At 35.6% G+C, this 57,671-nt stretch carries 56 protein-coding genes, 1 riboswitch and 2 other annotated features (2 of these 59 cut by a window edge); of the genes, 44 read left to right on the forward strand and 12 right to left on the reverse strand.

The window, feature by feature from the left end; all coding sequences use genetic code 11:
- The 10 genes from AC6HVZ_RS03110 to AC6HVZ_RS03155 form a co-directional block, all read left to right on the forward strand.
- Positions 1 to 1,419, forward strand: the 3' portion of a protein-coding gene (locus tag AC6HVZ_RS03110; RefSeq protein ID WP_497556673.1) for a GspE/PulE family protein. The gene continues 207 nt to the left of window position 1, outside the view; the window shows 1,419 of its 1,626 coding nt (coding positions 208–1,626); its start codon lies beyond the left edge, outside the window; the stop codon is at positions 1,417 to 1,419.
- Between the two features lie 11 nt (positions 1,420 to 1,430).
- Positions 1,431 to 2,471 (forward strand): type IV pilus twitching motility protein PilT, encoded by a 1,041-nt coding sequence (locus AC6HVZ_RS03115; RefSeq protein ID WP_497556674.1) that lies wholly within the window; start codon positions 1,431 to 1,433, stop codon positions 2,469 to 2,471.
- A gap of 3 nt (positions 2,472 to 2,474) precedes the next feature.
- Positions 2,475 to 3,671 carry a type II secretion system F family protein gene (locus AC6HVZ_RS03120; protein ID WP_497556675.1) on the forward strand — a complete coding sequence of 399 codons (1,197 nt, stop codon included), beginning with the start codon at positions 2,475 to 2,477 and terminating at the stop codon, positions 3,669 to 3,671.
- A 46-nt stretch (positions 3,672 to 3,717) separates the two neighbouring features.
- A riboswitch (cyclic di-GMP riboswitch) is annotated at positions 3,718 to 3,802 on the forward strand.
- Between the two features lie 37 nt (positions 3,803 to 3,839).
- Positions 3,840 to 4,181 carry a competence type IV pilus major pilin ComGC gene (locus AC6HVZ_RS03125; RefSeq protein ID WP_497556676.1) on the forward strand — a complete coding sequence of 114 codons (342 nt, stop codon included), beginning with the start codon at positions 3,840 to 3,842 and terminating at the stop codon, positions 4,179 to 4,181.
- A gap of 113 nt (positions 4,182 to 4,294) precedes the next feature.
- Positions 4,295 to 5,050 (forward strand): prepilin peptidase, encoded by a 756-nt coding sequence (locus AC6HVZ_RS03130; protein WP_497556677.1) that lies wholly within the window; start codon positions 4,295 to 4,297, stop codon positions 5,048 to 5,050.
- A gap of 12 nt (positions 5,051 to 5,062) precedes the next feature.
- Positions 5,063 to 5,971, forward strand: coding sequence for a type IV pilus biogenesis protein PilM (gene pilM / locus AC6HVZ_RS03135; protein ID WP_497556678.1), 909 nt, complete (start codon positions 5,063 to 5,065; stop codon positions 5,969 to 5,971).
- A gap of 12 nt (positions 5,972 to 5,983) precedes the next feature.
- Positions 5,984 to 6,538 carry a hypothetical protein gene (locus tag AC6HVZ_RS03140; protein WP_497556679.1) on the forward strand — a complete coding sequence of 185 codons (555 nt, stop codon included), beginning with the start codon at positions 5,984 to 5,986 and terminating at the stop codon, positions 6,536 to 6,538.
- 34 nt (positions 6,539 to 6,572) lie between these two features.
- Complete coding sequence (locus tag AC6HVZ_RS03145) at positions 6,573 to 7,061, forward strand: hypothetical protein (protein WP_497556680.1); 489 nt, start codon at positions 6,573 to 6,575, stop codon at positions 7,059 to 7,061.
- Between the two features lie 90 nt (positions 7,062 to 7,151).
- Positions 7,152 to 7,379, forward strand: coding sequence for a hypothetical protein (locus AC6HVZ_RS03150; protein WP_497556681.1), 228 nt, complete (start codon positions 7,152 to 7,154; stop codon positions 7,377 to 7,379).
- Between the two features lie 72 nt (positions 7,380 to 7,451).
- Entirely contained in the window at positions 7,452 to 8,759 is a 1,308-nt protein-coding gene (locus AC6HVZ_RS03155; protein WP_497556682.1) for a DRTGG domain-containing protein, read from the forward strand.
- A gap of 186 nt (positions 8,760 to 8,945) precedes the next feature.
- Here AC6HVZ_RS03155 and AC6HVZ_RS03160 read toward each other — a convergent pair whose 3' ends face one another.
- Complete coding sequence (locus AC6HVZ_RS03160) at positions 8,946 to 9,239, reverse strand: YtpI family protein (protein ID WP_497556683.1); 294 nt, start codon at positions 9,237 to 9,239, stop codon at positions 8,946 to 8,948.
- Positions 9,240 to 9,527: 288 nt separating this feature from the next.
- Between AC6HVZ_RS03160 and AC6HVZ_RS03165 the strand changes: the two genes are divergently transcribed.
- Entirely contained in the window at positions 9,528 to 10,475 is a 948-nt protein-coding gene (locus AC6HVZ_RS03165) for a DHH family phosphoesterase (protein ID WP_497556684.1), read from the forward strand.
- Positions 10,476 to 10,522: 47 nt separating this feature from the next.
- Here AC6HVZ_RS03165 and AC6HVZ_RS03170 read toward each other — a convergent pair whose 3' ends face one another.
- The 3 genes from AC6HVZ_RS03170 to ytrH form a co-directional block, all read right to left on the reverse strand.
- The gene (locus AC6HVZ_RS03170; RefSeq protein WP_497556685.1) at positions 10,523 to 10,720 is read right to left on the reverse strand and encodes a YtzJ family protein; all 198 of its coding nucleotides are present in this window, start codon (positions 10,718 to 10,720) and stop codon (positions 10,523 to 10,525) included.
- Positions 10,721 to 10,849: 129 nt separating this feature from the next.
- Positions 10,850 to 11,353 carry a sporulation membrane protein YtrI gene (gene ytrI / locus AC6HVZ_RS03175; RefSeq protein ID WP_497556820.1) on the reverse strand — a complete coding sequence of 168 codons (504 nt, stop codon included), beginning with the start codon at positions 11,351 to 11,353 and terminating at the stop codon, positions 10,850 to 10,852.
- A complete protein-coding gene (gene ytrH, locus AC6HVZ_RS03180) occupies positions 11,353 to 11,685 on the reverse strand; it encodes a sporulation membrane protein YtrH (protein WP_497556686.1) in 333 nt (110 codons plus the stop codon). The genes ytrI and ytrH overlap by 1 nt, the downstream gene beginning before the upstream one ends.
- A gap of 139 nt (positions 11,686 to 11,824) precedes the next feature.
- Between ytrH and dnaE the strand changes: the two genes are divergently transcribed.
- From dnaE to AC6HVZ_RS03215, 7 genes are all read left to right on the forward strand, one after another.
- Entirely contained in the window at positions 11,825 to 15,178 is a 3,354-nt protein-coding gene (gene dnaE / locus AC6HVZ_RS03185; RefSeq protein WP_497556687.1) for a DNA polymerase III subunit alpha, read from the forward strand.
- A gap of 547 nt (positions 15,179 to 15,725) precedes the next feature.
- Positions 15,726 to 16,961, forward strand: coding sequence for an NADP-dependent malic enzyme (gene ystJ, locus AC6HVZ_RS03190; RefSeq protein ID WP_497556688.1), 1,236 nt, complete (start codon positions 15,726 to 15,728; stop codon positions 16,959 to 16,961).
- Between the two features lie 464 nt (positions 16,962 to 17,425).
- On the forward strand, positions 17,426 to 18,286 hold the full coding sequence (gene accD, locus AC6HVZ_RS03195) for an acetyl-CoA carboxylase, carboxyltransferase subunit beta (RefSeq protein ID WP_497556689.1): 861 nt from the start codon (positions 17,426 to 17,428) through the stop codon (positions 18,284 to 18,286).
- Complete coding sequence (gene accA, locus AC6HVZ_RS03200; RefSeq protein WP_497556690.1) at positions 18,283 to 19,239, forward strand: acetyl-CoA carboxylase carboxyl transferase subunit alpha; 957 nt, start codon at positions 18,283 to 18,285, stop codon at positions 19,237 to 19,239. Before accD ends, accA begins: the two co-directional genes overlap by 4 nt.
- A 269-nt stretch (positions 19,240 to 19,508) precedes the next feature.
- Positions 19,509 to 20,468 carry a 6-phosphofructokinase gene (gene pfkA, locus AC6HVZ_RS03205; RefSeq protein WP_497556691.1) on the forward strand — a complete coding sequence of 320 codons (960 nt, stop codon included), beginning with the start codon at positions 19,509 to 19,511 and terminating at the stop codon, positions 20,466 to 20,468.
- Positions 20,469 to 20,504: 36 nt separating this feature from the next.
- Complete coding sequence (gene pyk, locus AC6HVZ_RS03210) at positions 20,505 to 22,265, forward strand: pyruvate kinase (RefSeq protein WP_497556692.1); 1,761 nt, start codon at positions 20,505 to 20,507, stop codon at positions 22,263 to 22,265.
- 110 nt (positions 22,266 to 22,375) lie between these two features.
- Positions 22,376 to 22,765, forward strand: a complete 390-nt coding sequence (locus tag AC6HVZ_RS03215; RefSeq protein WP_497556693.1) for an FxsA family protein — start codon at positions 22,376 to 22,378, stop codon at positions 22,763 to 22,765.
- A 1-nt stretch (position 22,766) separates the two neighbouring features.
- On the opposite strand, the gene ytvI is transcribed toward AC6HVZ_RS03215, so the two are convergent.
- On the reverse strand, positions 22,767 to 23,873 hold the full coding sequence (ytvI, locus tag AC6HVZ_RS03220) for a sporulation integral membrane protein YtvI (RefSeq protein ID WP_497556694.1): 1,107 nt from the start codon (positions 23,871 to 23,873) through the stop codon (positions 22,767 to 22,769).
- Between the two features lie 233 nt (positions 23,874 to 24,106).
- Here ytvI and citZ point away from each other — a divergent pair, with 233 nt between their 5' ends.
- The 20 genes from citZ (at position 24,107) to AC6HVZ_RS03320 (ending at position 45,402) form a co-directional block, all read left to right on the forward strand.
- The gene (citZ, locus tag AC6HVZ_RS03225) at positions 24,107 to 25,225 is read left to right on the forward strand and encodes a citrate synthase (RefSeq protein WP_497556695.1); all 1,119 of its coding nucleotides are present in this window, start codon (positions 24,107 to 24,109) and stop codon (positions 25,223 to 25,225) included.
- Between the two features lie 87 nt (positions 25,226 to 25,312).
- Positions 25,313 to 26,584, forward strand: coding sequence for an NADP-dependent isocitrate dehydrogenase (gene icd, locus AC6HVZ_RS03230; protein ID WP_497556696.1), 1,272 nt, complete (start codon positions 25,313 to 25,315; stop codon positions 26,582 to 26,584).
- A 442-nt stretch (positions 26,585 to 27,026) separates the two neighbouring features.
- Positions 27,027 to 27,503, forward strand: coding sequence for a MaoC/PaaZ C-terminal domain-containing protein (locus AC6HVZ_RS03235; RefSeq protein ID WP_497556697.1), 477 nt, complete (start codon positions 27,027 to 27,029; stop codon positions 27,501 to 27,503).
- A 739-nt stretch (positions 27,504 to 28,242) separates the two neighbouring features.
- Positions 28,243 to 28,938, forward strand: coding sequence for a response regulator transcription factor (locus tag AC6HVZ_RS03240; RefSeq protein WP_497556698.1), 696 nt, complete (start codon positions 28,243 to 28,245; stop codon positions 28,936 to 28,938).
- Positions 28,935 to 30,308: a two-component system histidine kinase PnpS gene (gene pnpS / locus AC6HVZ_RS03245; RefSeq protein WP_497556699.1), complete on the forward strand. Its 1,374-nt coding sequence runs from the start codon at positions 28,935 to 28,937 to the stop codon at positions 30,306 to 30,308. The genes AC6HVZ_RS03240 and pnpS overlap by 4 nt, the downstream gene beginning before the upstream one ends.
- Before the next feature lie 114 nt (positions 30,309 to 30,422).
- A complete protein-coding gene (polA, locus tag AC6HVZ_RS03250) occupies positions 30,423 to 33,062 on the forward strand; it encodes a DNA polymerase I (protein ID WP_497556700.1) in 2,640 nt (879 codons plus the stop codon).
- Between the two features lie 13 nt (positions 33,063 to 33,075).
- A complete protein-coding gene (mutM, locus tag AC6HVZ_RS03255) occupies positions 33,076 to 33,903 on the forward strand; it encodes a DNA-formamidopyrimidine glycosylase (protein WP_497556701.1) in 828 nt (275 codons plus the stop codon).
- Positions 33,904 to 33,916: 13 nt separating this feature from the next.
- Positions 33,917 to 34,516, forward strand: coding sequence for a dephospho-CoA kinase (gene coaE / locus AC6HVZ_RS03260; RefSeq protein ID WP_497556702.1), 600 nt, complete (start codon positions 33,917 to 33,919; stop codon positions 34,514 to 34,516).
- A gap of 168 nt (positions 34,517 to 34,684) precedes the next feature.
- On the forward strand, positions 34,685 to 35,716 hold the full coding sequence (locus AC6HVZ_RS03265; protein ID WP_497556703.1) for a glyceraldehyde-3-phosphate dehydrogenase: 1,032 nt from the start codon (positions 34,685 to 34,687) through the stop codon (positions 35,714 to 35,716).
- A 159-nt stretch (positions 35,717 to 35,875) separates the two neighbouring features.
- Positions 35,876 to 36,274: a cytosolic protein gene (locus AC6HVZ_RS03270; RefSeq protein ID WP_497556704.1), complete on the forward strand. Its 399-nt coding sequence runs from the start codon at positions 35,876 to 35,878 to the stop codon at positions 36,272 to 36,274.
- A 25-nt stretch (positions 36,275 to 36,299) separates the two neighbouring features.
- Positions 36,300 to 36,764 carry a transcriptional regulator NrdR gene (gene nrdR / locus AC6HVZ_RS03275; protein WP_497556705.1) on the forward strand — a complete coding sequence of 155 codons (465 nt, stop codon included), beginning with the start codon at positions 36,300 to 36,302 and terminating at the stop codon, positions 36,762 to 36,764.
- Positions 36,765 to 36,776: 12 nt separating this feature from the next.
- Positions 36,777 to 38,117 (forward strand): replication initiation and membrane attachment family protein, encoded by a 1,341-nt coding sequence (locus AC6HVZ_RS03280; protein WP_497556706.1) that lies wholly within the window; start codon positions 36,777 to 36,779, stop codon positions 38,115 to 38,117.
- A 262-nt stretch (positions 38,118 to 38,379) separates the two neighbouring features.
- Positions 38,380 to 39,309, forward strand: coding sequence for a primosomal protein DnaI (dnaI, locus tag AC6HVZ_RS03285; protein ID WP_497556707.1), 930 nt, complete (start codon positions 38,380 to 38,382; stop codon positions 39,307 to 39,309).
- A 142-nt stretch (positions 39,310 to 39,451) separates the two neighbouring features.
- Positions 39,452 to 40,309, forward strand: a complete 858-nt coding sequence (gene ytxC, locus AC6HVZ_RS03290) for a putative sporulation protein YtxC (RefSeq protein ID WP_497556708.1) — start codon at positions 39,452 to 39,454, stop codon at positions 40,307 to 40,309.
- Between the two features lie 497 nt (positions 40,310 to 40,806).
- The gene (gene thrS, locus AC6HVZ_RS03295) at positions 40,807 to 42,753 is read left to right on the forward strand and encodes a threonine--tRNA ligase (RefSeq protein WP_497556709.1); all 1,947 of its coding nucleotides are present in this window, start codon (positions 40,807 to 40,809) and stop codon (positions 42,751 to 42,753) included.
- Positions 42,754 to 42,893: 140 nt separating this feature from the next.
- Positions 42,894 to 43,023, forward strand: a sequence feature (ribosomal protein L20 leader region).
- A gap of 73 nt (positions 43,024 to 43,096) precedes the next feature.
- The gene (infC, locus tag AC6HVZ_RS03300; protein WP_497556821.1) at positions 43,097 to 43,600 is read left to right on the forward strand and encodes a translation initiation factor IF-3; all 504 of its coding nucleotides are present in this window, start codon (positions 43,097 to 43,099) and stop codon (positions 43,598 to 43,600) included.
- A gap of 70 nt (positions 43,601 to 43,670) precedes the next feature.
- Positions 43,671 to 43,868 carry a 50S ribosomal protein L35 gene (gene rpmI / locus AC6HVZ_RS03305; protein WP_497556710.1) on the forward strand — a complete coding sequence of 66 codons (198 nt, stop codon included), beginning with the start codon at positions 43,671 to 43,673 and terminating at the stop codon, positions 43,866 to 43,868.
- A gap of 156 nt (positions 43,869 to 44,024) precedes the next feature.
- Complete coding sequence (gene rplT, locus AC6HVZ_RS03310) at positions 44,025 to 44,381, forward strand: 50S ribosomal protein L20 (protein ID WP_497556711.1); 357 nt, start codon at positions 44,025 to 44,027, stop codon at positions 44,379 to 44,381.
- Between the two features lie 86 nt (positions 44,382 to 44,467).
- Positions 44,468 to 44,746 carry a DUF1294 domain-containing protein gene (locus tag AC6HVZ_RS03315; protein WP_497556712.1) on the forward strand — a complete coding sequence of 93 codons (279 nt, stop codon included), beginning with the start codon at positions 44,468 to 44,470 and terminating at the stop codon, positions 44,744 to 44,746.
- A gap of 83 nt (positions 44,747 to 44,829) precedes the next feature.
- The gene (locus AC6HVZ_RS03320; protein WP_497556713.1) at positions 44,830 to 45,402 is read left to right on the forward strand and encodes a TVP38/TMEM64 family protein; all 573 of its coding nucleotides are present in this window, start codon (positions 44,830 to 44,832) and stop codon (positions 45,400 to 45,402) included.
- Between the two features lie 41 nt (positions 45,403 to 45,443).
- Here the strand turns inward: AC6HVZ_RS03320 and AC6HVZ_RS03325 are convergent, their stop codons facing one another.
- On the reverse strand, positions 45,444 to 45,836 hold the full coding sequence (locus AC6HVZ_RS03325; RefSeq protein WP_497556714.1) for a sigma-w pathway protein ysdB: 393 nt from the start codon (positions 45,834 to 45,836) through the stop codon (positions 45,444 to 45,446).
- Between the two features lie 346 nt (positions 45,837 to 46,182).
- On the opposite strand from AC6HVZ_RS03325, the gene AC6HVZ_RS03330 reads away from it, so the two are divergent.
- The 4 genes from AC6HVZ_RS03330 (at position 46,183) to AC6HVZ_RS03345 (ending at position 49,655) form a co-directional block, all read left to right on the forward strand.
- Entirely contained in the window at positions 46,183 to 46,668 is a 486-nt protein-coding gene (locus AC6HVZ_RS03330; RefSeq protein ID WP_497556715.1) for a dUTP diphosphatase, read from the forward strand.
- A gap of 76 nt (positions 46,669 to 46,744) precedes the next feature.
- Positions 46,745 to 47,830, forward strand: a complete 1,086-nt coding sequence (locus AC6HVZ_RS03335) for a M42 family metallopeptidase (RefSeq protein ID WP_497556716.1) — start codon at positions 46,745 to 46,747, stop codon at positions 47,828 to 47,830.
- Positions 47,831 to 47,987: 157 nt separating this feature from the next.
- On the forward strand, positions 47,988 to 48,965 hold the full coding sequence (locus AC6HVZ_RS03340) for a ring-cleaving dioxygenase (RefSeq protein ID WP_497556717.1): 978 nt from the start codon (positions 47,988 to 47,990) through the stop codon (positions 48,963 to 48,965).
- 252 nt (positions 48,966 to 49,217) lie between these two features.
- A complete protein-coding gene (locus AC6HVZ_RS03345) occupies positions 49,218 to 49,655 on the forward strand; it encodes a hypothetical protein (protein WP_497556718.1) in 438 nt (145 codons plus the stop codon).
- An 84-nt stretch (positions 49,656 to 49,739) separates the two neighbouring features.
- Here AC6HVZ_RS03345 and AC6HVZ_RS03350 read toward each other — a convergent pair whose 3' ends face one another.
- The 6 genes from AC6HVZ_RS03350 to sspI form a co-directional block, all read right to left on the reverse strand.
- A complete protein-coding gene (locus AC6HVZ_RS03350) occupies positions 49,740 to 50,360 on the reverse strand; it encodes a lytic transglycosylase domain-containing protein (protein ID WP_497556719.1) in 621 nt (206 codons plus the stop codon).
- Between the two features lie 296 nt (positions 50,361 to 50,656).
- Positions 50,657 to 51,328 carry an ABC transporter ATP-binding protein gene (locus tag AC6HVZ_RS03355; RefSeq protein WP_497556720.1) on the reverse strand — a complete coding sequence of 224 codons (672 nt, stop codon included), beginning with the start codon at positions 51,326 to 51,328 and terminating at the stop codon, positions 50,657 to 50,659.
- A complete protein-coding gene (locus AC6HVZ_RS03360) occupies positions 51,321 to 52,454 on the reverse strand; it encodes an ABC transporter permease (RefSeq protein WP_497556721.1) in 1,134 nt (377 codons plus the stop codon). The genes AC6HVZ_RS03355 and AC6HVZ_RS03360 overlap by 8 nt, the downstream gene beginning before the upstream one ends.
- Positions 52,451 to 53,674: an ABC transporter permease gene (locus AC6HVZ_RS03365; RefSeq protein ID WP_497556722.1), complete on the reverse strand. Its 1,224-nt coding sequence runs from the start codon at positions 53,672 to 53,674 to the stop codon at positions 52,451 to 52,453. Before AC6HVZ_RS03365 ends, AC6HVZ_RS03360 begins: the two co-directional genes overlap by 4 nt.
- A 178-nt stretch (positions 53,675 to 53,852) precedes the next feature.
- A complete protein-coding gene (locus tag AC6HVZ_RS03370; protein ID WP_497556723.1) occupies positions 53,853 to 55,445 on the reverse strand; it encodes a hypothetical protein in 1,593 nt (530 codons plus the stop codon).
- Positions 55,446 to 55,786: 341 nt separating this feature from the next.
- On the reverse strand, positions 55,787 to 56,011 hold the full coding sequence (sspI, locus tag AC6HVZ_RS03375; protein WP_497556724.1) for a small acid-soluble spore protein SspI: 225 nt from the start codon (positions 56,009 to 56,011) through the stop codon (positions 55,787 to 55,789).
- A gap of 102 nt (positions 56,012 to 56,113) precedes the next feature.
- On the opposite strand from sspI, the gene AC6HVZ_RS03380 reads away from it, so the two are divergent.
- Positions 56,114 to 56,851, forward strand: coding sequence for a TrmH family RNA methyltransferase (locus tag AC6HVZ_RS03380; protein ID WP_497556725.1), 738 nt, complete (start codon positions 56,114 to 56,116; stop codon positions 56,849 to 56,851).
- A 43-nt stretch (positions 56,852 to 56,894) separates the two neighbouring features.
- Positions 56,895 to 57,134, forward strand: a binding site (T-box leader).
- A gap of 189 nt (positions 57,135 to 57,323) precedes the next feature.
- Positions 57,324 to 57,671: the 5' portion of a phenylalanine--tRNA ligase subunit alpha gene (gene pheS / locus AC6HVZ_RS03385; RefSeq protein ID WP_497556726.1), read on the forward strand. 687 nt of this gene lie beyond the right edge of the window; only the first 348 of its 1,035 coding nucleotides appear in the window; the start codon lies at positions 57,324 to 57,326; its stop codon lies off the right edge, out of view.

The following is a 57,671-nucleotide window of genomic DNA, read 5'->3' on the forward strand; positions in this document are numbered from 1 at the left end:
ATTGATGAGCATGTACTTGGCTATGTACCTGAGGAAATGGCGCAACGAAATTATATTATGCCGTTAAGGATTCAGGATAATTCACTAATGGTTGCAATGAAGGATCCCATGGATTATTACATCATTGATGATTTAGAAATGTCTTCAGGTTTTAGTATCTCACCGGTTATTGCAGCGAAGGATGATATCCTGTATGCGATCAACAAATATTATTTTAAAAATGAAATGGAAATGACCGTAGAAAATCCAGATGGCGTTGAGGAAGCTCCAGTTATTCAACTGCTGGATCAGCTGCTGAATACCGGTATCCAACTAAAGGCAAGTGATATTCATATTGACCCTCAGGAAATGAATGTCCACGTCCGGTACCGAATTGATGGAAGGTTAAAGACGGAAAAGATCATCCCAAGACAGATGCAGAATTCGTTGGTTGCCCGTATAAAAATATTGGCCGATTTGAATATTACCCAGACAAGGCTGCCGCAGGACGGTAGAATTAAAACAACGGTTGGCGTAACACCGGTTGATCTCAGAATATCCTGTCTTCCAACGGTTCATGGTGAAAAAATCGTTATACGAATTCTCGATTTAAATAATGCCCTTATGCATCTAAGTGAATTAAATTTCTCAGAGGAAAACCGTAAAAAATACAATCAGCTGATTTCCCAGCCATCCGGTCTCGTTTTATTAACAGGACCAACTGGATCAGGGAAAACGTCTACACTTTATGCATCAATAAATCAATTAAATACAGAAAATGTAAATATTGTTACCGTTGAAGATCCGGTTGAATTCCAGCTGGAAGGGATTAATCAAGTACAGGTGAATAGTATTATTGGGCTTACATTTGCCAATGGGTTACGGTCAATCTTAAGACAGGATCCGAATATTATCATGGTCGGTGAGATCCGTGACCAGGAAACAGCAGAAATTGCTATTCGTGCGTCACTGACAGGACATTTGGTGTTTAGTACTTTGCATACAAATAGTGCAATTGATACGATCCCAAGATTAATTGATATGGGCATTGAACCGTATTTAGTTGTGTCATCATTAGCTGGAATTGTGGCACAGCGATTAGTTCGCAGGTTATGCCGTGATTGTTTAACAAAAAGAGAGCCTACGAAAATGGAAAAAGAAATATTTCTAAGTAATGGGGTAGAAGTGAATCATGTATATTATGGACAAGGCTGCAGCGTATGTCACCAACAAGGATACCGTGGAAGAATAGCAGTACAGGAAGTTATGGTGCTCGATGATGCGATAAAAAGCATGCTGCTAAATAATAAATCGATTGCAGAAATTCGTTCCTATGCGGGAGATCAGGGTATGGCTTTTCTGATTCAAGATGGGCTGGAAAAGGTAAAATCTGGATTGACTTCCATGGAGGAAATCATGCAGGTCTCAATACAATTATAGGGAGAATCTTTATGAGTGAGATATTTGATAGATGGTTAACAGAAGCTTATTATAAAAAGGCATCTGACGTACATTTAACAATTGGCAAGGCTCCAATTTTTCGGGTAAATGGTAACTTAATTGAACAAGTTGCAGCTAAACTTGAACCATCTGATACGGAACAGATTGTAAAAGAAATTATTTCGAATGAACATATGAAACAGCTGGCAGAAAATCGCGAACTTGATTTTTCTTATGGGATTAATGGCGTTTCGAGATTTCGGATTAATACATTTTATCAGCGTGGTGAGTTGTCATTGGCGATTCGGATTGTACCAACAAAAATCCCAACCATTGAAGAACTGTATTTACCAGCTATTACCAAAGAAATTGTTCATCAGCCACAGGGTCTCGTCTTAGTTACAGGACCAACAGGCAGTGGCAAGAGTACAACTCTTGCGTCCATGATCGATTACATGAATCAGACCATGCAGAAGCATATAATTACATTGGAAGACCCAATCGAATACATACATACACATCAGCAATCTATTATCGATCAACGAGAAATTGGTTTTGACACGAATAGTTTTGTAAATGGACTTAGAGCTAGTCTCAGGCAGGATCCTGATGTTATTTTAGTTGGGGAAATGCGTGATTTGGAAACAATTTCAACAGCGATTACCGCTGCAGAAACAGGTCATTTGGTTTTAGCAACATTACATACAACAGATGCAGTATCAACAATTGAGCGGATCATTGACGTATTTCCGGCAGAACAGCAAACACAAATACGCATCCAGCTATCAACGATTCTGAAGGCCGTAGTTTCCCAGCGATTGCTGATTACAAAAGATAAGCAGGATCGTCGTGTTGCAACCGAGGTCCTTATCAATACAGCTGCAGTGAAAAATTTAATTCGCAACGAAAAACTGCATCAGGTGCAAAATGTATTACAAACTTCGAAGGATCAGGGGATGCACACACTTGAAATGGACCTAAAGCGATTGCTCCAGGAAGATCAAATAACTTATGAGACGGCCGCTCCTTTTATGCAGGAAAGGGGTGTTTAACAGGTGAACTATCAATATAGTGGAAAAAGACTATCTGGCCAGAAAATAAACGGAAAAATTGAGGCAGATTCGAAAAAAGCTGCATTGATACAACTGGAAAAAAGCGGTCTGATTATTTTTGACATCGATGAGACAAAACCATGGAATAAAGATATTATTTTAAATAAGAAGGTTAAAAATAAAGATTTTGTTATTTTCCTAAGACAATATTCCACATTAATTCATGCAGGAATTTCTATTTCTGATTCAACAAAAACAATGATGAAGCAAACGGAAAATTATGCATTACGAACTGCGCTTGTTGATATTGACAAGCGGCTTGAGCAAGGAGAGGCTCTTTCGAAAGCTGCAGAACGAAATCCATTGGTTTTTCCGACATTGCTTGTTAATATGATTCAGGCGGGGGAAGTAAGTGGTAAGCTGGATGAAATTCTCAACCAAATGGCTGATTACTATGAGAAAGAATATCGAAATAAACAAAAAGTAGTTTCAGCACTTCTTTATCCAAGTGTTGTTGGGATAATTACATTGTTTTTAAGTATATTTTTATTAGTATTTATTGTGCCACAATTTGTTAGCCTGTTTAACTCATTTGGTGAGGAGATCCCGCCATATACCCAATTTATTCTGACCATTAGCGATTGGGTGGGAGCATTTTGGTGGGTGCTTCTTGTAGTCGTTGTACTTGGTCTAGTAATTTTTAAATATTTCATGCAGAATGATACATTTGTATATCAGGTAGATCGATTGAAGATGAAATTTCCATTTCTCGGAGTTCTTGTTCATAAGGGTGTATTGGTTCGTATGACACAAACGTTAAGTATATTGGTGAACAGTTCTGTGCCTATCTTACAATCTGTCGAAATCACTGAGAAGGTTGTTGGAAACCGTGTTATCCTAAATGTGCTGAGGCAGTCTAGAAAGTCACTCGAAACCGGGGAATCGATGACAAAGCCAATGAAAGGGCATTGGGCATTTCCTGCACTCGTTATTCAAATGATGCAAATCGGCGAAAAAACTGGGACTTTAGACCATATGCTATTAAAAGCTGCTGAATTTTATGAAGAAGAAGTAGAACAATTATCCAATAGAATTAAGACATTGATTGAACCACTTATGATTATTATTTTAACGGTAATTGTTGGTAGTATCATTGCTGCGGTTGTTATTCCAATGTTTTCTATGTTTGAGAATTTATAGTAAATTAGTAGATATTTGTAACTATATGTATTATAATAGAATTAGGATAAAAGTAGGATATGATGAAAGAGTACCTTTACCATGGGCACTTGGGTATTCTGGAGTATGTAGTGCAACCGGCCTTCTGAGTTTAATTTAAAAACTTACATAATGAGAGGCGGAGATTTTATGCTGGAACGCTTGAAAAAAGTGTTGAAAAAAGAAAAAGGATTTACTTTAGTTGAGTTATTGGCAGTTATTGTTATTTTGGGGATTATTTTGGCGATAGCGGTACCGAGTATTGGGAATGTGATTAGTAAATCTGAAGATGATGCTCTTGAAGCAAATATGGATTTATTTGAAAATGCAGCAAGACTTGCATATGTCTCTGGAGAACAAAAGGATTCATACACATTAAAGGACTTAGTAGATGATGGATTTTTAGATGCTATTCCTGAAGGTTTCGAGGACTCTAATAAAGTAATTGTAAAAAACAATGGTGGTTCGTTTGTTTATGAAACAAGAGAGTGAAAGTGATAGTTAGTAATAAAATAATTTAATTTGTAAAATTTAGCGCCTATGCTTCTATCAGTTGCAGGGCGTTTTCTTCAATTACTATTTTATATATAATAAGGAGCAACTACATGAACATCTCTCTAATTCTATTATTCTTCCTCTTCGGCCTAATTTTCGGCTCATTCTTTAACGTTGTAGGATTACGCCTGCCAAATAACATACCCTTTGCAAATGACCGCTCCATCTGTCCAAACTGCACACATCAATTAACCTGGTATGAAAATATACCACTACTATCTTTTGTCATCCAAGGAGCGAAATGTCGTCATTGCAATGAAAAAATTTCATATATTTATCCGACAATTGAATTATCCACAGGAATTTTATTTGCATTAAGCTACATCAAAAAAGGATTAAATATAGAATTAATTACAGCATTACTACTTGTTTCCATGCTCATGATCATTCTGGTGTCTGATGGTAAATACATGCTAATCCCAAACAAAGTACTCCTATTTTTCTTGCCTCTTTTCATTATCGCTCGTATCATCCATCCACTTGATCCATGGTGGTCATCTATTCTGGGTGCGATCATCGGATTTGTACTTCTAGCAATAATTATCTTAGTAAGTCGTGGTGGCATGGGTGCAGGGGATATGAAGCTGTTCGGGGTGTTGGGTATTGTTTTAGGGGTTGATAAAGTCTTATTGGCTTTTTTTCTGTCCTGTATAATTGGTGCCGTTATTGGTATGCTGCTGCTTTTATTCAAATTAATTGATCGAAAGCAGCCAGTACCATTTGGACCTTACATTGTCATTGCAACATTGATTACCTATTTTTACGGAGATTCTTTACTTAAATGGTATTTTAATTATTTCATATAAGCGGGTGACAACATGGGATTTATGAATAATGGAAGATTACATATTGTTATTACGAATCGGGTATTACGTTACGCTTTTACTAAAAATAATTCTGTCGAAACCCCAGAGGCATACGGGGAAGTGGAATTGCCAAAAGATACAATGAAAGATGGAACAATTATAAACAGACCAATTCTTTTGGAAATCGTTAACCGACTTGTCCATGAAAATAAATGGAAACGGAGAAAGGTTTATTTTTCTGTTCCTGATGATACGGTTGTTATTCGGAAGTTACAAATACCTAAAGCCTTATCGAAGGAAGAAGCAGATAGCTATATTAGAACGCAGATTGGCAATAGCTTTTATTTGCCATTTGCAAATCCGGCAATAGCGTTTGAATTCCTGGATGTAGATGAATCAAAGAGGAATATTTTATTTTTTGCTTATCCAAAAGAAAAATTAACCGCATTTGAAAAGGTTTTAGCAGAAACAGATCTAAAGCCAATGGTGGCAGATCTAACGTCCCTATCTGTCTATCGTTATTATTATTCAAAACAACAAGACCAAAAAGAAGCTCTCTTACTTATCCATTGGAATCAGGATGCAGTTGTATTGACAGCATTTCAAAACCATAAAGCTATCTTTACGAGGTATATGAAAGTAGAAGCCGAACAGGAAGATATGAGTGAAGAATCAGCTATTCAGATAATCAATGAGTATATTATTGAGATTAATCGAATTATTGATTTTTATCAGTATTCCATTACAAAAGGTGAAGATCGGATCAATAAATTACTGTTATCAGGTGACTTTTCATATTTATCAGCTGCGAGAGTCAATCTGTCTGAAGCGATAAATTTGCCAATCTATGATTTTGCGCAAGAAGTGCTACCGATTAAATATATGGATGTTCTTGGATTGGCAATGAAAAGGGATTTATAAAGGGGTTTAGTGATGAATACAGAAATTAACTTGTTAGAAAAGAAAGCAAATAAATATACTGCTCCCATATTTTTGGGGATTGTGTTCGTTGTATTGCTCGCTTTAGTCATTGGTGTGCTACTCGTTCAAAAGAATAATGCAGCTAATGTAATGGAATCTGAACAAATAAAAATCAGCAAGTTTGCCAATTTACTGGAAGAATATCAAAAAGAAAATGCCAGCATGCAGCATCTTCAGCAGTTACTAGCAGATATTACGAAATTACAAGTTGAAAAACTTCCTGCTGTTACTTTATATGAGGAAATGCTTGGTTTATTATCTACTCCAGATCAACTAATAGGTTATGATTATGTAGGGGAAAACCAATTCATCATTGATGCAGACTTCTCAACACTTGAAGCTGTGGCTGATTATATTGCGTTATTATTAGAAAGAAATTATGTAATAGATGTACAATTAACTGCGGTAAGCAGTATCGAATCAGCTTATCAAGCAACGTTAACTTGCTTTTTAAATACTGAAACCATTGTAGAGGAGCTTGGTGAACATGATCAAACAATGGAATAAAAAATATGGAATCATATTGGGAGGAATCCTCTGCGTGGTCATAATCATTTACGGGATATCCTATTTATCTGTTATTAAACCAATGAAATCAGAAGCTGCTATCTTACAAAGGGAAGCAGAAATGTTTGAAAAACAGTACGAAAAGATGATAAACCAGTCGACTGGGGATGTGCAAGACTCAGCTTTGTTGGCAGCAGGATTAATGGTACCTAATCAAAAATCGCCTGACAATCTGTTAGTAAACTTGCAGAAACTAGCAAGTAATACAAATGTGACCATTGATTATATGGAATCAGGATTACAGGGAGAGAACGGGCAGGAAGCAGAGGATAGCTCTACCAATTTACATGAAAATATGTATTCACTTGATGCTTCTGCAGCGAGTATATATGATATAAATGCATTCCTTAGAGATGTTCTCGATGGCGAGCGATTAATGATGATCGATGCAATAAATATACAACAGAATGAAGAGCAAGTTTTTTTAACCATTACATTTAGAACCTTTCACACTACTGGGTAGCTTTTTTTAATAGGCTATCTTTTTCCTCTACTATCCTTCTGTTCTGATTTAACACAGTGAATCATACAGTATTAGGAAGGAGGGGACATGATGCGTCATTATGCTATTTTGCGTTTATTGCTTGCTGGGTTCTTCTTGTATTTTGCTTGGCCGATGATACCGCAAGCAACTTCCACATTGGAATTGATTTTTTGGGGAATATGGTTAATCTTTTTTTTATTGGTGGTCGGTGCTAATTTTGCAACACTATTACGTATGACCAAACCGCCTGTGATGGAACAGGAAGAATTAAGCAGACGTCGCACCCATAATCATTGAGTTTCAGTCAATTCAACTGTATAATTAATAATAATTAGTGAACTAGTACAGTTGAAAGTTGGTGGCCAACTAATGATTACTAAACACGAACAAATTATCCGGCATATTTCATCACTTGAGGTTGGGCATAAAATATCAGTTAGACAAATTGCAAAAGAACTGAATGTTAGTGATGGGACGGCATATCGGGCAATAAAAGAAGCAGAAAATCAAGGATTTGTAAGTACAATTGAACGAGTGGGAACCATTCGAATTGAGCAGAAGAAAAAAGAAAACTTCGAACGGTTAACCTTTGCTGAAGTCATAAATATTGTTGATGGACAAGTTTTAGGTGGTAGAGAAGGTCTCCATAAAACATTGAATAAATTTGTGATTGGAGCAATGAAGCTTGATGCAATGATGCGATATACGGAAGCAGACTCTTTATTAATCGTTGGTAATCGTATAAAAGCACATGAATTGGCGTTAAATGAGGGTGCAGCAGTTTTAATCACCGGCGGCTTTGACACAGAAGATCATATAAAGCGGCTAGCCGATAAGAAGAAATTGCCGATCATATCTACAAGTTATGACACATTTACTGTTGCTGCAATGATTAATCGTGCAATATATGATCAGTTAATTAAGAAGGAAATCGTCTCTGTTGAGGATATTTATACTCCCTATAATAAATCCTATTATTTATATAGCGAGGATAAGGTGAAACGATGGTATGAGCTTAATGAACAATCAAAGCATACCAGGTATCCAGTTGTAAATGATAAAGGCCGTGTTGTTGGGATGGTCACATCAAAGGATATCATTGAAAAAAATAGTGAAGATTTGATTGAAAAAGTAATGAGCAAGAATCCTTTAGTTGTTCAAGTAAAAACCTCGCTGGCATATGTAGCGCATATGATGGTGTGGGAGGGAATCGAAGTGGTTCCAGTTGTGGACCAGACCTATCGTCTGAAAGGTGTTGTTTCCAGGCAGGATGCGCTTAAAGCACTCCAGCAGATTCAGCGTCAACCACAAGTCGGGGAAACGATTGAAGATATCGTTTCAAATACGCTCATCGCATCAAATGAAGACGAAGCTGTCTATCAGACTGAAGTCATCCCGCAAATGACAAATCAGTTAGGTACATTGTCGAATGGCGTTCTTACTGCATTAATTACAGAAGCAAGCAGCAGATTATTACGTCAACTGAAAAAAGGTGATTTAGTTGTTGAGAATTTAACCGTTTATTTTATAAAACCGGTACAGATAGATAGTAAATTAACGATCAAGCCAAGGCTATTAGAAGTTGGTCGTATTTATGCGAAAATTGATGTAGAAGTCTTAAATGGCAAGAAAGTCGTTGGAAAAGGATTGATTATGGCACAATTAATTGATCGGTAAAGGGGCAAATGCATAAGCAGCCGTTTAGCAATACACGGACCGAAAATAATAGGATGTTGACTGATAAAAATGAAGGAAGACTCGCTAGATCTTAATGCTGGAACTTGACGTGGTCGATCCGGATGTTTAGCTATTCACAGCACACTATAGTGCCTAGAAATGAGAGCTGACTACCTGCTCTGATAGTCAGCTCTCATGTAATCTTCTCCATTCACGTTGGTAGTGTTTCACTTCTTTCAATCCTCTATTTAATTGAAGTCCACCAAGCACTGCAAATATAATGCCGATGAATAAAGAAAGTGTTGTTTGATAAAATACATATTGATTAATCCCGAAGAATAATATAAAGGTTCCAAGACAAATACGGGATTTTGCGTTAAAATAAGATTGAGTCAGTCCATCATTGCTTTTTAGGATTGCAACCTTATAATATACATACAACACAATTGAAAGTACAATAATAATTGGAAATATAACCATCTAATCTCTCCTATTTTTAGCAGTAAATAAAGTATCTTCCTATTTCTTTGAGCAGAAGGTAAGTAGTACTTCGAAAAGCAAATGAAATTATAATGAGCAGTATTTTTCGTCTGAACTAAAGCATCAATCTGGAGGTTTATGCTCTAGAGTAGAAGGGGTTTTGAAGAAAGCAAATTACGCTATCAAAAATCCTTTTAACGGATGCTAAGCTCTCTATTAAATACCATTATATTGTAACCTGTATCATAAGTTTTTGCTATAAAAAAATCTAGATTGGGGTAAAGAAATATGATCAAACAACAAATTATCGATATGATTAAACAATACGATACAATCATTATACATAGACATGTTCGACCAGATCCTGATGCACTTGGTTCTCAGGCAGGGCTCAAAGAAATGATCAAACATTCGTTTCCGGATAAAAATGTGTATGCAGTAGGAGAAGAAGATCCATCATTAAGCTTTTTAACGAGAATGGATCAAATTCATGATCATGTTTATGAAAATGCGCTTATTATTGTATGTGATACCGCAAATGCTGAACGTATTTGTGATCAGCGATATCGTCTTGGGGATAAGCTTATTAAAATCGATCATCATCCAAATGTGGATCAATATGGGAACTTATTGTGGGTTGACCCTTCTGCAAGTTCTACAAGTGAATTAATTTATGAATTATTTGCGTATGCTAAAGACAAAGGATTTCATTTAAATGACGAAGCAGCACGGCTTATTTATGCTGGAATTGTTGGTGATACAGGGAGATTTCTGTTTCCAAGTACAACGAAGCAGACATTTCAATACGCTGCAGAGCTTGTGTCCTATAATTTTGATCGTGTAGCATTATATGATGGTATTTATAATATAAAAAGCAATATTGCTAGACTAAGGGGATATATCTTACAAAACTTTAAAATGTCATCATCTGGTTTGAGTACCATTAAAATCACGAAAGCAATTATGGATGAATATGAGGTAAAACCAATAGAAACAGGGCAATTGGTTGGTGTTTTAGGTGATATTGCGGGGATGAAAGCGTGGGCGTTTTTTATTGAAGAGGACGACTTAATTCGTGTTCGTCTTCGTTCAAAAGGGCCTGTAATTAATGGGATTGCAGCAAAGTATAACGGTGGTGGCCATCCACTTGCTTCAGGCGCATCTGTGGAAACGTGGGAAGAAATTGGTGATGTGATCGATGACTTGGAACAAGCCTGCTTGGGTTTTCCTAAATAAAATAGCCGTCCCTTTAGTGAGGGACCGCCTTATTTAGAAAGTAAGTATCAGCTTGTTTTTTCATCCGTTATGGGTATAAACCAGCAACCGGTTTTTGTATCATCAAAAAAGACATGTAAATGTTCCTTTTCGATATCACGTTTAATTAAGCGAATGAGCTCATGTGTTTCGGCATATACGGTGCGCCCTTCTTTTAATTGAGCAATTTTTTCATCACGCATACGTCTGTTGTTCATTACTAACATAGAAATCAACTCCTTCTAATCAAATTAGTATATGAAAATAATTTTAAATGTGTATCTATTCTACCTATATTATATAAAAATATAATATAGACTGCTACTGAATAGTTAAATATTCATGAAATGTTCACATTAATTCGATAGTTTAGCTTCTACGATTATTTTTAAGGTTTGTGAAATTATTAGCGTTTTAATTTCAAAATAATATGTGAAATCATCAATTGTGAATGCTTTATTTTCGATCGTAGCAATCAGCAGCTGATTACTTTCGTCAATTAAGGTAATGGACTGACCAATAACTTGACTTACTTCATCTTTGATTAATTCTTCGAGTTGACGTCTAATCAATCGATCTGGGAGAACCTTTTCCCAATTAGGGATGTTTACTTCAATTGTTTCAATAGTGAGTGGCTCTTTAGATTTTTCATCCAAGTCTGCTTTATCTTTCAGCAATGCTTCATTATGGTTTTCTAAATTTGTTATTTTTGATTGAAATTCAATATTCTCTGCCAAAAGCTTCTCATACATGGATCCATACATATAAATGATGATTAAATATGCTATAATTCCTCCAAGCACAGCACCAAGAAAGAAGTACTGCCATGTCTGCTTTTTATGATATGGTGGAATATGCATCACGAAATATCCTCCTGAATAAGCCATTCGATTAACACAATGGCTGTTTTCACTCCACCCATTGCTGATAATATAAATAAGGCTTGCTTGAACAAATCGATCATGGAACCTTCGAATAATCCTTTTTCAATATTTGAGATAGCATCAAATGTTCCTCCAATAGCAGCGACAATTGCCCAAATACGCAATTTTTTGGCTATTGTACCTACGGCTGTTAAAGGAGCGTCTCCAGTTGCGAATTCACCAATACTCCCAATGATTGCGCCACCGATAATTACTCCAAAGGCAATAAAATAACAGTGAATAAAAGTAGCGAAAAAGCGTTCTTCCATATATGTACGCACTCCCCCAAAGGCATGTTCTTATAATTTATGAAAGAAATAGACAAGTTATGATAATAATCAGTTTTAGCGTATGCATGTTCTGTGAAGATTGTTATAATAGAAGGTAGCGTAGTGAAGGTGGGATATGATGTCATATACACATTTACAGGTGAGAAGTGGATATAGCCTGATGAATAGTACAATTACGATAGAAAAATTAATTAAACAAGCGAAAGTTTTAAAATTTGATTCATTAGCACTGACGGATGAAAACGTATTGTATGGAATTATTCCTTTTTACAATGCTTGTATGCTTCATGGGATAAAACCAATCATCGGTATGACTATAACGGTGGAAAATGAAGATCGAGATACGGAGTCCTTTATTCTCCTGGCTAAAAATAATCAGGGGTATAAGGATTTAGGGATAATTAGTACAATCATTGGTCAGCAGCAAGAGAGAGGAATCAAGTTAAACAAGCTCCAATCTTATACTGAGAACTTAATTTGTATTTTACCAACAGGAAATCACACGAAAATCCAAGTCTTATTAGAAACAGAAACACATGATGAGGTAGGAAAATATGTAAACATATGGAAGAGGTTTTTTCCTGCTGGGGAATTCTATCTGGGGATACAGGACCATGGCCTAACGCGCGAGAAGAATATCCATCAATCATTAAAAGCATTTTACGAAACCTATAAGATTCCTGTTACAGCCATTAGTGATGTACGTTATCTAAATGAGAATGATGATCTTGCTTATGACTGTTTGCAAGCGATGAAAAATGCAAGTCCGTGGCCGATGAAAATTACAAATCCGGAAGTGAAGCAACGTTATTTTCGTTCTGCGATGGAGATGGAGGAAGTCTTCCGTTTCTGGCCTGAAGCGCTTCATGAAACCGAAGTAATTAAAAATAAATGTAATGTAACATTTGATTTCAATCGGCGTATGCTTCCAACTTTTCCTGTTCCGGAAAATTTAGAAGCACATGCTTATTTGGAAAAGCAATGCTTGAAAAATGTATATAGAAAGTATGATACCGTTACAGCGGAAATATCCGAACGGCTAACCTATGAGCTAAATACAATCAAATCCATGCAATATAGTGACTACTTTCTGATTGTTGCTGATTTTATAACCTATGCTAAACATAATAATATTTTAGTTGGACCAGGCAGAGGATCATCTGCTGGTTCCATCGTGGCATACGTACTTGGGATCACTGATGTTGATCCAATAAAATATGATCTATTGTTTGAACGTTTTTTGAATCCCGAGCGATTAACGATGCCAGATATTGATGTTGATTTTTCTGATGCAAGACGGGATGAGGTCATTGATTATGTGAGAAAGAAATACGGAGAAGAACATGTAGCACAGATCATTACATTTGGGACATTTGCCGCACGTTCGCTTTTAAGAGAATTAGTTAAAACAATGGAAATTGATCAGCAGGATGCTTCTTATATATTAAAGGAAATTCCACTACAAACGAAGGAAAGTATTGTAGAACTTGTGAAAGAATCAGAGGAATTGAAACAATATATATGGCAATCCAATCAACTAAAGATATTATTTTCAATTGCATCGAAATTGGAAGGTATTCCACGACATATTTCAACACATGCAGCAGGTATTGTTATTAGCGAAGAACCTTTAATGGAGCATGTACCACTTATCAAAGGTGCTAACGATACAAGCCTGACACAATATACCATGAATGATCTGGAAGCAATTGGATTATTAAAAATCGACTTATTAGGATTACGGAATTTAACTTTACTTGAAAAAATTATGCAAAAGATAAAATTTCCCGGAGATCAAAATATAACTTTAAATAACATTCCTGAAAATGATCCCAAGACTTTTGAAATGCTGACAAAGGGACAAACAAATGGTGTATTCCAATTAGAATCACAAGGGATGAAGCAGGTGCTGACTAGATTAAAGCCATCCATATTTGAAGATATTGTAGCCGTTAATGCATTGTTTCGCCCAGGACCAATGGATTTTATCCAAACATATATTGATCGAAAATATAAAAGAGAAAAAGTAACATATCCTCATCCTGACTTAAAACCAATCTTGGAAAAAACCAATGGTGTATTGGTTTATCAGGAACAAATCATGCAAATTGCTAATAAAATTGCAGGTTTTTCTCTCGGTCAAGCGGATATACTCAGAAGAGCTATTAGCAAAAAGAAGCAGGATGTAATGGATGACCAAAAACAGGCCTTCATAAATGGCTGTGTGGAAAATGGGTACAGTACAGTAGTTGCTGAGGAAATTTTCAGCTGGATCGTAAAATTTTCCAATTATGGATTCCCAAGAAGTCATGCGGTTGCCTATAGTAAAATTTCATACCAGCTCAGTTTTCTGAAAGCACATTATCCTGCGAGTTTTTTTGCAGAGTTGTTAAGTTCTAATGCTAATCAGCAAGAAAAAGTCCAAACCTATATGAAAGAAATGAAAGAATTAAACATAGAACTTGCTCCTCCATCCATCAATAAAAGTTTTGGGAAATATACCGTAGAGCAAAATAAAATAAGGATGGGATTATTCACAATCAAAGGAATCGGCAATCAAGTGGTTAAGGAAATAATACGCGTTCGTAAGGAAGGACAATTTAAAAATCTGTTTGATTTCTGTTTACGAGTTTCATTGAAAGTTGTCAATCGAAACTCAATCGAATTGCTGATTATGGCTGGAGCATTTGATGAAACCTATTCTAATCGAGCTAGTCTATTGGCATCAATTGATCAGGCAATGGAGCAAGGTGAGTTATTTAAAGAATTTAATGATCAGCCAACTATTTTTCAAGATAAAATAGAATTGGAAGCAAGTTATATAGAAATAGAAGACTTTACCCAAGTGAAAAAATTAGCAGATGAAAAAGAGCTCCTTGGAGTCTATATTTCAAGTCATCCATTAACAATATATCGGGAAAAACTGCAAGCGAATGGCTTTGTTTCGCTAAGAAATGCTAGAAACCTAGTAGGTAAAAGAAATATTAAAACGGCAGCGATCGTTCAAAGCCTTAAGAAAATCCGGACTAAACGAGGAGATCCAATGGCATTTATTACAATTGGAGATGAAACCGGAGATATGGAAGCGGTTTTGTTTCCTGAGATATACCGAGATACGAGCAGATGGCTAAAAGAAGAAATAATGCTAATGGGAACTGGTAAAATAGAGTCCAGAAATAATCGTATCCAATGGCTTTTTTCCCAGGTAAGTCCGTTTGATGAAACGGAATTTAAATTTGTTTCCAGGCAGCGGTTATTTATAAAGATGACAGAACAGGATAGTGAGAATGCTTTAATTGAAATAAAAGAAATTGCACACTTGTATCCTGGAAGTACACCAATTATTATTCATCATGAAAAACAGAAAAAAACATATCAGCTGGCGAATAAATATTTTATTAATCCTAATTATCATTGTTTACAATCCCTGAAAAAATATTTTGGAAAAGAAAATGTGGTCTTAAAAAAATAGTTTTCGATACTTTACAGTCAAGCACCATCTGTTATAATTAAGAAATCAAGGGTGGTCAGACTACATTGAAAATGCCTTCGTATTGCTATACACTGATATGAAAGTATATCTATTTAAAAAAATCAGTAGAAGTACGTTTTCAAGAAAGAGGAAAAAGAGGATCGAGCAGTTCAAGGCGGTGTAGCATTGAGCACAAGGAAAGCTTCTCTGAATTTGCATCGCACGAAGAAGGTGATCTTCCTTTTTCAGACCGGAAAGTACATAACAAGGTACATGAGGAAACGTTCTAGCACGCAGGAAAAGTGCTTTTCTTTTCCAAGGAGCGAAAAAGCTTGCCAACTAGAAACATCGATGTGACAATTTTTCCGGACTTTTTGAACAACATCTTTAAGTGCAGGCTTTGGGTTTTCGTTATAAGGCATGCACACCAAAGGATAAGGGTTTCTAAGAAAGAAAAAAGCCTTCAAGGATTCGCATTAACGATAAGCTACGTTTTTCTAATAGTTGATTTTACTATTTCTACTTCAAAAGGAGCGATAATAAAAAAATGGCAAGCCTAAGAGATGAAGCATTGCATATGCACAAAGTGAATAAAGGAAAATTAACAACTCAATCAAAGGTACCTGTTCGTAATGCAAAGGATTTAAGTTTAGCCTATTCACCAGGGGTAGCTGAACCATGTAAAGAAATTTATGATCGGAAAGAAACAGTTTATGATTATACAATGAAAGGGAATATGGTTGCTGTCGTAAGTGATGGTTCAGCTGTTTTAGGGCTGGGAAATATAGGACCAGAGGCTGCGTTGCCGGTAATGGAAGGGAAATCATTATTATTTAAAAGCTTCGCTGGAGTAGACTCTTTTCCGATTTGCTTAGCTACACATGATATAGAAGAAATTGTGCAAACTGTAAAATTAATGGAACCAACTTTTGGCGGTGTTAATCTAGAGGATATCGCCGCACCGAATTGCTTTATTATCGAAGAGCGTTTAAAAAAAGAGACAAACATACCTATTTTTCATGATGATCAGCATGGTACTGCAATTGTAACGGTTGCTGGTTTAATAAATGCGCTAAAGCTAGTTGGAAAGTCTTTTTCTGATATCAAAGTAGTAGCAAACGGTGCAGGAGCAGCAGGAATAGCAATTATTAAATTATTATATAGTTTTGGCGTCCGTGAGATGATAATGTGTGATTCAAAAGGGGCTATTTTCGAGGGCAGGTCTTATGGAATGAACGAAATTAAAGAACGGGTCGCAAAGTTTACGAATCAGGATAAAAAAGAAGGAACACTTGAAGAAGTTCTTGAGGATGCTGATGTGTTTATTGGTGTATCCGTCGGTGGTGCACTGACGATGGACATGGTTAAAAAAATGAACGATGATTCTATTATTTTTGCCATGGCAAATCCTGACCCAGAAATAATGCCAGATGAAGCGAAAGAAGCAGGGGCAAAAGTAATTGGTACTGGTAGATCTGATTTTCCAAACCAGGTAAATAATGTACTTGCTTTTCCCGGTATTTTCCGTGGTGCATTAGATGTTCGTGCAACTAGAATTAATGAAAAAATGAAAATTGCTGCAGCGCATGCCATTGCATCACTAATAACAGAAGAAGAACTAAATGAGGATTATGTGATTCCAGCTCCTTTTGATGCACGAGTTGCACCGTCAGTTGCGTTCAATGTAGCAAAAGCAGCAATGGAGACTGGTGTTGCCAGAATTCAAGTAGATCCGGAAGAAATAGCGGAAAAAACAAGACGGTTAACAAAAATAAATGAATAATAATGTGTTAATAATGTGTAAGGAGTGAGCCATGGCAGTGTCCATGTCACCGAAGCAGAATTATATCAATCAGTATTACAAGGAATCCGTAAGTATATCGAAATGAATGATTTAATCCTTCATTGAGATCTGTTGAGATCATGTTGCATTCTTTAATCAGTTATTTAATCATTGTGATAATCATTTATTGAAAAAAGTTGGGCAGCTAATGAAGGGATTTTCCCAAACAATGAAGAAGCAAAATGATAGTGAAAGATTTTATGAAGAACTTATTCAACTAAAAATAACAAGAAATCATCAAACCATTGAAGGTTTGTTTAGAATATAACTTAGGTTAGTTTCCACAATGAACATAATTAATTTTCTCGACTTTAAGTGACACCTTTTTTATTTATTCCCCATTATAGTTGTAAATAAAAGTGGGTTAGTTTGTTTCAAGGTTTGTGGAAAAAGGAGGAGTTACCTTGCTTAAGGATTTTTTTGGCAAGCGAAAGAAATATGCATCTATTCCAAGTGAACAGGCTAAATCAGATGTTCCAGAAGGATTAATGCAAAAATGCAGTCAATGTCACAAAATATATTACCGGAAAGAAATGCGGAAAAATTTGAATGTATGTCCTAACTGTGGTTATCATCATCAATTAACCGCCTGGGATCGAATTGAAAGTCTCTTTGATGATGGGACATTTCAAGAGTGGGATGAAAAACTTACATCCAGCAATCCTTTGCATTTTCCAGATTATGAAGAAAAGATTGAGAAGGATAAAAAGAAAACCGGGTTAAATGAAGGCGTCGTTACGGGAAAAGGGAGTATCGATGGACACCCCACTGCATTTGCTGTGATGGATGCCAGCTTCCGAATGGGGAGTATGGGATCAGCAATGGGGGAGAAAATAGCTAGAGCAATTGAAAATGCGAAGGATAGTTCACTTCCTTTTATAATCTTTACCGCTTCCGGTGGTGCCAGAATGCAAGAAGGTGTATTAAGTCTCATGCAAATGACAAAAACGTCGATTGCAATTAGAAGGTTTTCTGATGCAGGAGGATTAATGATCTCTGTTATGACACATCCAACAACCGGTGGAGTTTCTGCTAGCTTTGCGTCACTAGGTGATTATAATTTTGCTGAGCCTGGGGCATTAATTGGATTTGCGGGTCGAAGGATTATTGAGCAAACGATTCGAGAAAAATTGCCTGATGATTTCCAAACAGCTGAATTTCAATTAAAACATGGACAATTGGATAAGGTAATCCAGCGTCATGAGATGAAACGATTGCTCTCACAATTACTTGATATGCATAAGAAGGGTGGCGAGCTCTCATGAAGCAAATACTCGAATTTGAAAAACCAATTATAAATCTGAAAGAGAAAATTGCAGAATTAAAAAGCTTCACAGAAGATAGTGAAATTGATCTATCCGAAGAAATAAATACATTAGAAAAAAGATTAACCGTTTTGGAAGATGATATTTATGGAAACCTGAAGCCTTGGAATCGGGTTCAAATGGCAAGACATCTAGAGCGTCCTACAACGTTAGATTATATTGAAAAGCTGTTTAGTAATTTTATCGAGTTCCATGGTGACCGCTTATTCGCTGATGATGAAGCGATTGTAGCAGGTGTTGCCTATTATAAGGATATGCCTGTAACTGTCATTGGTCATCAACGGGGAAAAGATACGAAAGAAAATATCCGAAGAAACTTTGGTATGCCACACCCGGAAGGATATCGGAAGGCATTACGCCATATGAATCAGGCTGAAAAGTTTCATCGTCCAATCGTTTGTTTTATTGATACAAAAGGAGCATACCCGGGAAAAGCTGCAGAGGAACGAGGGCAGAGTGAAGCAATCGCCCACAATTTAAAGGAAATGGCTGGACTAACTGTCCCAATTATTTGCATCGTAGTAGGTGAAGGTGGGAGTGGTGGAGCACTTGCGTTAGGTGTTGGTGATCATATACATATGCTGGAGAATTCAACTTACTCCGTAATATCACCTGAGGGTGCTGCAGCATTACTATGGAAGGATTCTGGCTTAGCACAGAAAGCGGCCGAGTCGATGAAAATAACCTCCTATGACTTGAAAAAGCTGAATGTTATCGATCAGATAATACCTGAGCCTAAGGGTGGTGCACATCGAGATCTTAAACAACAAGCAGCATACATGGATCAAGTGCTGGAACAATCATTATCACTGTTAAAAGCATATTCAACAGATGAATTACTTGAAAAAAGATGGGAAAAATATAAAAAAATTGGAGATTATAAATTATTATAAATTTGTTTTAGAGGTTGACAAAATCAGTCAGCCTCTTGCTTATGAAAACCATAAATTTTCACAAGTTACAAGTAAAGCGAAAGTTTTTTTAACAAACAATGACTATTTGCTGATTTCTTCCAAGCCGACTACCGTCTATATTTCTGTATCATTCGGGTTTTGCTGAAGTATATGTATAATTAATTGCTATTTCGGCTCTTTCAAATTATCTTTGAATAGAAAGCTTAAAAAAAATAAATAAATCTATACAACTAGAGGTGAAAGTAAATATGAAAAAAATAGGTGTTTTAACAAGTGGTGGAGATGCCCCAGGAATGAATGCGGCAATTCGTTCTGTTGTTAGAAAAGCAATATATCATGACATTGAAGTATATGGTATAAAATATGGATTCCAAGGTTTGATGGAAGGTAATATTGAAAAAATGGAGATTGGTTCTGTGGGCGATATTATTCACCGTGGCGGTACTGTATTATATTCCGCCAGAAGTGAGGAATTTAAAACAGATGAAGGTCAGCAAAAAGGAATTGAACAACTCAAAAAACATGGGATAGAGGGTTTAATTGTAATTGGTGGTGATGGCAGTTTCCGTGGTGCGCAGAAATTAACTGAAAAAGGGTATCCTTGTATTGGTGTGCCTGGAACCATTGATAATGATATTACAGGTACGGATTTTACCATTGGATTCGACACCGCCTTAAATACAATAATCGAAGCAATTGATAAAATAAGAGACACAGCTACTTCACATGGGAGAGCCTATATTATTGAAGTAATGGGAAGAGATGCGGGTGACCTGGCTCTATGGGCAGGTCTTGCTGACGGTGCGGAAAGTATTTTAATACCAGAACAAGAGACTGACTTTAATGATATCATTGATCGATTGAATCGCGGGCATGAACGAGGAAAAAAACATAGTATTATTGTTGTGGCTGAAGGTGTAGGCAGTGGTTTTGATATAGGAGACCGTATAAACGAAGCAACTGATTTAGAAACCAGGGTATCTGTACTTGGTTATATTCAGCGAGGTGGTTCCCCGACAGCAGCTGACAGAGTCTTAGCGAGTCGTTTAGGTGCTCAGGCTGTAGATGTATTAATAGCTGGAAAAGCCGGGAGAATGGTGGGTATTCAAAATAATCAATTGATTGACCATGCTATATTGGATATATTGTCAGAAAAACATACGATTAATGCGAATATGTATAAATTATCACAGGAACTTTCTATATAAAGTTATTGTTTTTAAAATTTGAAGGAGGAAGCTTAAATGAGAAATACAAAAATCGTTTGTACGATAGGCCCTGCTTCTGAATCGATCGAAACATTGGAACAATTGATTGAGTCAGGAATGAATGTAGCACGTTTGAACTTTTCCCATGGGGATTATGAGGAACATGGCAATCGCATTACAAATATTAGAAAGGCTGCAGAGAATGCAGGTAAAACAATTGCAATTTTATTAGATACGAAAGGTCCTGAAATTAGAACAGGTAATTTTGAAGAAGGACAAGCTGAATTAATACAAGGCAGCACTGTATTTATATCCATGAACGAGATCAACGGGTCTGCGGAAAAATTTTCCATCACTTATGACGGTTTAATTAATGACGTCCAGGTTGGTTCGAAAATTTTATTAGATGATGGTCTGATTGAATTAGAAGTTATGGATATTGATTACCAAAATAAAGAACTTAAAACACAAGCTTTGAATTCGGGTTTAATTAAAAATAAAAAAGGTGTAAATGTACCAAATGTTTCTGTGAATCTACCGGGAATTACTGATAAAGATACGAAAGACATTGAGTTTGGTATTGAACAGGGTGTAGACTTTATTGCAGCTTCATTTGTACGGCGTCCTTCAGATGTCCTCGAAATCAGGGAGTTACTTGAAAAACATGATGCAATTGATATTAAAATCATACCTAAAATCGAAAATCAAGAAGGTGTGGAAAATATTGATAGTATTTTAGAAGTAAGCGATGGTTTAATGGTTGCTCGTGGTGATTTGGGTGTGGAAATCCCTGCAGAAGATGTACCGCTTGTCCAAAAAGAATTAATAAAAAAATGCAATACTGCAGGCAAACCAGTTATAACTGCAACACAAATGCTGGACTCCATGCAACGAAATCCTCGTCCAACAAGAGCGGAAGCATCCGATGTTGCCAATGCTATTTTCGATGGGACAGATGCTATCATGCTTTCTGGAGAAACAGCTGCAGGTCTCTATCCGGTTGAGTCTGTAATAACTATGAGTAATATTGCATTAAAAGCAGAATCGGGATTAGATCATAAATCAATTTTAACACAGCGTTCGAAATCAGTAGATATGACAATAACAGATGCGATAAGTCAATCTGTAACTCATACTGCGATGAACTTGGGGGTAAGTGCGATCATCACACCAACAGAAAGTGGTCATACTGCCAGAATGGTTTCAAAGTATAGACCAAAGGCTCCTATTGTTGCGATAACTTTTTCGGACAAGGTAAATCGTCAGCTTTCCTTAGTTTGGGGTGTGCATGCTGTTGAGGGTAAAAGAACGAATTCCACTGATGAAATGCTTGAGATTGCAATTGAGCTTGGTTTAAGTACGAATCTCTTTACACGAGGAAATAGGGTTATTATTACAGCAGGGGTTCCAATTGGTGAAAGTGGAACAACCAATCTGTTGAAGGTTCATGTTATTGGGGATGTAATTGCAAAAGGGCAAGGAATTGGTCGACGCAGTGCTTACGGAAGAGCAGTTGTTGCTAAAAACACTGTAGATGCAATCAAGAAAATAAAAGAAGAAGATATACTTGTAACTTATGGTACAGATAGAGACATGATGCCTGCCATTGAAAAGGCGAGTGGCATTATTACAGAGGAAGGCGGATTAACTTCCCATGCTGCTGTTGTTGGATTAAGCCTTGGCATCCCAGTGATTGTTGGGGTTAAAAATGTATTTGATGTCATCAAAGATGGGCAGGATATTACGATTGATGGGGCAAAAGGTGATATTTTCAAAGGACATACAAGCGTACTTTAAAAAAATGCCTGAACTTGTAAGTTATTAGCAGAGCGTCTAGAAGTAAAAAAGAAGGGGATGTCCCTTCTTTTTTACATTAATATTGAAACAGAGGAAGGGGGGAAATCAATATGCGTTGGTTACTTCTAACATTACTAGTATTATCAGCACTGGAAATTGGTGTTTTTATTTGGATTGGTGGAATGATTGGACCATGGTGGGTAGTTTTAATTATTATATTGACAGGTGTTGTTGGTGTTATGTTAGCCAAACAACAAGGAATAGAAATATGGAACCGCGCTAGGATTTCTATGAGTAATGGTCAAGCTCCAACGGAATATATCATTGATGGTATTTGTATTTTAATCGGTGCCATTTTTCTATTTACTCCTGGTTTCATCACCGATACCGTCGGTTTTCTTTTAGTTATTCCGAATACACGCAATCCTTTCAAAAAGAGCATTGAGAAAATAATAAAGCGTATGATGGACAGAAATACAATCATTTATCGTAAATGGTGATTTATCCTTTTATAAATAGCCAAAGTTGTCTTATTAAACCTGCCTGGTAAAAAGCATTCACAACGACAAGTAGAAAAGGAGCAATGATGAGCCCGACTATCCCCCATAATTGTATCCCAATAAATAATGCAATTAGTCCGGCAAGGGGATTTATCCCAATGCTTGTAGAAAGTATTTTAGGTTCAATTATTTGTCGTAATACAACAACAAGCATATACAGGATTGTTAAACTGATCGTCATGGAAAAATTTGCTGTAACAAACAGATAGATAATCCATGGAATAAAAATAATACCTGTCCCAATAAACGGAAGTATGTCTACAGCAGAAGCAATAAGCGCAATGGTAAATGCGTGATCTACCTTTAAAAATAATAAACCAGAAAAAATAACACTAGCAGTTATGGTAATGAGGATTGCCTGTGCTTTTATAAAACCTGCCAACGCTTTTTTTAATTGATTAATCACATGATTTATTGAACTGCTGGTAGAAGCAGGAATGATTTTTGTTAGTGCCTGCCTGAATGAATGCCAGTCATTTGTAATAAAAAAAGTTGCCAATATAATAAATATAAACACCGTAATTGAATTTGGAAGTACAGCTAGGATAGTTGGTATAATTAAAACCAAATCCTGCAGTAAGGCAGCACCTGAGGAAGCGATAGTGTCTGTGATTTGCTGGATATTGTCACTGATTGATGTTTGCTGTTGGGGATCCAATGAATGAAAAAAGGTAACTATTTTATGATAAATAGGTAGTATTTTTGTGTGTAAAATCTCTTCGAAAACGGAAACAAATGTGCGAAAATGATTGGGGATTACTTCTGCTAGATAGGTTGTACCTTGAATAAGCTCTTGTATGATGAATATAATTACTCCAATAATAATACTTAATATAAAGGTTAATATAGATACTGTTGCAATCGCTCTAGGAAATTTAAGCTTATTTTCAAAAAAGCTGACTGCTGGATTAATAAGCAATGATAAGAGTACAGCAACTAATATAGGAAAGAGATATAGGGCAATATATGTAGTAAAAAAATAGATACATAAAATAGAGCCAATGACGATAAGTAATCGAATAAATTGATATAATAATGGCTTGTACATAAAAAAACCCCATTCATATAAATACTTGTATTATTTTACATATGATGAAACAATAGAAAATAGACATGATGTTTTTGCATAAGAAAGGTTTTTTCCATAAATTATTAAAGGGCTTTAAGCGGTTTCAATTCACATTACATGAAATTTACTTTATAATTAAGCATAGGCATGACAATGTTACATACAACCTATTGTCGAAAATATATAACATAGAAAAAAGGAGAGGGTTTGTTATGACAGCAACAACGAAAGGGCTCGAAGGGGTTGTAGCAACTCAATCGTCAATTAGCTCCATTATTGATGACCAGCTTACGTATGCTGGATATAAGATTGATGATTTAGCAAAGAATTCAAGTTTTGAGGAAGTTGTTTATTTGTTATGGAATCAAAAGCTACCAAACAAATCGGAATTAGCTGCTTTTAAATCGGAGCTTGCTACTAATATGGAGCTACCAGAAGCAATAATTAACCATTTACGCTCATATGATTTATCAACCGTACATCCAATGGCCGCTTTACGTACAGCAGTATCACTTCTTGGATTATACGATGAAGAGGCAGATATTATGGAGCAGGATGCTAATAAACGCAAGGCAATTCGTCTACAAGCAAAAATTTCGTCTATCGTTACAGCTTTTGCTAGAATTCGCCAAGGTAAAGATCCAGTGAAACCAAAAAATGATTTAAGCTATGCTGAAAACTTTTTATATATGTTAAATGGTGAAGAACCTAAATCCATTGAAGTTGAAGCTATTAATAAAGCATTAGTTCTTCATGCAGACCATGAATTGAATGCATCTACTTTTACCGCTAGAGTATGTGTGGCAACATTATCCGATATCTACTCCGGTGTAACAGCAGCGATTGGAGCTCTAAAAGGACCACTTCACGGGGGTGCTAATGAGCGAGTTATGAAGATGCTGACGGAAATTGGTGAAGAAGAGAATGCTATTCCTTATATAAAAGAAAAACTGGAAAACAAAGAAAAGATTATGGGAATGGGACATCGCGTATATCGCAATGGAGATCCACGTGCAAAATTCCTGAAGGAAATGTCTAACCAATTAACGAACCTGACTGGCCAAGCAAAATGGTATAATATGTCTGTTAAGATAGAAGATTATATTAAAGAACACAAAGGGCTTCCTGCTAATGTAGATTTTTATTCTGCTTCGGTATACCATAGTCTTGGTATCGACCATGATCTATTTACGCCGATTTTTGCTGTAAGTCGTGTATCCGGCTGGTTAGCACATATTCTGGAGCAGTACGATAATAATCGTCTAATTCGTCCACGCGCTGAATATATTGGTCCGAAATCACCTGAATATGTTTCCATTGAAAATCGTTAAATTATAGCAGAAATGAAGACTGTTCTCATAAAAAGTAGAAATGTGTTAGAATAGTGAAGTATTAAAGTTTACTAGGAGGTTTTTTATATGGCTCAGGGAGAAAAAATCATTGTAGAAAATGGAAAAATGAACGTACCTAATAATCCAATCATTCCTTTTATAGAAGGTGACGGAACTGGTCCGGATATTTGGGCAGCAGCACGTAAAGTAATTGAAGCTGCCGTTGAGAAAGCTTATGATGGTTCTAAGGAAATTGAATGGACAGAAGTGTACGCTGGACAAAAGGCATTTGATAAAACGGGTGAATGGCTTCCACAGGAAACGCTTGATATGATTAATGAATATAAAATTGCAATCAAGGGACCATTAACAACACCGATTGGTGGGGGAATCCGTTCATTAAACGTTGCATTACGTCAAGAGCTAGACCTATTTACTTGCCTTCGTCCTGTCCGTTATTTTGAAGGAGTTCCATCTCCGGTTAAACGTCCTGAAGATGTGGATATGGCTATTTTCCGTGAAAATACAGAGGATATTTATGCAGGTATCGAATGGCAAAAAGGTTCTGCAGAAGTTAAAAAGGTTATCGATTTCTTAAAAAATGAAATGAACGTGAGCAATATTCGTTTTCCAGAAACATCCGGTATTGGTATTAAACCAGTTTCTGAAGAAGGAACAAAACGTATCGTCCGCTCCGCTATAGAATATGCATTAAACGAAGGACGTAAAAGTGTTACTTTAGTACATAAAGGTAACATCATGAAATTTACAGAAGGTGCATTTAAAGCATGGGGTTATGAATTAGCTGAAAAAGAATTTGGCGACAAAGTGTTCACATGGAATGAATATGATCGTATTGTAGAAAAAGACGGAATTGATGCAGCAAACAAAGCACAGGATGAAGCATTGGCTGCAGGCAAAATCCTTGTTAAAGATGCAATTGCTGATATTTTCCTACAACAAATCTTAACTCGTCCGAAAGAGTTTGATGTTGTTGCAACAATGAACTTAAACGGTGACTACATTTCTGATGCTTTAGCAGCACAGGTTGGAGGAATTGGAATTGCTCCAGGGGCCAATATTAACTATGATACTGGTCATGCGATTTTTGAAGCAACACATGGTACTGCACCAAAATATGCTGGAATGGATAAAGTAAACCCATCATCTGTCATTCTATCTGCTGTATTGATGCTTGAGCATCTTGGCTGGAGAGAAGCAGCTGATTTGATTACCCAATCCATGGATAAAACAATTGCTTCTAAAGTGGTAACCTATGATTTTGCCCGCTTAATGGATGGGGCAATTGAAGTGAAGTGTTCAGAATTTGGAAATGAAATTATTAAGAATATGGGCTAATTACCATTATAAAAATAAAGTTTGCGTCAGGTGAGATCCCTGCTAATAGCGGGAGTGATATTCACTGGTCGTTCGATGAAGCTGTTTTTAGATCTATTATCTATCAACAGCTTCATTTTTATTTAGAACTGAACGATAGGAGGATATTCAGTAATGGATTCAGGTTTTACCGGTGCGACACAGCGTTAATGCTTGCTCAAAATAACGAGGAGATATTTGTGCTAGTAGATCCCAAGTGTGGAAGATCAAACAAAGGGGAAAGTATTGGACATGACGGAAGCTATATCAGTTCGTGGATTTGACGTAAAAATTAAAGATATAGTAAACTATGAGGCAACAGATTTTTGTATGTATTAAGAAGCTGTTTCTATACGAAAGATTAGCGGTAATTATTAATTTTTGATATAATAGTAAACGCTTACAAGAATAAGGGGGTATTCTGATGATTGGTAAAAAAAGAAAGCTAGGGAAAATGATTAATGAGCTGCAAGTAGGAGATTCCTATACTGCATTAAAAACGATTGAAGATCGTGACTTATTGTTATATTTAGGTTTAACGAGTGACGCAAATCCATTGTATATTCAACATGACTATGCATCTCAAACACCTTATAAGCAACCAATTGTACCATCTGTAATGGTATTTGGGATGGTTTCACAGGTTATATCAATGCATTTGCCTGGACCGGGAAGTCATATAACCCAGCATGAGATGTCGTTTCCAAAACCTGTTTTTCATAATAGAGAAGTAAAACTTACCATTGAGATCATTGCCATTGATGAAACAAACCGCCAAGTTGCCTTGTCAGTTACAGGTTATGATTCGGATGGGGATGTAATAGTCACCGGTAAACTATATGTTTGTCCTGCTTATAAACCTAACACATTAACCGCCAATTCATTAGAAAACTTTTTTTAAATTACAGATACTATTTTCTTGCTGAAGGAGAATAGTATTTTTTATGGATTTCTTCTAAAAAATGGGAAGTCAAGTTACTAGTCCTATCAGAAGAATTGTACTTTTTCCACAAAAGATATAAAAGGCACAAAACTTTAGTGTGACTTCCTCTAACCCTTTAAGGATGAGTGCTAATTCGGCGGTATGGAAATACACTACGCTTTCCGTGGGCTTGCGCTGCGCCTTCTCGCTTGCAAAGAACGCTCACTGTGGGGTCTCATTGTCTTCGCTTTCCCACAGGAGTCTCCGTGTGTTTCCTCCGCTGGATGGCGCTTTTAATTTCAAAAAGTGATTTATCACTTGATTGAATGAATCATTTGCTATCCACTCTTGAAATGGTTGTTTGGAGTGGAGGATCGTTGAATCCTCGAAAATACAGATCCATTTTCTTCGTGCGATGCAGGTGCTGTCGATGCTTTCCTTGTCCTGCGGGAAAAGCACGTGTCTGAAGACTTAAGCAGAGTGGTTTTCTCGAGGAGGCTGAAGCAGTGCTCGCTAAAAAGCAACGGTCCGTAGCGGAAAACAACTCTGCGCATATGTCGCAGTTTATATCTTCTGAGAGGATTAAAAGACAAAAAACCAACAAAATGATCCTCTCAAATTGTAAAATTTTATTTACAAACAGCGTATTACATTCACATTTTCTACATTTCATTGTAAGATGGAATGCAGTACTGTAAAGAGAAATGGGGCTTTTATAATGAACCAAAAAATTCTTATTGTTGATGACGAAGTATCCATTGTTACATTATTAAATTTTAACCTAGAAAAGGCTGGATTCACTACTGACGTAGCGTATGACGGAATGGAAGCAATCAAAAAAGCAGAGAATAATGACTATGATCTAATTATTCTTGATTTAATGCTTCCGGAATTGGATGGAATGGATGTTTGCAAGTATTTGAGAAATAATCAGATTGATACACCAATTCTAATGCTAACAGCGAAAGATGATGAATTCGATAAAGTACTAGGATTGGAATTAGGTGCTGATGATTACTTAACAAAGCCATTTAGTCCAAAAGAGGTTATTGCACGTGTGAAAGCCATATTAAGGAGAACAAATAATACATCAAAATCAAATTATAGTGTAATAAAGATTGGTGAATTGTTGATTTATCCAGAACGATATGAGGCAGAAATGAACGGAAAAATTATTTCATTTACCAGAAAGGAATTTGAGCTCTTGCACTTCCTGGCAAATAATAAAGGAAAAGTTATATCAAGAGATCAATTATTAAGTGGTGTTTGGGATTATGATTTTGTGGGGGATACAAGGATTGTAGATGTTCATGTAAGTCATCTTAGAGAGAAGATAGAACCCAATTCTAAAAAGACTACGTACATTAAAACCGTAAGAGGACTTGGATATAAGATGGAGGATTTACCATCATGAAGCCTTTATTTACAAGACCAGTATTCACATATGTAATCGGGATATTTGCTGTTATCGTCCTATCTGGAATAATCTTAAGTCTTGTAATGGATAAATACATTATACTTATTTCGGTATTGTTAACCGAGTTTATTCTTCTTTTATTATTTTTACTGCATCTATTTGAAAGACATATAAAACCAATTAAAAAAGCGACGAATACAGTTGAAGAAATAGTTAAGGGGAATTACAGGGCAAGGATCCACCATGCTTCAGATAGTGATGTTGGGGTATTAATTCAAAAAATTAATGCACTGGCACGCAATTTAAATGAACTTTCAATTCAGGAGAAGATGCAGTCAGACCAATTGACAACAGTGATAGATAACACAGAAAGCGGTTTGGTACTGATTGATTCGAAAGGTTATATACATCTCGTTAACCGTAAGTTTATTTCTATCTTTGGCAAAACAATGAAGGACTATAAAGGTTATCTTTATTATGAAGTTTTAGATAATGATATCATTCACGAGACTGTACAAAAAACTTTCTTATATGAAAAAAATGTAAAAGAAACGTTTATAAACCATAGGGGGATGGAAAAGCAATACTTGGAAATAGTTGGAGCGCCAATTTTTAATGAACGAAATATGTTAAAGGGTGCAGTGCTTGTTTTATATGACATAACGGAATTAAAAAAAATGGAAGTGATGAGAAAGGATTTTGTTGCAAATGTTTCGCATGAACTGAAAACTCCTGTAACATCGATCAAAGGATTTGCTGAAACATTACTGGATGGTGAAATAAATGAAGAAAAGGTAAACAAAGAGTTTTTAGAAATAATCTATAATGAAAGCCATCGAATACAACTGCTGATTGAAGATTTATTAACATTGTCAAGGTTGGAAAAGGAAGGTTCCCCCCTTGTTTTAAATAAAATAAACATGAATGCTTTGGTTGATGAAGTTATGCCTGTTATCGAGCAACAAGCAAAACAAAAGAAGCTGGAATTATCCCAATTCACGGATGATATTACATTTTTGGCAGATAAGGAAAAAGTAAAACAGATCCTTATTAATCTTCTGGATAACGCTGTTAATTATACTCCGGATCATGGCAGAATAGCATTACATATTACTTCTAATAAAACTTATGTACATATAAAAGTATCAGATACAGGAATTGGAATTAGTAAAAAGGCGCAATCTCGTATATTTGAACGTTTTTATCGAGTTGATAAGGCAAGGAGCAGAAATACTGGTGGAACAGGATTAGGATTAGCAATTGTTAAACATATTGTGGAAGCACATGAAGGCAGAATTGAGATTGACAGCGAAGTAAATAAAGGAACGAATATACATGTATATTTGCCAAAGAATATTTCAAATTAGAAAACATCCTCTTACCCTTAGAAGATGTTTTCTTTATTTCCTCCATATTTTTTTCATTTCCTTCTGGACAGTGATAAAATAAGCTTAGCGAATAATATACAAGGAGGAATTCCGTTGTCAAAAAAACTCGTGTTAATTGATGGTAATAGTATTATTTATCGTGCCTTTTTTGCTTTACCGCTTTTAAATAATGATAAAGGTGTATATACAAATGCAGTGTATGGATTTACGACAATGCTGATGAGGATATTAGAAGAAGAAAAACCTACTCACATGCTTGTTGCATTTGATGCAGGTAAAACTACCTTTCGTCATGAAACCTATAAAGAGTATAAGGGTGGTCGACAAAAAACACCACCTGAGCTTTCAGAACAATTCCCTTTGCTAAAGGAATTACTTGATGCATTTAGCATTCAGCATTATCAATTAGACCAATATGAAGCAGATGATATTATTGGAACACTTTCATCTCAAGCTACAAAAAATAATTGGGACGTAACGGTCATATCAGGAGATAAAGATTTATTACAACTTGTATCCGATCAGGTAACCGTGAGTTTAACTAAAAAAGGGATTAGTGATGTAGAAAGATACACGCCAGTCTATATGGTAGAAAAAATGGAGGTTTCTCCAGAGCAAATAATAGATTTGAAGGCATTAATGGGAGATAACTCTGATAATATACCTGGTGTACCCGGGATTGGACAAAAGACTGCAACTAAATTATTAAAACAATATGAAACACTGGAGAAAGTGTATAACCATATTGATGACATTCCCGGTAAAAAAGTAAAAGAGAATCTAACTACATACAAAGATGATGCATTTATGAGTAAAGAACTGGTTACGATTAAATGTGATTCACCGATAAAGGTGGCTGTTGATGAACTAGTTTATGAAGGATATCAGCAATCAAAGGTGAGTAGTATTTTTAAAGATCTTGGGTTTCAATCCTTATTAAATAAACTGGACGGAGAATCAATCGATGAAGGCAGCGAGAATAATGAATTAGCGGACATAGAACTGACAATTTTAGATGAGGTTAGTGAGCATATTTTTACAGGAAAAGAAGCTTTAGTTGTAGAAATGCTCAGTGATAATTATCATACAGCAGCTATCGAAGGATTTGGGATAGTAAATGAAAATAATGCATATTTCATACCAACAGAGGTTGCCATAAATTCAAAAGCGTTCAAAGACTGGGCAACAGATCATCGTAAAATGAAATATGTATTCGATGCCAAAAAAACATTAGTAGCATTGTTAAGAAATGATATTCATATTAAAGGAATATCATTTGATATGCTTCTAACTTCATACTTACTTAACCCAGCAGAGAATAATCACGACATTCCCGCAATTGGAAACCGGATGGGAAAAACAAATGTTTTATATGATGAAGAAGTTTATGGCAAGGGTGCAAAATTAAAAGTGCCAAAAGAGTCTGATTTAGCAGAGCATGTAGTTAGGAAAACTTCTGTATTGTTATCACTTAAAGATAAAATGGAAGAGCAACTGAGAGAAAATGAGCAGTACGAGCTATGCAAAGAATTAGAAATGCCACTTGCCCTTATCCTAGGTGAAATGGAGAGTTTAGGTGTACGGGTGGATGTTGAACGGATTGAAGAAATGGGAAAGGATCTTAAAGATCGATTAACTAATCTTAAAAAAGAAATTCATGATTTAGCTGGTGAAACGTTCAATTTAAATTCACCAAAACAACTTGGCCCAATTTTGTTTGAAAAGCTGAAGCTGCCTGTGATTAAAAAAACAAAAACAGGTTATTCAACCGCTGCAGATGTATTGGAAAAATTAGAGAATGAACATGATATAATACCAAAGCTTCTTTTGTATAGACAATTAGGTAAACTGCAATCTACCTATATTGAAGGATTATTAAAAGTTGTTAATAATGATACTAATAAAATTCATACCCGCTTTAATCAAGCATTAACGCAAACGGGAAGATTAAGCTCTGTTGATCCCAATCTACAAAACATACCAATACGTTTGGAAGAAGGTAGGAAAATTCGTCAAGCATTTGTACCAGTAAAAAAAGATTGGATAATGTTTGCCGCTGACTATTCACAAATTGAATTACGGGTTTTAGCACATATCGCTAAGGATGAAAAATTAATAGAAGCCTTTAAAAATAATGCGGACATTCATACACAAACAGCGATGGATGTATTTCATGTTGGAAAAGAAGAAGTAACATCCACTATGCGCCGACAGGCAAAGGCTGTAAACTTTGGAATTGTATATGGTATCAGTGATTATGGTCTTTCGCAAAATCTGGGAATTACTCGTAAGGATGCTAAAAAGTTTATTGACCGCTATTTTGAAAGCTACCCTGGCGTTAAAAGTTATATGGAAGAAATTATACAGGAAGCAAAACATAAAGGCTATGTCAGTACAATAATGAAGCGTAGAAGATATTTGCCGGAGATTACGAGCAGAAACTTTAATCTTCGCAGCTTTGCCGAGAGAACAGCCATGAATACACCAATACAAGGAAGTGCTGCAGATATCATTAAAAAAGCTATGATTGATTTGCATGGTAAATTAAAGAAGGAAAAGCTTCGGGCAAGGATGCTATTACAAGTCCATGATGAATTGATCATGGAAGCACCAAAAGAAGAAGTTGAACAATTAAAGGAAATAGTTCCAGCGATGATGGAGAAAACGGTAGATTTAATTGTTCCATTAAAGGTTGACTATGCGTTTGGAGATAGCTGGTTTGATGCCAAATAAGGAGACTAGTAACATGCCGGAATTACCAGAAGTAGAAACAATAAAAAATACGTTAAAGCAATATATTATAAATAAAACGATAAAGGAAGTAGAAGTTCATTGGCCAAATATAATTAAAGAACCAGATGATGTTGACCATTTTAAACTACTACTGACTGATCAAACGATTCTTGATCTAAGCCGAAGAGGGAAATTTTTATTATTTCATTTAAATGATTATGTGATTATATCCCATTTACGTATGGAAGGAAAGTATAGTGTTAATAAAGGGAGTGAACCAGTTAAAAAGCATACCCATGTTATATTCAGATTTACAAATGGTGAAGAACTTCGCTATAATGATGTACGCAAATTTGGCACCATGCATATTTATAATAAGGGAGAAGAATTAGTAAATAAACCGCTAAATAAGCTAGGACCTGATCCGTTTGATAAAGCTTTTACCTTCGACTATTTTTATAAAAAGCTAAAGAAAACAGATCGTGTGATTAAATCAGCCCTTTTAGATCAAACAATTGTAACAGGACTTGGTAATATTTACGTAGATGAAACATTATTTAAAGCTAGTGTCCATCCATTAAAACGGTCAAGTAAACTTACCAAAAAAGAAGTAAAAGAGATACAGGAGCAAGCAATCACCACATTGAGTGAAGCTGTAAAACAGGGTGGAACTACCATCCGATCTTATGTAAATAGCCAGGGAAATATGGGTATGTTTCAGCAGGAACTTTTTGTTTATGGACAGGAAAATAAAGCATGCAAAAAATGCGGAAGTCAAATTATAAAATTAAAAGTCGGCGGTCGAGGTACACATATATGTGGTAGCTGTCAAAAAAACTAAGAGGTGACGTACAATGGCAATGGTTATAGGACTGACTGGCAGTATCGCAAGTGGAAAAAGCACCGTCTCTCTCATGTTCGATGATTTTAATATACCAGTTGTTGATGCAGATAAAATATCTAGAGAAGTTGTGAATCCTGGTGAGCAGGCATATGATCAAATAATTGCACTATTTGGCAAAGAAATTTTGCGAAATGATAGATCACTTGATCGAAAGAAGCTTGGGGCAATTATTTTTGCAGATGATAAGAAAAGGAAAAAGTTAAACAGTATAGTACATCCCGCAGTTAGAGAAAAAATGCTTCAGCAAAGAGATGCTTTTCTTGAGGCAGGAGAAGAATGTGTTGTCCTTGACATTCCATTATTATTTGAGAGTAAACTAACTCGTTTTGTTGATAAGACGATAGTGGTATATGTTGATGCAGCAGTACAGCTGAACCGCCTGATGGAACGTGATGGTTATAACGAAGAAGAGGCTAAACAACGAATTAATTCACAACTATCTGTAAAGGAGAAAGCTGAAATGGCAGATGCAGTAATCGATAATAATGGAACAAAATATGAGTCTTTTCAACAGTTGGAAGATTTGTTGAAAGCATGGAAAGTACTTTGATTAATTAAGGTCTGGATTAAAACGTTAATACGTTAAAATCTAGACCTTTTCTTTATTGTTTTTTTATTGTTAGTACTCTGCCAAAAATTATAACACATCTTTCGCTGAATATGTTATACTAATTAATATAAAAACAAAATGAGTATAACACATATGGGAGGATTACAAATGAATAAAACACGAATTGCTATTAATGGATTTGGTCGAATTGGTCGAATGGTATTCCGACAAGCGGTTAATGATCACAAATTAGAGGTTATTGCAATTAATGCAAGCTATCCTCCAGAAACGCTTGCACATTTAGTTAAATACGATAGTGTACATGGAATTTTTGAAGGTGAAGTAAAACCGCTTACAGATGGTCTTGAAATTAATGGAAAAAAAATCAACCTGGTAAACTCACGTGAACCTGAGAATCTACCATGGAAAAAATATAATATTGATATTGTTATTGAAGCAACCGGTAAATTTAAAACCAAGGAAAGTGCTGGGCAGCATATCAAGGCAGGTGCGAAAAAAGTAGTTATAACAGCACCAGGAAAACAGATTGATAATACAATTGTTATGGGAGTGAATGAAAAAACATATCATCCAGATCGGGATGATGTTATTTCGAATGCTTCCTGCACAACGAATTGCTTAGCACCTGTCGTAAAGGTATTAGATGATAATTTCAATATTATTAATGGATTGATGACAACTGTGCATGCTTTTACAAATGATCAAAGGAATCTGGATAATCCACATAAGGATCTTAGACGAGCAAGGGGATGCACCCAGTCCATTATCCCAACATCTACCGGGGCTGCAAAGACTTTAGGGGATGTTTTACCACATTTAAATGGTAAATTACACGGTATGGCACTAAGGGTTCCTACACCAAATGTTTCTTTGGTGGATTTGGTAGTTGATGTGGAAAAATCAGTAACGATTGAGGAAATTAACCAAGCTTTTAAAAATGCAACAGAGAATGAGATGAAAGGTATTATAAAATATAGTGAGGAACCACTTGTATCGATTGACTATACCTCAACAGAATACTCAAGCATTATTGATGGGTTATCAACCATTGTCATGGAAAATAATAAAATTAAAGTAATTGCTTGGTATGACAATGAGTGGGGCTATTCAAAAAGAGTACTAGATTTATCAAAATATGTTGGAAGTTACTTGCATCAGCAACAAGTAAAAATTTCATAATTTAGTAAAAGCACTTATTTACCGTCTGCCCAATGTGATCGGAAATAGGTGCTTTTAATTTTACATGCTACCCACTCTTTATTTTTTCATAGAGGATTTACTCGAAACATGTTAAAATATAATTATTATACATAAATAAATAGTTCGGGGTGTAGAGATATGTCGTTGCGCAATACTATTTCAAAGTATTTAAATAATCATTCGGAATCCAGAGAAGAGCACTGGGATCCATCACTTCAAACACATTATTATAAAACAACAAAAGACAAAGGGATGCAGATGCTCGAGAATTATTTTAGAAGTTCTCAAACGTACGACATTAATTCCATTTCAAACGAACATGGAGAGATTAGTGTAAATGTTAAAAAAGGAAAGAAAGCATTTATTGTTGCCACAGTGATTATGGTAAGACCATATCAAACTGCCATTGATTTCTCTGTAACAACAGAATCTGTACTTCCATTTGATTTTGGTTACAGTTTTAAATTAATTCAGAAGTTATATGCGCAAACTAATAAAGAATTGTCACTAATTGAGAAAACAAAAATACATCGATAAAAACGATGGATGGGGATGAACTTAGGTGAGATGTTCAAATTGCCACAATAAAAGTACTAAAGTCCTTGATTCACGTCCAATTGAAGAAGGACGATCTATTCGCAGAAGAAGAGAATGTGAACAATGCGGATTTCGTTTTACCACATTTGAACGGATTGAGGAAATACCTTTAATAGTTGTAAAAAAAGATGGAGCAAGACAGGAATTCAGTCGGGAAAAACTGATTCGCGGATTAATTAAGGCATGTGAAAAACGACCAGTTCCACTTGAGAAAATTGAAGCAATAGCCTACGATGTGGAAAAAGAACTCCGTAATCTTGGTCCATCAGAAATTGACAGTAATGAAATAGGTGAAATGGTAATGGACAGGCTCTCCGATGTAGATGAAGTTGCCTACGTTCGATTTGCATCCGTTTATCGCCAATTTAAAGATATAACTGTTTTTCTTGATGAACTCAGGGATTTAATTAATACAGATAAAAAGAAATAAGTACCAGAGTTGATGAAAGGGTTAGATGAAATGAAATATATAGGAAAAATCTTGCCTATTGAGGGATATTATGTGTTATTAAAAGAATATTTACCAATAGATTACGCAAAATCTTTAACCCATTTATACCAGCCGCTGATTGGTATTCAAGCAGTTGTATTATACCAGACGCTTTTGCACGAAATGGAGCTGCAGCATGACAAAACACCACAAACTCACCATACATTAATGAATTATTTAAATTTACCATTGGATGAAATATATAAAGCTAGGTTAAAGCTTGAAGGTATCGGTTTACTAAAGACATATGAAAAAAAATCAGCTGTCAATAACTTTTATATTTATGAGCTGCAAAGCCCTTTTGCACCCAAAAATTTCTTCAAGGATGCCATGCTAACGCAGCTTCTATATCATCATATAGGTGATAATAAATTTTTAGCATTAAAAAATCACTATTATAATGAGTCAACTGAGCAGCATGGGAAAAATATAACCGCATCTTTTACGGATGTATTTCAAACAATTACCCCGTCAGTAGAGAATCATGAACCCAATATTGTTCCTGAAACAAAGGCACTTAAAGAAAACGGGATTGACTTTTCATGGATTGAACAGATGTTGAAGCAGCGCATGATTCCAGTGCAAAGGATATTAACAAATACTAATCGTAAATTAATATCACAAATGATGATTTTATATGATTTAGCATCCTATGAAATTGAAAAGTCAATACTATGGGCATTGACAGAAGATAATATTTTGAATACGGATGAATTTAAAACAGCTTGTCATGATTTATTTAAATCAAAGCATAATGATGCAACTATAAAATTATCTAATAAAATTGTGATGCCGAAAGACTATAAACCAACAACAAAGGAAGAACAGCTTATTTTTGAATTGGAAACAATTTCGCCAAAGCAATTATTAGAGGATTTATCAAGTGGAAATCAAGCTTCTGCACAAGATATGAAAGTTATTCAGGAGGTGATGGTATCTCAAGGGTTACCATCTCCGGTCATGAATGTGTTGATCCATTATGTCTTATTACAATCTAATATGAAGCTTTCCAGAGCTTATTTAGAGAAGATAGCGAGTCATTGGTCCAGAGCGAATTTAAAATCAGCAAAAGAAGCAATGGCATTTGCTAAAAAGGAAAAAGAAAAGTATCAAAAAGGAGCAAACGTTAAATCTAATTATCGAAAAACGGGTACGAAAGAAATTGTTCCTGACTGGTTTAAAGAACGAAAACAAAAACAACAAAAACCTACAGAGAAATCCGGAAATAGAGATAACACAAACGAACAGGAAGAAATTGCTGCATTATTACGTCAGTATTCTAGCAAAAAATAAATAACTATAAGGATGTTCAAAAAGAAGATTAAAAAGGATCGAGACCGGCTAAAGTCACAGACATCCTATCTTTTAGGCCTATGTGCTGTGGTTGAAGTTCTCGGTCAGTGTGGTTACGAGCACGAGGAAGCATCACTGGATAGTATCGTACGCAAAAGAGTTTTTTTTGTTTTCAAAGAAGCGTTCGTACTTGTAGATGATCCCCAATGACCCCATTTTTATCGGCCTTTTTAAACAACCGCTATTAGCTGGGGGTGAAAGAATGGAACCAGTCCAATCAACTTTAAAAAAATGGATGCATAAAAATGGTGATTTCCAGAAAAACTATAATAAAATAAAAGATGATGTTTTGAATGATCCGGAAGTTAAAGAATTTTTATCACTTCATCCGAATATCACACAAAGAGAAATCGATAAAAACTTGATTAAATTATATGAATATAAAACGCAGTCCAAGCAATGTGACCGATGTTCTTCATTCGAGAACTGTAAAAATATGCTACAAGGCTATTCACCTATTTTACATGTAGTAAATAATGAAATTCATCTATCTTATGAAAAATGCCATACTAAGATAGCAGATGAAAAACAAAAACAGCAGGAAAAGTTAATTAAAAGCTTATTTATGCCAAAAGAGATTTTGAATGCAACCATTGATGATCTTATCCATGATGATGCAGATCGAAATACTGCTATACGTGAATTAATACAATTCATCGGGAAGGCAGAAAAAGGGATTCCAAGAAAGGGAATCTATTTTTACGGTCCTTTTGGTGTTGGAAAGACTTATTTTTTAGGGGCACTTGCTAATAAATTGAAAGAGTTTAATATTTCGTCAACACTAATTTATATGCCTGAATTTGTACGGGAAATTAAAGCATCACTCAAAGATGACTCTATTAATGAAAAAATAGACTATTTTAAGAAGGCTGATGTATTAATGCTGGATGACATTGGCGCTGAATTACAGTCTGCCTGGTTCCGTGATGAAATTCTAGGATCTATTCTTCAATATCGAATGATGGAAGGATTACCAGTGTTCTTTACATCCAATTATGATATGGAACAATTGGAGAGTCAGTTGGCAACTACTCGTACAGGGGTAGAAACTGTAAAAGCAGGGCGAATTATTGAACGAATCAAACAGGTAAGTAAAGACGTTCCAATATTTGGTGAAAACCGAAGACAATAATAGATAGAATAAAAGCTATCATGAAAGATCCACTACTTTCATGGTAGTTTTTTTAAAATAACTAGTTTCCCTGGTTTATACATTTTTTATCCCATACATCCATATAATGTAACAGTTTGGTCTTGGATGAGGGTGATGTTTATTGCTGGAGGTATATTTTGAATCGGATAAAGAAGTAATCCGTTTTTGTGAACAGGTCTTTCGTTATAATAAAAAAATTGAATTGCATTGGAAAACTAATGAAGATTGGGGGAATCATTTACAATTTGAGGAATTTATCCAAACAAATGAGCTTGTGGAAACAATAGCTAAATCAATGGTTGACGTTTTTATTACACATCGATTGGGAAGTATGATTAGAAATATTATCGAAGAATTTTATTATTATACCAATCGTGATGAGATGGAAAGGATTTTGGAATTAACACAATGGATTCTAAGGGGGGAAGATGGGGACAGCCTACAAGTGCGAAATAATAAAGATCCAAGTCAATTACTGCATTCTCTGTTTATTTCGAATATAAAAAATACAACAGCAATTCATTTTGATTCGATTGTAAAATTTCGTCTGAAGGCTTTTAAGAACCAGCTTATCCATTACGTTGGTTTGGCTATTGATGAATTCAAGCGGGAAGAGGATCATCAAGAGTTTGTCAATATGCTACGTGAATATATTTCTAAAAAAGAACCAAGCTTTAAAACGATTCATATATTGCAGGGGCATACATTTACTTTTTTTAAGCAAAATGGAAAAAGATTTACGAAAATGGAATTACGTATGCTTATGCAAAAAGAACCACTGTATATTGTCGGGTTGGATGAAGATGAATGGAATTTGGCTCCTTTGGTTGCAATGGCACCAAATAAAATAAAAATATATGGGGATCATCCGTCAGAACCAAAAACATTGACGGTCATTAATGTCTTTCAGGAAAAAGTTGATTTCGAACCATTTAGCAAATTTCCATTTCCGTACTATATTAAAAATGAATATAAATAAACTTGATTTTATCATAAACAGAGGCTATAATACAGTTTATATAATATATTACTTAAGTGATAATGGTGTTTAAAAGGAGGATAAAAAGGATCGAGAAGTTCGAGGCGGCTTAGCTTTGAGTATTGGAACGTATGTAATTAATATGTGAGAAACAAAAAGCAAGCCAACAAAGAAATTCGAAGTGTTATTTTTACCGGACTTTTGAACAACCTCTTAAAGGTAAGGATAAGGACATGATTAAATTGATATGGTATAGTTAGAGAAGGAAGTCCATGGCTGAAAGCTTCCCCTATACATTCAACTAATTACCACCTTTGAACCCTGCTATTGAACTAATTAGTAAATAGTGGCGTATCATCTGCGTTAAAGATTAATAAAGCCGCAGGATCTTAGTCCTCGCGGGAATCAGGGTGGAACCACGATGCAACAAACGCTCGTCCCTTTGCAGGTAATGCAGAGGGATGGGCTTTTTTTAATTTAGTTAAGGAGTGATTGTAATGGCAGAAGAAATCGCAATTCAATTCCCGGATGGGGCAGTAAAGCAATTCCCTACAGGTACAACAGGAGAAGAAATAGCAGGTTCTATTTCTTCGGGATTAAAGAAACAAGCGTTAGCTATTAAGTTAGATGGGAAACTAATCGATTTAAGACGTGAACTGACAAATGGTGGAGAGATTGAAATCATTACGTATAAAAATCAGGAAGGTATTGAAATTATGCGTCACTCTACTGCGCATTTAATGGCACAGGCAATAAAACGTCTTTATAGCGATGTGAAATTTGGCGTTGGTCCAGTCATTGAGGAGGGCTTCTATTATGACATAGAAATGGAACAATCGCTAACTCCTGAAGACCTTCCGAAAATAGAAAAAGAAATGAAACGAATAGTTGATGAGGCGCTTGAAATAAAACGGATTGAAGTTTCCAGAGAGAAAGCAAAAGAAAAGTTCCGTGAAATTGGTGATGATCTTAAATTAGAATTGATTGATGCCATTCCAGAGGATGAGGTGGTAACACTTTATCAGCAGGGTGATTTTTTTGATCTATGCAGAGGGATTCATGTACCATCTACGAATAAAATAAAAGCATTTAAACTATTAAGTATATCTGGTGCGTACTGGCGCGGAGATAGTAATAATCAACAATTGCAACGTATTTATGGTACAGCATTTGAAAAAGCATCACACGTTGAAGACTATCTGAAGCTTTTGGCAGAACGCAAAGAACGTGATCATCGTAAGCTCGGAAAGGAACTGGATATCTTTACAATAAATCAAAAAGTTGGACAAGGTCTACCACTCTGGTTGCCAAAGGGTGCGACAATCAGGCGTCAGATTGAACGTTATATTGTAGATATCGAAGAACGCCTTGGTTATGATCATGTATATACACCTGTATTGGCAAATGTGGATCTATACAAAACAAGCGGTCACTGGGAGCATTACCAGGATGATATGTTTCCAACCATGCAAATGGATAATGAGGAGCTTGTTTTGCGTCCAATGAACTGTCCGCACCACATGATGGTATTTAAAAATCAATTATGGAGCTATCGTAGTTTGCCGGTTCGTATTGCCGAGCTCGGAACAATGCATCGTTATGAAATGAGTGGTGCACTTGCAGGACTCCAGCGTGTGCGTGCAATGACATTGAATGACGCTCATATCTTTGCTCGTCCAGATCAATTAAAAGATGAATTCATTCGAGTTGTTGAGCTTGTGCAAAAAGTATATAGGGACTTCGGTATAAGCGATTACTATTTCCGCCTTTCTTATCGTGATCCTGATGATAAAGAAAAATACATTGATAATGATGAAATGTGGGAAAAGGCGCAAAACCTGCTAAAGGAAACGATGGAAGAGATGGAAGTAGACTATGTAGAAGCAGAAGGGGAAGCAGCATTCTATGGCCCTAAGCTTGATGTGCAAGTGAAAACAGCATTGGGCAAAGATGAAACATTGTCTACAGTTCAGATTGATTATCAACTGCCAGAGCGTTTCGATTTAACTTATATTGGTGAGGATGGCAAGGAACACCGTCCAGTTGTTATTCACCGCGGTGTTGTTTCAACAATGGAACGTTTTGTTGCATTTCTTATTGAAGAATATAAGGGAGCATTTCCAACATGGCTGGCTCCAGTTCAAGTCAGAGTAATTCCTGTCTCCCCACAAGTACATTTAGATTATGCAAAAAAGGTTGCTGATAAATTAAAATTACAAGGTGTACGGGTTACAGTTGATGAGCGTGATGAAAAAATTGGTTATAAAATACGAGAAGCACAAACTCAAAAAATACCATTTGCATTAGTCCTCGGTGATAACGAAGTAGAAGCAGATGCAGTTAATGTTCGACGTTATGGGGAAAAACAGTCCGACACGATGAACTATGATGATTTTGCAGCTTTAATAAATAATGAAATAAAGGAAAAGGCATTACGTAATTAACTATATTGGCTTGGCATATACCCGGCCATCTTTTGTCTTGAATGAAAAATGTTGTAGTCAAAAGCACATGATAAAAAAATTATTTGACAGGAATAGTTATTCATGTTATTCTATAAAAGTTGAATTAAAACTAAATGATCTGAGACAAGTAGAAGCACCCGCTTCTCACCTGATTGACGCTTCTAAGCTGTCGACTGGTTTTAGAACTCTTTTAAGTAAACTATTTGGAGATGTGTGGGTGCATAATTGTACCCACACTTTTTTAATGCATAGAAACTCACTTGTCAATGAAGGATCAGTAACACTTATAATAATTTGGAGGTGGCTGGCAATTAGCAAAGATATGAATGTCAATGAAAAGATTCGTGCTAGAGAAGTACGTCTTATCGACTCAAATGGTGATCAGCTTGGTGTAAAATCACGTCAAGAAGCACTGGATATTGCGCAAACTAGGAACTTGGATTTAGTATTAGTTGCACCAAATGCAAAACCACCAGTATGTCGTATCATGGACTTCGGTAAGTATCGTTTTGAGCAGCAAAAGAAGGACAAAGAAGCTCGTAAAAAACAAAAAGTTATTAATATAAAAGAAGTTCGTTTTACTCCAGGAATTGGCGATCATGATTATGAAACAAAATTAAAGAATGCTAGAAAGTTCCTTGAAAAAGGTGATAAAGTAAAAGCAGCGGTTCGTTTTCGCGGACGTGCTATTACACACAAAGAGCTTGGACGTGAGGTATTAGACCGTATGGCTGAAGATGTAAAAGATGTCGCAACGGTTGAAACCAAGCCTAAAATGGAAGGTCGTAATATGTTTATGATGCTTGCTCCTATTAATGAAAAATAATTATGCATGCTTATAATAGGGTGATCAATGTCGTGAACTTTTAAACAAACATCACAAGGAGGAAATTATTATGCCTAAAATGAAAACCCATAAAGGTTCTCAAAAACGTTTTAAAAGGACAGGTTCTGGAAAATTGAAACGCTCACATGCGTATACAAGTCATATGTTTGCAAATAAATCGCAAAAACAAAAACGCAAACTTCGGAAAAGTACAATTGTATCAGCAGGAGATTACAAACGAATTAAAGCAATGATACCTAATAAATAATAGGAAGCTCTAATCTAAAAGAACGTGTTCAAGAGGGAGGATAAAAAGGAGCGGAGAAACAAGCTAACTAGAACCATCGATGTATCATTTTTACCGTACCTTTTGAACTACCACTAATTAAAAATGATTTTGATTGTAATATAGGAGGGAATTAAAATGCCACGTGTAAAAGGTGGAACAGTAACACGCAAACGTCGTAAACGCGTCCTTAAACTAGCAAAAGGTTATTATGGTTCGAAAAGAACATTATTTAAAACAGCAAAACAACAAGTAATGAAATCAGGTCAATATGCATATCGTGACCGCAGACAGAAAAAACGTGATTTCCGCAAACTTTGGATCACTCGTATTAATGCTGCAGCTCGTTTGAATAATCTTTCATATAGCAAACTAATGCATGGATTAAAAGTTGCAGGGATTGAAGTTAATCGTAAAATGCTGTCGGATCTTGCTATTAATGATGAAAAAGCATTTGCTCAATTAGCTGATAAAGCAAAAGACGCTTTAAAATAAATTTTCGAAATGAAGGATCAAATCCGTATGTTTGTACTTGGATTTGATCTTTTTCCTTATTTAAATAAAATAGAGGAAGTGAAGTAATGGGTGAAATAAATACTATGTTAACTTACTTAGCAGGTGTTAATATGATTACTTTTTTGTTGATGGGAGCAGACAAACAAAAAGCAAAAAAACATCAATATCGTATACCTGAGAGAACCTTTTGGCTGCTTTCACTCATTGGTGGGGCAGTTGGCTCGTTCATTGGAATGAAAGCTTTCCGACATAAAACAAAACATCGTTCATTTACTGTTGGGATGCCGTTACTTATTATTTTAAATGCAGTTATCTTTATATTCATTTTCCCTTCCATGTCATAAAGGCTCGTCTCTTGTCATATACATGTACTAGGAGACTTCAGTTTCATATGACACACATTGATATTATATAAAGGGGGAATGTTATGGAGATCTTCGGGAATTATGTAATGGCTTTTATTGAAACAGGTGGACTTTTTGCCCCAATCCTGTTCATTAGTTTTCATTTACTCCGGCCATTATTTTTTCTTCCTGTCGTTTTCATCTGTATTTCAGGAGGGATTTTGTTTGGTCCTGTTGCTGGAACGGTCTATTCTCTTATAGGTATTACGTTGTCCAGTATCATTTTTTATTTTATTATAAAATGGATGCCAAAAACATTTAAAAAGCTTGTAAAAGTAAAACAAAAAATGATCGGTAAACATTCGGAATTAACGACACCACAAATTACCTTACTTCGCTTGGTACCATTTATTCACTTTCATTTATTATCACTGTGTTTAATTGAAATCTCCGGAAGCTTTAAGGATTATACGAAATCATCTTTATTATCCAATATTCCTTTAGCATTTGTTTACACTTCTATCGGTGGATGGATTTCCAAGTTAACCCCATTATATATCTTCTTATTTTTAATTGTATTACTACTATTCATTTATGTATTAAGACGAAAGGAAATGATTATAAAATGGCAAGATTTCTTCCAGGTAAGCACATAAATAAAAAGACACTTATCTGACCTCCTGCCAGATGAGTGTCTTTATTCTATGGTGGTAAGTAATAATTGATTTATCGGATGCTTCCATTCGATTTTTGCATGTGGATAACGTAAAAGAATTTCATTTTCGAGAAAATATAAGTCATCACGTGTAAGTCCACGTAATTCCAAGGAATTGTTAACCACAACATGGATATCGACAACTTCAAAGGAATCCTCTGTTGTCCCTACATATTTTTCTCCTTGAAACAAGCAGCCTTTATAAACAAATTGGACATTTTTCTTATTATTATCTGGTTCATCTAAAAAATAAAATTCGTTTGTTTCTTTCGCAATACGGAGTCGTCTCTCTGGATTGCGATAATACTGAATCCAAGTATAGACGAGGAGAGCTAGTGCAATAAGAATAAGTATACGAAATAATAATACAATCATAACCAACCGTCTCCCTGTTAATTATTGTCTTCTCTTCTTGTACGTTTTACCCAATAACTAGGTTTCACTATTTTTCTATAAAAATTATTAAAATGATAAATAGGCTACTAAAATGTTGTACGTTTTCGCTTTTGTTTTTTAATGGTACAATCATAAAAAGGGCTATTTTTATAAGGACTGAAGCTGTGCTGCTAAAAAGCAATGATCCGCAGTGGAAAACAATTTAGTGTACGTTGAAGTTGCTGTTTTTTATGGCGAAACTACCCTTTGTGGTGGGACGATCGTCGGCGGTCACAACAATCTTTTAGAAAGTAATTTTTTAAAAAAGAGAAAAGAGGGAAAATAATTGAACTGGGATAAACTTTTTTTGATGCAGAAAGAATTAGATAAATACATTGAGTCGAATCATAATTTGGGAAATAGGGATATTTTTCAGGAGAAATATTTGGCATTATTAGTTGAACTTGGAGAGCTGGCTAATGAAACAAGATGTTTTAAATTTTGGAGTAAAAAACCACGAAATGAAAAAAATATCATTCTGGAGGAATATGTTGATGGGCTCCACTTCATTTTATCTCTTGGAATTGAGAAAGGTTATAAATATGATACCAAACCTCTAAATCTAGTTGCATTTACTGAAACAGAACAGTTTAATATTGTATTTGAGGCATGTACTATTTTCAAGCAAAATCCAACAAAATTAAATTTTGAAAAAGTGTTCAAAAATTTCCTCCAGCTTGGGTGTCTTCTTGGCTTTAGCGAATCAGATATTCAACAGGCATACTTGAAAAAAAATGAAATTAATTATGAGAGACAGAATCAAGGCTATTAAAACAACTTTAACTATTTTGTTATTTTAATGAAAACAGTTATAATTGTGTTATTAAAAAAGGAGGATTTGAATACATATGCCTAAACTTGAAGAGACATTGACAATGCTAAAAGATCTAACAGACGCAAAAGGTATTCCCGGAAATGAAAAAGAACCAAGGGATGTAATGGAAAAATATATTACACCATATGCTGATGAAGTATTTACAGATAATCTTGGGAGCCTGATAGCTAAGAAAATAGGTAAAGAAGTTGGACCTAAAATTATGGTGGCCGGGCACTTGGATGAAGTTGGTTTTATGGTAACCCGTATTGATGATAAAGGATTTGTCTACTTCCAGACAGTTGGCGGCTGGTGGAGCCAAGTTATGCTTGCACAACGTGTAACGATCATGGGAGAAAAGGGGGATGTGACTGGTGTTATTGGTTCAAAACCACCCCATATTCTTTCAGCAGAAGCACGTAAGAAGCCAATAGATATAAAAGATATGTTTATTGATATCGGCGCAGCAAGCAAAGAGGAAGCCTTGGATTTCGGTGTGAAACCTGGTAATTCTATCGTCCCTTACTTTGAATTTACGCAACTCAAAAATGAGAAAATGCTGTTGGCAAAGGCATGGGATAATAGAATCGGCTGCGCTATTGCAATTGAAGTATTAAAGCAGCTAAAAGATGTTGACCATCCAAATATCGTGTATGGTGTGGGAACCATTCAGGAAGAAGTTGGCTTGCGCGGCGCAAAAACTGCTGCAAATAAAATTGAACCGGATATTGGCTTTGGGGTGGATGTAGGTATCGCAGGAGACACTCCAGGCATTTCAGATCAGGAAGCTGATAGTAAATTAGGAAAAGGACCACAAATAATTTTATATGATGCATCAATGGTTTCACATAAAGGCGTGCGTGACTTCATTGTAAGGACTGCTGATGAAAACAACATTCCTTATCAATATACATCAATTGCTGGTGGAGGAACAGACTCCGGTTCCATCCATCTGACAGCAAATGGAGTACCATCATTATCAATTACAATCGCATCACGCTACATTCATTCCCATGCAGCAATACTACACCGTGATGATTTTGAAAATGCGGTTAAGTTAATTGTAGAAGCAATTAAAAAACTGGATCGTGAAAAAGTAAATGAAATTGTTTTTGGATAAATGAAAAAGATCAGTGGCTCTGCTGCTGATCTTTTTTAATACTTTTTTATTGACGATAAAAAATATCAATGATACATTTATACTTAATTAAACATATTTTAATTAAAGGTATATTCTAGAAATAAGTGAACAATAAGGTATACAGGAGGAATATATAATGAACGAATTAAAAGGAATACACCACGTAACTGCAATTACAAGCAGTGCGGAAAAGAACTATGAGTTTTTCACATATGTTTTGGGTATGCGTTTAGTGAAGAAAACAGTGAATCAGGATGATATTCAAACGTACCATTTATTTTTTGCCGATGATACAGGAAGCCCGGGAACAGATATGACTTTCTTCGATTTCCCTGGTATCCCTAAAGGCGTACATGGTACAAATGAAATTTCTAAAACCTCGTTTCGTGTACCAAGTGATGCGGCAATTGAATATTGGGTAAAGCGGTTTGACCGTTTGGAAGTGAAACACACTGGTAAAAAGGAGCAGTTTGGCAAGATAACAATTTCTTTTGTGGATTTCGATGATCAGCATTATCAATTGATTTCAGATGAAAATAATAAAGGGGTAGCTGCAGGCACACCATGGCAGGAAGGTCCTGTTCCTTTAGAGTATGCAATCACTGGGTTAGGGCCAATTTTTGTTCGAATTGCTAACTTTGATTACTTTAAAGAAATGCTGGAGAAAGTTTTGTTATTTAATGAGATAGCTAATGAAGGTGATTTTCATCTATTTGAAGTTGGAAAAGGGGGAAATGGTGCTCAAGTAATTGTAGAGTTCAATCCAGATCTTCCGTTGGCAAGGCAGGGATTTGGTACAGTCCATCATACAGCATTCCGAGTCGAGGATCGTTCAGTATTAGAAGAATGGGATAATCATATGCGTCGCTTTGGTTTCCAAACATCAGGCTTTGTGGAACGTCATTTCTTTGGTTCTTTATATTCTAATGTTGCACCACAAATCTTATTTGAATTTGCAACAGATGGGCCAGGATTTATGGGGGACGAATCTTATGAAACATTAGGAGAAAAATTATCGCTGCCTCCGTTTTTAGAGCCAAAACGTGAAGAAATCGAAAAAATGGTTCGTCCAATTGATACAGTAAGAAGTACGAAAGAATTTAAGAAGGAGTAGGGTGAGATCAAAAGTATTTAAATAGAATTAACTCTTTCAAGGCAGGTACAATTCTATCTAGGATTGTATCTGCTTATGTTTATAAGTATTAGAGAACTCATTTCACTTATATAATTGTATTAAGAATGTTAAATCATCTGAAAAATTAGTGCGAATTTACCTTTAATTTTTAGTAAAATAGGATCATTTTGTTATCAATGATGTAACTATACCCCCTATTAATCGTCTACTGAAATAAAAGGGGGAGATTTCATGAAGTTTCGTTTTCTTCTAATATTATTTATTATAGTTGCTTCTTTTTTTCCGGGGAAGCTATTTGCTACATCCTGGGCATATCCGTTTGTAGTTTGGGATGAATATATTTATGTAGTGGGTAATGAGTATGTCCAGGAAATTGGCAGCGAAATTGGAGAAGTCAAAAAGTATTCAGATATGGAGCAGTATGCTGGTAACTTCTCAAATACGTATAGGGAAGGTACTAAATATTACTCAATCAGAGGAATAAGTACAGATGAAGCGATTGCAGTACAAGAAAACGATGGCAAGTATAAAAAAGCGGTCAGAGAGGCAGAGTATACGTTTGGAAAAGAAACAAGTCATTTCTCAGGCTTAGCTGCTATCTTTTTAATTCCAATTCTAATCATCACAGCTCTCAGTATTTACTTTCCTAAGAATAAGCGGAATTTGTAATATTTGAAAGTAGAGTTGAGTTGAAGCTACTAATGTGAACAGAACTTCAACTATTGCTGAAGTTCCTTTTATCAAATGGTTTTCTTATACTAAATAAGAAGCCATTACTTTCTTCACATAATTTTGTGTTTCTTTAAATGGTGGGATTCCCTGATATCTATCCACATTTCCGGGTCCGGCATTATATGCGGCGAGTGCTAATTCAATATTTCCATTGTAACGGCTCAGCATTTGGCTCAAATACTTGGTTCCGCCATTAATATTTTGCTTCGAATCAAATGGGTTTGTAACTCCAAGACCTTTGGCTGTTGCCGGCATTAATTGCATTAACCCCATAGCACCGGCACTGCTTCTGGCATTTACATTATAATTCGATTCTGTTTGAATTACAGAATGGATGAGCTTTTCACTAATGCCATATTTACTCGCAGCTTCACTTATGTATGTGTCATATTGAGTTGCTCCTGCAACACTTTCTATGGCATTTGAAGGAGTAAGTGCTGCTATGTATGTGGCAGTAAAGTCATCTCTGCCTGGCTGTACATTTGCATGATTAAGTGCAGAAGCATTATTTATTTTTTCTTGAAGTAATTGTCTAAATACTAAATCAACCATTGGGGAATGGTTTTTGCGTGTATTATTATTGGATGCCATTATCGCCATTGCCTGGTATTGAATCATTTGCTGCAAATCCCTTATCTCCATCTGAAATCCCCCTTAGTCGTATATACTTATAGTACTTAGAGAAGCTGAATAAAGCAATAAAATTATGCTGTATTCTAATAGATTAGGTCTGAAGTGGTTATTCGTCCCACAGATAGATTTATTGTTTTTGCTGAAAAGATATAAAAGTCAACGTAAAATCAAAAGTAATAGGTCCGCTACGATTTGTAGCGGAAAACAACTTAGCATAATGTCGTCTTATTAATCTACTTTGAAGATAAAAAAGCAATAGTATTGTGGTGGGATGAGTTCCGAAACCTACGGAAAAAAGCTTACAATTAAAAAGAAATTATTTCTTTTCCCGAATTTATTAATATATTTTTATAAAAGGGATCCTCGCCAATGCAAATCACACGATCACATAGGCTGATGATTTCATCCATATCATGGGAGGTATAAACGATTGATTTTTTTTTGTTTAGGGCCTGGTTCTTTAAATAGCTGCCAATTTCTTTTCGGGATTTCAGGTCAATTCCAACCGTAGGCTCGTCCAGCAATAGAAGCTTTGGGTCATGGATTAGGCTGATAGCCAGATTCAGTTTACGTTTCATTCCACCGGACAAAATTTTCGTTGGTTCTTTCCATTTATCAAGTTCCATGTTCAAACACAGCTGCTTTAATTCTTTTATACTCTTTTTTTTCCAGGATAATTTTTCAAAGAAAATCATGTTTTCTGCCACCGTAAATTCATCCCATATTGCGATATCCTGTGGAACAAAGCCAATTTGTTTTCGGATAACCTTTTTGTTCTTGTCATAGGACATGTTATTTAAGGTAATAACACCATCTGTGGGCTTTTGGATGGTTGCCAGGATATGTAATAGTGTGGATTTTCCTGCACCGTTTTCACCAACAAGCCCAATGATTTCTCCTTGTTGAACAGAGAAGGAGATGGATGACAGGATTGATTTTCTCCCATAGTTTTTTGATAAATTATTTATGTTAAGCACCGGATTTCTCCTTTCTTACATGCCATAAACCAATGATGAAACTAAATATAATTAACCAAGTAACACTTATTTTATTCGATAGAAAAGCAGCAAGTGGATTTAAGTATTCCAGCCATTGATACTTTTGAACAACACCATCGATTGGTAAAATAGCGCCACTGGTAATGGCGATTAATAATGTAATAACAAAAGAAATGCTGTAAAACAAATAAACATTTTTAAAGCATAATGCCAATAGAAAAGCACCTGCATTTAACATCAAACGATAAGAAAGAATTACGCCAAGCGAGTGCAGGTTGAATGGTTCCTTTAAAAACAGAAAGAAAGCACCTGCTGCGATCAGATCAAAGATAAATAATAATATTGTATAGAATAATACGTTTATTACTATATAATTTTTGAAAGCAATCCGGATAAATGCAAATCTTGGAGCAAGGCTCGGTCTGTTTTCCTTAATGCACCAATCAAATAAGAGAAGGGTACTTAAAATACTAAAGACGACCCATAGTCTCCACGGTTTCCATATTGTAATTGGGTTTTCATCATTTTCCTGTCCTGCATCAGCAAAAGTAAATGTCGTTTGAAGCAGATTTTCTTCTGCCTCAACTTCTTTGCTTTTAGCCACTACTTCTTCCCAGGACCATTGCTGGCTTGACCCCGTGCTGTCACTTAGATTCTTAACTGTATAGGCTGCTTTTGATCTTCCTGTATCCTGCTGGACATAGGAGATAATCATTTCCGATACAGGTGTAAATGCAAATGACAAATCAGATTGATAGCTGGATATTAGGCGATTTCTACTGCCTTTTCGAACTTGTTCATCATAGCCTGCCTTAATCACAAAAGCACTATCCAGTTTATGCTGTTCTATTTTTAGAAGCGCATCTTCTTTCGTCGTTTCATAGACTCTTATAAATGGTGTTTGTTTAATAGAAGCCACCAGATCTTTAGCGAGTGGTGTGTTTTCTTCCAAAACAATACCGACCGGAACCTTACTGTCATCCTGAATTGCACTGGTTATATTAATAACTAAGATTGTTGTAACCATAGGAAAAAGCAGCCAAAAAAGTAATGAGAAAATTTGCTTCTTCCAATGAATAAGGCGTGTTTTTAGTGTGTTAATCATTCCTGAACACGCTCCTTCCAAATTGAAATCCCATAGAGTAGGAATAATCCTGCTATACTCATGATTAATAAGGGATATAAATCTGCATATAAGCGATCATTAAGTAAAATTTCCTGTAACCAGCTTAAAGCCTCAAATGAAAAGAAATATGGTAAAATCTGCTGAAATTGTACAGGAAGATATATAGTAGGTATGATAGCACCACTAACGAACAAAAATAATCCAGTGAGGAAAGATTGTCCAAGCAGCCGAAATTTCTGTGATGGAATAATAACCTCTATAATTGCCAAAATTGTGAGGAATAGGATGCTATATAATAATAAGAGAAAAGATATTCTTATATAATCCTCTAAAATCATATTCCATTCCAGCAAATGTTTTAGTATAGCAAAGAAGCTAGCAGAAAATAACATAGTAACCAGAAGGGAAACAATCATTCTTGCCGTGATTTGCAGTCGATCAGTAATTCCGTAAAGCTTCATTCGCTGCTTCATGCGAATCGTGTTTTCTTTACAAAGAAAATTATATATAGCTAAAAGCCAGATTGTTAGAATAATGAACCAACTGGCTAATCCATAGTAATGAATCGGGGACGCAGTTGCATTATTTGTTATTTCCTGTTCATTTATTATTTTATCCTTACCTATCGTATAAAATAAAAACTCTTTAAACTGTTCAAATAATAGATTATTTCGTATATCATCATCGATATTGAGCTCTTTTGCATAGTAATTAATTGTTAATATATTTGCCTGTGAGGCACTAATATGTCGTGTTATGCTTTCAATCAGTTCTTTCACTAGGTAACTTTCAGTTGATCTGTTTGGGTTTGCAACAATTGGAAGTTCAACAGGTTCTCCTTGATATAAATTGTTTGTAAAGTTATTCGGAAAGATTATATATGAGGTTAACTCATCTTTATTAATGGCATTACTGGCTTCAGCTTCTGACAATTTATCTATTTGAATGAATGAACCGAGCTCAGTTGATTGAGCAATCAGTTCCACTACCAATTGTGTTTCTGCTGATTGATCGTTATTCACTAAGCCAACATGAATTGGATCACTATCAGCAGGTGTGATGAAGGTGATTATTAGGCCGGCAACAAGGCCAACGATTACTATTGGAAAAAGCAAAAGAAGAGGAAGTGATAGCCACTTCCTCTTAAGCTGCAAAAAATTATTTTTAATAAATAAAAGTAAGTGTTTGACGAACTTCATACAGGCACTTCCATTTCATTTATGCTTAGCAGTAAAGAAAGTATATCCATTTTACTTTCTACATAAGTGCATAAGTAATTCTTCGGAGCAAATTCAGGTCGCAGACGAAAAGTATTTTTGTCTGAATTTAGGCATCGCCCAACCTAAAGCGAATGCCTAGCTTTCTAGAAGAATCCTTTTAGAATCCCATATTTCCACCGCCTGCCAGGATACCGAACATCCATTGCTGCAGTTGTGGTGTTACTTCAAGCTCGAAGTAATCGGTTATTTCTTCAACGCTCATACTTCCTAAATCCTTAACATTGTCCTCATTAGGCTGATCAACACCTTCAATTGTTTGACCATCCACCAGAATGTTTAGGGTAAACATATCCTGGCTAACTTCCGGGCTTTCAATGGAAAGATTATGCTCTGAACTCATTTTGTCATTGTCATAGGTGGCATTTCCTGACCAAATTAAACTGCCTCCACCAATGGAAGGATCCTCCAGCGAAAATACTCGCTCAAAATCACGTTTGCCATCCTTTAACGATTCTATACCTTTATAGGAAAGGTTGACTTGATCTGCTGACAGATTAATAGAATCATCCGCTTGATTATCTTCCCATGATAGGTTTCCGGAAATATTTATTGTACCTTCATCCATAGCATCAGAGAAACTTAAATCATAATTAAAGAATTGATTGGTATCCTCTAATAACTGAGACCCTTTAACTGCAAAGCTTACTAATTCGTTAGCGGAAGGACCCATTTCCATTTGAAAATCGCGTTGTACAATTAAACCATCTTTGATCCAGGAGATCGCTGTTAAACCTTCAGGAATCTGAAAATCTTGTATTCCTTCTTCAGCATCAGCCATAGCTGTTTCGAAATCAGTGATTAATTGGTCGACTTCTCCTTCCATGGATGGACCGCTAAATTGCAATGCCATTTGATCGCGAATAAGCTCATTTACTTTTTCATCATTTCTTAGTTTCTCAAAAGTTTTTGTTAAAATATCCTTGACCTGCTCTTCAGAAAGTTGAAATGTTATTTTTTCAGTATCAAGTGATTCACCATTTACTTTAATCGTTTCATCGATAGCTTCAAATGCACTTTCCGGTAATTCATCATAAATCATTTTAACATATTCATCTTCTAAATATTCCTGGTCTTCCTCTGAAAGAAAACTATTTGTTCCTTCAAAAAAGTTTTCTAGATTCATAGATTCTTCACCGGTAAAGGTTTCTGAATCTACCTCTTTCAAAAGACCACCAAGATCTTCGTCTTTTAATTGCAGTAATTCCTCCATAAACGGCAGTCCCACCATGACTTTTTCTGCAGTTAAATAAAAGTTAATATCATCCATTTCCATTCCGCCGATATTTGCTTTTAATGATGCAGAAGCTTGTTTGTTTTCCATATCAGTTGCACCGGTTATTGTGATGGTGGAATTGTTAATAATCTGTGCTGGGTCGATTGTACCAAGTCCGCCACTACCCGTACTGTTTGGGTCATTGTATTCTGCTGAAAGTTCTACAGTTGACTCTGTAGGTGTAGTTTCTGTTTGCTCCACCCAATTTAATTCAGGTTCGTAACGTTGTTCCATTTTTTCAATTAAAAAGTCAAATGTATCTTTTTCAGCTAAAAAGAACTTTTCCTTCTCTGAAAGGTCCATTAAAACAAAAGCTGCAACACTACCTCCCACTACTAAGACAGCTGCTACAATAATTGCAATTATTCCTTTTGAAAGACCTTTCTTTTTCCCCCCATTGTTAAATGATTCATCCATCGATCATTTCTCCTCTCTTCTTAACACTCTATAATAATATGTATTATGAATGCAATTATCTCATAACTTATAACATCCTCATATTTTTATATCACTTAAAAAAAGGATAGTCAAATGGTACCAATGCCTATCCATTTAATGTAGGAATACAAAAGTAGCGGGATATTATTTTAATTAAAAAATCAAAATAGGGTGCTTTTCTTATGGATTATGAAAAAATAGAATTTTTATTTAATGTTTCCAGTATTTCATTTATAAAAACTAGTCATATGTAGTTATTTTCCATAAAGAAAGGATAGTTGTATCATTTCACAGCTATCCTCACTATTTTTTCAAAAGATTTATTGGGAATTAGTTGCTTGTTTAACACCTTGTTCCAGTGTATCCACCATTTCTTGTTTTTCCTGTTCTCCTGATTGGTTCCAAATTAATTCAAACAGTACGCCTAAACCTGGAAGCATTTTCTCTTCCCCTTTTTGTATGGCATCCACAATTGTCGCCTCTAATTGATCTTGGTCGTTTGTTGCAATATTAGATAAAACGGCTTTTCTCAAGTTTAAATCCATTCGCTTCACCTCATTTTTTAAAAATTAAACTAAGGATAGTTTGACCTATTCGTGTAGAAATATGTATGATTAGATGAGAAATAACAAATAAGGATGAAAGATATGATTACTTCAGAAAAAAATGAAAAAGTAAAAGCATGGCGTAAACTGCATAAACGAAAAAATCGTACAAATGAAGGAATTTTTTTAATTGAGGGTTTCCATTTATTGGAGGAAGCTTGGAAAAGCAATTGGTCTATACTTGAAATTATTGTCGGGCAGGGTGTTGATATACCTGACTGGTGCAGAGATTTCTCGATGGAAATTGTCAGTGACCATGTATTTAGGCAGATTTCACAAACACAATCACCCCAAGGAATAGCCGCAGTTACAGAAATGAGTAAAGCTAATTCTAAAACAGGAAGCCATTTGCTGTTGATTGATGCCATACAGGATCCCGGTAATCTGGGCACAATTATCAGAACTGCTGATGCGGCAGGGTTTGAAGGGATTATATTAGGTGATGATACAGTTGATCTATATAATGATAAAGTAATTCGTGCTACACAGGGATCTATTTTTCATATTCCGATTTCTCAAGCAAATCTGATGGAAGAAATAATTGAATTGAAGAAAAATGGGTATACTGTTTGGGCAACTGCATTGCATAACGCAAAGAAATACACGGATATAGTAGCCGAGGGAAAAGTAGCAATTATCGTCGGAAATGAAGGTGCCGGAGTTAAGCAAGAACTGATGGATTTAGCGGATACCCTTGTAAACATCCCTATCTATGGTAGAGCTGAATCACTTAACGTAAGTGTAGCAACAGGGATTTTAATGTATTATGTAAAAAATTAAAGTTGCATGATGCGATTAAATTATCTATACTATATGTAATATTAATAAAGCATTGAAAGAGTCAGATAACTATTTATTAGCGGTAAAGGGAAGAAATGTCTTGGACTGAAAGCATTTCTACCGTATTAAATGTTATTATTTCACTCTGGAGCTGACACTTGGACCTTGATGTAATCAAGTAAAGGTGTACCGGATTTAATTCCGTTATCATGTTTGAGTTGAGCACAAATACTTATGTTGTGTTAATTAGGGTGGTACCGCGAAATATAGCCTCGTCCCTTTATTGGGATAGGGGCTTTTTTTATTTATTCACAGGTAAAGGGCATTGGGCATCTTCCATCAAAACTCGAAAAACATGAAAAGGTTTGGGGATCAACCAACAGCAAATGTCTGGTTCGTTCAACTAACAAACAGTGGAGGTATAATGAATCCACGACTAATTGAAGTTTCACTTTATAAGGAGGCATAACAGATGAAGGAGCAGTTGGAGGCAATACAATCAGAAGCATTGGAAAAAATTGCAGGAGCCAATAGTATGAAAGAACTGCAGGATATTAAAGTTGCCTATTTAGGTAAAAAAGGCTCATTAACAGGTGTTTTAAGAGGGATGGGAAAGCTATCCAAGGAAGAAAGGCCTGTTATAGGTGAGATCGCTAATCAAGTAAGAGAAGCAATCACAGATGGGCTTGAACGAAAAAATGAAGTACTAGAACAGGAAGCGATGGAAAAACAATTAGCAGCTGAGGCAATCGATATTACATTGCCAGGCCGTCCTGTTAAGGTTGGTGGATCTCATTTACTAACGTCGATCATTGAGGAG

This window comes from Oceanobacillus sp. NCCP-135 (genome assembly GCF_059698015.1).

Coding starts and splice junctions, on each gene's coding strand:
- AC6HVZ_RS03365 (WP_497556722.1), bottom strand. CDS start 53,674: ATGAAGTTCGTCAAACACTTACTTTTATTTATTAAAAATAATTTTTTG.
- AC6HVZ_RS03370 (WP_497556723.1), bottom strand. CDS start 55,445: ATGGATGAATCATTTAACAATGGGGGGAAAAAGAAAGGTCTTTCAAAA.
- AC6HVZ_RS03335 (WP_497556716.1), top strand. CDS start 46,745: ATGCCTAAACTTGAAGAGACATTGACAATGCTAAAAGATCTAACAGAC.
- icd (WP_497556696.1), top strand. CDS start 25,313: ATGGCTCAGGGAGAAAAAATCATTGTAGAAAATGGAAAAATGAACGTA.
- AC6HVZ_RS03340 (WP_497556717.1), top strand. CDS start 47,988: ATGAACGAATTAAAAGGAATACACCACGTAACTGCAATTACAAGCAGT.
- AC6HVZ_RS03350 (WP_497556719.1), bottom strand. CDS start 50,360: ATGGAGATAAGGGATTTGCAGCAAATGATTCAATACCAGGCAATGGCG.
- citZ (WP_497556695.1), top strand. CDS start 24,107: ATGACAGCAACAACGAAAGGGCTCGAAGGGGTTGTAGCAACTCAATCG.
- AC6HVZ_RS03160 (WP_497556683.1), bottom strand. CDS start 9,239: ATGGTTATATTTCCAATTATTATTGTACTTTCAATTGTGTTGTATGTA.
- AC6HVZ_RS03325 (WP_497556714.1), bottom strand. CDS start 45,836: ATGATTGTATTATTATTTCGTATACTTATTCTTATTGCACTAGCTCTC.
- sspI (WP_497556724.1), bottom strand. CDS start 56,011: ATGGATTTAAACTTGAGAAAAGCCGTTTTATCTAATATTGCAACAAAC.
- AC6HVZ_RS03240 (WP_497556698.1), top strand. CDS start 28,243: ATGAACCAAAAAATTCTTATTGTTGATGACGAAGTATCCATTGTTACA.
- AC6HVZ_RS03265 (WP_497556703.1), top strand. CDS start 34,685: ATGAATAAAACACGAATTGCTATTAATGGATTTGGTCGAATTGGTCGA.
- AC6HVZ_RS03215 (WP_497556693.1), top strand. CDS start 22,376: ATGCGTTGGTTACTTCTAACATTACTAGTATTATCAGCACTGGAAATT.
- AC6HVZ_RS03140 (WP_497556679.1), top strand. CDS start 5,984: ATGAATACAGAAATTAACTTGTTAGAAAAGAAAGCAAATAAATATACT.
- AC6HVZ_RS03125 (WP_497556676.1), top strand. CDS start 3,840: ATGCTGGAACGCTTGAAAAAAGTGTTGAAAAAAGAAAAAGGATTTACT.
- dnaI (WP_497556707.1), top strand. CDS start 38,380: ATGGAACCAGTCCAATCAACTTTAAAAAAATGGATGCATAAAAATGGT.
- infC (WP_497556821.1), top strand. CDS start 43,097: ATGAATGTCAATGAAAAGATTCGTGCTAGAGAAGTACGTCTTATCGAC.
- AC6HVZ_RS03345 (WP_497556718.1), top strand. CDS start 49,218: ATGAAGTTTCGTTTTCTTCTAATATTATTTATTATAGTTGCTTCTTTT.
- AC6HVZ_RS03360 (WP_497556721.1), bottom strand. CDS start 52,454: ATGATTAACACACTAAAAACACGCCTTATTCATTGGAAGAAGCAAATT.
- ystJ (WP_497556688.1), top strand. CDS start 15,726: ATGGCAAGCCTAAGAGATGAAGCATTGCATATGCACAAAGTGAATAAA.
- AC6HVZ_RS03235 (WP_497556697.1), top strand. CDS start 27,027: ATGATTGGTAAAAAAAGAAAGCTAGGGAAAATGATTAATGAGCTGCAA.
- accA (WP_497556690.1), top strand. CDS start 18,283: ATGAAGCAAATACTCGAATTTGAAAAACCAATTATAAATCTGAAAGAG.
- AC6HVZ_RS03320 (WP_497556713.1), top strand. CDS start 44,830: ATGGAGATCTTCGGGAATTATGTAATGGCTTTTATTGAAACAGGTGGA.
- thrS (WP_497556709.1), top strand. CDS start 40,807: ATGGCAGAAGAAATCGCAATTCAATTCCCGGATGGGGCAGTAAAGCAA.
- ytvI (WP_497556694.1), bottom strand. CDS start 23,873: ATGTACAAGCCATTATTATATCAATTTATTCGATTACTTATCGTCATT.
- AC6HVZ_RS03115 (WP_497556674.1), top strand. CDS start 1,431: ATGAGTGAGATATTTGATAGATGGTTAACAGAAGCTTATTATAAAAAG.
- AC6HVZ_RS03165 (WP_497556684.1), top strand. CDS start 9,528: ATGATCAAACAACAAATTATCGATATGATTAAACAATACGATACAATC.
- AC6HVZ_RS03150 (WP_497556681.1), top strand. CDS start 7,152: ATGCGTCATTATGCTATTTTGCGTTTATTGCTTGCTGGGTTCTTCTTG.
- pfkA (WP_497556691.1), top strand. CDS start 19,509: ATGAAAAAAATAGGTGTTTTAACAAGTGGTGGAGATGCCCCAGGAATG.
- AC6HVZ_RS03380 (WP_497556725.1), top strand. CDS start 56,114: ATGATTACTTCAGAAAAAAATGAAAAAGTAAAAGCATGGCGTAAACTG.
- rplT (WP_497556711.1), top strand. CDS start 44,025: ATGCCACGTGTAAAAGGTGGAACAGTAACACGCAAACGTCGTAAACGC.
- pnpS (WP_497556699.1), top strand. CDS start 28,935: ATGAAGCCTTTATTTACAAGACCAGTATTCACATATGTAATCGGGATA.
- AC6HVZ_RS03170 (WP_497556685.1), bottom strand. CDS start 10,720: ATGTTAGTAATGAACAACAGACGTATGCGTGATGAAAAAATTGCTCAA.
- coaE (WP_497556702.1), top strand. CDS start 33,917: ATGGCAATGGTTATAGGACTGACTGGCAGTATCGCAAGTGGAAAAAGC.
- dnaE (WP_497556687.1), top strand. CDS start 11,825: ATGTCATATACACATTTACAGGTGAGAAGTGGATATAGCCTGATGAAT.
- AC6HVZ_RS03315 (WP_497556712.1), top strand. CDS start 44,468: ATGGGTGAAATAAATACTATGTTAACTTACTTAGCAGGTGTTAATATG.
- ytrH (WP_497556686.1), bottom strand. CDS start 11,685: ATGGAAGAACGCTTTTTCGCTACTTTTATTCACTGTTATTTTATTGCC.
- ytrI (WP_497556820.1), bottom strand. CDS start 11,353: ATGCATATTCCACCATATCATAAAAAGCAGACATGGCAGTACTTCTTT.
- mutM (WP_497556701.1), top strand. CDS start 33,076: ATGCCGGAATTACCAGAAGTAGAAACAATAAAAAATACGTTAAAGCAA.
- AC6HVZ_RS03270 (WP_497556704.1), top strand. CDS start 35,876: ATGTCGTTGCGCAATACTATTTCAAAGTATTTAAATAATCATTCGGAA.
- AC6HVZ_RS03155 (WP_497556682.1), top strand. CDS start 7,452: ATGATTACTAAACACGAACAAATTATCCGGCATATTTCATCACTTGAG.
- AC6HVZ_RS03130 (WP_497556677.1), top strand. CDS start 4,295: ATGAACATCTCTCTAATTCTATTATTCTTCCTCTTCGGCCTAATTTTC.
- pilM (WP_497556678.1), top strand. CDS start 5,063: ATGGGATTTATGAATAATGGAAGATTACATATTGTTATTACGAATCGG.
- rpmI (WP_497556710.1), top strand. CDS start 43,671: ATGCCTAAAATGAAAACCCATAAAGGTTCTCAAAAACGTTTTAAAAGG.
- pyk (WP_497556692.1), top strand. CDS start 20,505: ATGAGAAATACAAAAATCGTTTGTACGATAGGCCCTGCTTCTGAATCG.
- AC6HVZ_RS03280 (WP_497556706.1), top strand. CDS start 36,777: ATGAAAGGGTTAGATGAAATGAAATATATAGGAAAAATCTTGCCTATT.